The following is a 57671-nucleotide window of genomic DNA, read 5'->3' as shown; positions in this document are numbered from 1 at the left end:
GGGCTGCCGCAATCTCGCCCTTTCTTCCTGATCCAAGTAAAACAGTATACGGGGCGTCAACTTTCTCCAACACCTACACTTTTACCGTTGTGATATAAGTAGGCGAACATAAATTTTCCGCCCCAAGAAATGGGATGCGGTTCCGGCGTCACTTGCTGGCGACGGCTGCGTGACTGGCATGAGCCGGTGTCTGGAAAAAGCTTCATCAGTCATTGCTGGAACACCTGCAAGAAGCTGAACAACTGGTTGGGATCGTGCGTGCATGGACAGTGCCTCCATCAAGGCAAAAAGGGGTATCAGCCGTCGGCCCGAACCCGACAGACCGTGGGCTCCCCGGCACTAATGGCACCTGCTGACGGATCGAAAAGGAACACCGCTCGCGGTCGTTCTCTCGGGGGGCAAATATGCTTGACAGCGTTCGCCTCTCTGTCTTACTAGACGCGTTCATCCCCGTTGCGGGTCGCCTTGGTCGTTCTCGCCAGCGACCTCGAAAGCTTCACGCTGACAAAGCATACGACTTTGCTCGTTGTCGCCGCGCCTGCCATAGACGCCATATTCAGGCTCGTATAGTCAGACGCGGTGTGGAAGATACTCAGCGATTAGGGCGTCATCGCTGGGTGGTGGAAAGAACCTTCGCCTGGCTGGAACAGATGCGACGACTCGCAACACGATATGAGCGGCGACTGATATCTACTATGCTTTCACTTTATTAGGCTGCTCACTGATCTGCTTTAAGCGGTTCACACGACAGTTTTGAAAGGCGCTCTTAGCCATCAACCACTTCTTAGCTAACAATTTTTAAAAATGATTTTGAATATTTCTTCCAAATTTTTCACTACATTTCATGTAGGGTTTTTATCAGGAAATCACAGAACCAAGATTGAGCAGAACTATCTCCTCGATGCTCTTTATAATGAATTCCTACTTCAAACCCAGGAATTAAAAAAGGAAGCTCGACAAACTTCAACGGCATGCGCTTTGCATACAACTGAGCTACCCGAGATGGAAGAGTTACCAACAAATCACTAGAAGAAATCACATCAGGAAGTACACTAAAGTGAGGAACTTTAAGCATAACATTCCTTGTTATACCAGACTCGAATAAGTAATCTTCCACTAAATGGTGGCCAGTTCCATCAGAAACAACAACATGACGCTCCTCTAAATACTGCCCCATTGAAAGTATACCACCAATGCGAGGGTGGCAATCACTTAACATACACACATATCTTTCCGGAAATATATTATTGTAAGTGAACTTTTTAAGTAAATAACCTTGGTTACATACCGCCGCATCGATCCTCTCTTTGCTAATCCATTCAGATAAGCTATAAGCATCAATTGGGATGATTTCAAGCTCAACGCTAGGCGCCCTGTATTTAAGAGACTCAAGTATTGAGGGTAGAAAAAAAACTTCACCCAAATCCGTCAAAGCAAGTTTGAAACATCTTTTTGAAGTCAATGGATCAAATTTTTTCGTAAGCGATATTGCCTTTTCGATTTCTGATAAAGAATGACTAAGAGAAAGATACAGCTGAGAGGATAAAGAGGTAGGCTGCATTCCCTCTCGTGTCCTGTTAAACAATGGGTCATTGAACACTTGCCTGAGCCTCGACAGCGAGTAGCTGACCGATGGCTGAGATATATGGAGATTCTCAGCAGCCTTACTTACGCTTCCTGTTTCATATATCGTGACAAAAACTCTAATTAAATTCAGGTCCTTCATAATCCACCCCATAGATAACATCTATATCAAGATCTAAAAAATATCAATTTGATCTATTTTAAAAGAATTGCTAGTATAAAAATAACGGTAAAACATGAAAAAAGCACTCTCCTCTGAATTAGAAAAAAATCCATCGATACGGCTATTTAGAATAGCTATTAGCATTTCTATGCTCTTTACTTCAAGGATATTAATCTAAAAAACACAAAAAAATATAATTATACTGTAAAAAAGGCAAAAATAAATACAACCAAAGAAACAGGAGAAATGAAGAGTGAAAAAAACACATTGGCTTCTTAGAATTTTTCATAACTATCTTTCATTTATTATGGCTAGCCTTATTTTCATAATGATGATTGGCGGGTTAGTCGACATATCTTTTCGATATCTTATCAATAAGCCTATTCCAGGCATGTCTGAACTAATGGCTTTAGGGCTTGGAATTCTTGTATATGGATCACTACCGCTCGTCACTGCCAATAACGAGCATATTACCGTGGATCTCATATCGTGGAATAAAAACCGATACGTGGCACCCGTCGTTAGCTTTTTAGTCAACGTTTTTAGCTCTTTGATGCTCTTCACTATTTCGTGGTCGATCGCCCAGGTTGCCATGGACTTTGCCTCTTATGGCGCTCGAAGCTCTTTTTTGGAAATAAACTTATCAATGATCGCATGGGTCATGAGTGCAATGGCGTTTATGTGCGGACTTATCTTTATTGCTAAATCCTTTCCTGGCAAATCCAGCAATCAAGATAAGGAGAAAACACCATGACAATCTCATTAATCGGCATTTCGCTGGTATTTGTCCTGTTATTGTTAGGCGTACCGATTGGCATTGGCATGGCCATCATTGGCACCGCTGGATTCGGCTATATCGTAGGGTTAGAGCCCACTTTGTCCATGTTGGGACAAATCACCTATGAAACGCCTGTTTCATATAGCCTGACCATCATTCCTCTGTTTATTCTCATGGGGAACTTCATCTCGAGAGCGGGCTTATCCCAAGGCCTATATGATGCTGCGTACTCCTTTTTAGGGCATTACCGAGGGGGGCTGGCACTGGCCACACTCGCGGCCTGTGGCTCCTTTAGTGCGGTCAGCGGGTCTAGTCTGGCCACCGCGGCCACAATGTCAAAAGTCGCGATGCCACAAATGAGAAGCTATAAATATTCAGATAGCTTGGCAACGGGTGTCATTGCCGCAGGCGGAACCCTGGGAATCCTGATACCCCCCAGTGTACTTTTGGTTCTATATGGAATAATGACCAACAATGACATTGGAAAACTATTTGTAGCAGGCATTATCCCAGGTGTAATTGCACTGCTAATGTACGGTGCTGCCATCGCGTTCGTTACAGCACGCGATCCACAAGCAGGCCCGCGCGGTGAACGCTCAACGTGGGCAATGAGGCTATCAGCACTCAAGAAAACGTCGGGCATTGCGATTCTTTTCCTGGTCATTATCGGCGGGCTCTATATAGGTATTTTCACCCCCACCGAAGCCGCGGCTGTTGGTGCAGGGGGCGGGTTCTTTTTTGCTCTTGTGAAAGGGACACTAACGTTCACAACCCTTTTCGACGTGCTCGTTGAAACTGTCAAAATGACGGCGATGATATTTATCATCCTTATCGGAGCGTCTCTGTTTTCGAACTTCATCAACGTGGCCGGTCTTCCCAGGGCTCTGGTCGCCTGGACTGATAATATGAACCTTGCGCCCATTGCCATATTATTAGGCATATTGCTCATCTATATTATTCTGGGCTGCATGTTAGAAAGCATGTCCATGATGCTGCTTACCGTGCCGATCTTTTACCCTCTCATCGTGAGCCTTGGATTTGATCCCATTTGGTTCGGGATTATTGTCATTGTCGTTATTGAAATAAGCCTGATCACGCCTCCCGTTGGCCTTAACGCCTTTATAATGAAAGCCACACTGCCAGACGTGTCCATAAAAACCATATTCAAAGGCGTCTTCCCCTTTGTCATTGCAGACTTATTTAGGCTGGCATTATTGGTAGCCTTACCTGGGCTGGTGTTATACCTCCCCTCCCTGATGTAGTAAACCATCACACAAAAGCAATAAAACCCAAGAGGTGAAAAATGAAAGTACAACTTACCGCCGCCGCCACATTGATATCTTCGGTTTTTTTCCCGATAGCAGCCAATGCAGAAGATGTCACATTGAGATTCAGTAACTGGCTTCCCCCGACTCACCTTCTTTCCACGGAAGTGATCGAACCCTGGGCTGAACAGATTGAAGAGGTCACGGAAGGTCGGGTGAACGTTCAAATTCTATCCGGCCTAGGCTCTCCAGAGTCACACTACAATTTGGTGAAAAATGGGGTTGCCGATTTAGCATTCAGCGTTGATGGGTATACATCGGATCGTTTTGTTCTTCCCTATGCGATGAGGCTACCTTTTTTAGCTGACGACTCTACCACTGCTTCGGTGGCTTACTGGCGGACCTATAAAGAGCTGCTAGAGCAGTACAACGAATTTGGTGACGTGAAAGTAATGGGTCTGTGGACGTTTGGGCCAGGCAATATCCATACCACGGAACGAGAAATCACGTCACTCGAAGATTTTGAAGGCCTAAGAATCCGGGTATCTAGCGATATCGTAAAAGACATTGTCGAAACCCTGGGTGGGTCACCGATGTTTGCGCCCGCCAGCGAAGTATATGAATTGATTTCTCGAGGGGTCGTCGACGGTGCCTCCTTTAACTATGACTCGATAACGTCTTTTAGAATCGACGACAGCTTGAACTATGTTCTGGATATACCCGGCGGCCTTTATCGGGAAACACATTACATCATCATGAATCAACGTAAGTGGGATGCGTTAGAGCCTAGAGACCAAGAGGCAATCATGGAAGTCTCAGGGGAAGCTCTTGCCATACTCGCGGGCAATGCCTGGGATCGTAACGATGCGATCGCTAAAGAGAGACTGATAGAACAAGGTTATACGATCACCGTTCCCGACGAGGCATTTCTTCAAGAAATTGAAACAGAGCTCAGTGTCTTAGCGGAAGACTGGAAAGAGCGAGTGGCCCCGATGGGAGTCGATGGCCAGCTGGTCATTGACACATTTAAGGAGCATATCGAGCAAGCCGAGCAGGAACTCAACTAGTACCAAACGCGTTGTTTTTCTCCAGGGCTAGCCTCTGGAGAAATATTAAACTTAAAAGTGCGTGGAGCATTAAAACAGACCATGGATACCATTCATTCTTGTACATATGAGCTTCTGAGACGCCAAGGAATGACCACCATTTTTGGCAACCCTGGTTCGAACGAGCTGCCGTTCCTAAAGGATTTCCCGGAAGACTTCACTTACATTTTAGGCCTACATGAAGGCGTTGTTGTCGGCATCGCCGATGGCTATGCGCAAGCCATGGGCAGCCCTGCATTTGTTAATCTACACTCCGCGGCGGGTACCGGTAATGCCATGGGAGCACTGGCTAATGCCTGGAACTCTCATACCCCCCTGGTCATCACCGCCGGTCAACAAACCCGCGAAATGATAGGAGTCGAAGCATTATTAACGAACCGAGAAGCAACGCTGTTACCCAAGCCATTGGTCAAATGGAGCTACGAGCCCGCTAGCGCCAAGGAAGTTCCACACGCCGTCAGTCGCGCGATCCACATGTCCAAACTGGGTGCGCCTGGCCCAGTCTATCTCTCGATTCCTTACAGCGATTGGGACCAGCCAGCCGATCCGCAGTCTCATTGGCTTTACGATCGTGCGGTTGCGAACATGGGATTGCCAAACGCAGCAGCCTTCTCGCAACTTGTGGAATGTCTTGCAAATGCCAAGTCGCCAGCGCTGATTCTAGGCCCCGATGTCGATGCTGCTAACGCCAATCATCAAGCTGTTGCTCTGGCCGAAAAGTTAAAAGCGCCCGTTTGGGCGGCTCCATCGGCGCCCAGGTGCCCATTTCCTACCGACCACGCATGTTTCCAAGGGCTTCTGCCAGCAGGCATCGCTTCTATTGCTGAGCGGTTAGAAGGCCACGACGTGGTCCTCGTTATTGGCGCTCCTGTTTTCAGGTACCACCAATATGATCCCGGACATTATTTGCCTGATGGTGCCCGCCTGTTTCAGATCACTTGCGATAACGAAGAAGCGTCAAGAGCCCCCATGGGTAATGCCCTGGTGGGGGATGTCAAAATAGCGTTGGATCAACTGGTTGAGCGTGTCCCGGATAGCGAAAGGGCCATGCCCGAGCCACGGCATATTCCGCCTACCCTCTCCGACACCGTGGGGCCTCTGCCACCCGAGGCAGTCTTCGATATCATCAACGACGTTGCACCAGAAGGTGCTATTTACCTAAACGAGTCGACCTCCACGACACCACTGCTTTGGGAACGGCTTCAGATGTCCAGCCCCGGCAGCTATTACTTTGCGGCAGCGGGTGGATTAGGTTTTGCGATGGCGGCGGCGGTAGGCGTACAGATGGCGAAACCGGAGCGTCAAGTCATTGCCATGATTGGAGATGGTTCGGCCAATTATAGTATCAGCGCTCTTTGGACAGCCGCCCAATACAACATTCCCGTTATTTTTATCATTTTAAATAATGAAACCTATGGCGCACTCAGATGGTTTTCTAATGTTCTTGGCGTATCCAGTGTACCTGGTATTGATATCCCGAACATTGACTTCTGTGATCTTGCGAAAGGGTATGGCGTGCAAGCCTTTAAAGCGACATCTTCCCAGGAATTTAGAGAGCATTTAAAAGCCAGCCTTGATATGAAATCTCCTGTGCTTATCGAGGTAAACACAATACCTCCTGCCAATTAGGAGATAATGATGGCTCATACATCACCAATCAACGTCGAAGATTATCGACAGCTTGCGAAAAAACGCTTGCCACGCATGGTATTTGACTACCTGGACGGCGGAGCAGAAGACGAGAAGGGGCTTGAACATAACCGTACGGTATTTGATAACGTCCGATTAAAACCCCAACGCCTAGTTGATGTGAGTCAACGCTCCCTATCGACCAAGCTTTTTGGTAGTACCCTATCCATGCCCTTGATCATTGCACCGACAGGGCTAAATGGGGTGCTGTGGCCAAAAGGTGATATAGCGCTTGCCAAGTCCGCAGCAAAAGCAGGCATCCCCTTTGTGCTCTCCACGGCTTCAAATTCATCCATCGAGGAAGTCGCCAGTCAATGCGATGGAGAGTTATGGTTTCAACTTTACGTGGTGCACAGAACACTTGCCGAAAGCATGGTTGCCCGCGCGCTCAAGGCAGGTTACACCACGCTGGTGCTGACAACGGATGTCAGTGTCAATGGTTACCGAGAACGCGATATTAAAAATGGCTTTAAAATACCCTTTAATTATACGCCGCGTGTATTGCTGGATGGCATGAGGCACCCTCGATGGTCATTCGACGTCCTTAAGCATGGCATGCCGAGTTTAAAGAACTTTGAAACCTCGGCAGCCCAGGATATTGAGGTGCAAGCAGCATTAATGAGCCGTCAAATGGATGCCAGCTTTGACTGGGAAGCTTTAAAACGGCTGCGTGATATTTGGCCACACCGGCTCATTGTTAAAGGATTAACAGACGCCAGAGATGCACAAAAATGCTATCAGCTTGGTATTGACGGGGTCATTCTTTCCAATCACGGGGGAAGACAGCTGGATACCTGCGTATCCCCATTGGAAAGTCTCGGCGAAGTGACGGAGGCATGCCCCTTCCCGGTCTTGATCGATAGTGGTTTCAGGAGAGGCTCCGATGTGGTGAAAGCGCTAGCCATGGGCGCCAGTGCTGTCTTACTGGGCCGAGCGGCGCTCTATGGGCTGTCTGCCGCAGGCGAGGCCGGCGTTGATGACGTCTTGCGACTTATTAAAGAGGACATTGATCGGACGATGGCCCAAGTCGGCTGTGCTTCCATTCACCATTTAACGAGAGACTTCATCAAAAGCGACAACGCTGGCCTTTCACCCTCTCTCCAAAAAATAGGAGCCTAGCATCATGGACACTTGCGATATCCGGATAACGGGACTGAACGTTAGAACCGTCAATGCCCCTTTGGAGTTTCCCGTTCATACGGCCGTCGGCACCGTTTCCACCTCTCCGCTCGTTCTGATTGATCTCCACACCAATGCGGGAATTGTGGGTCATGCCTACCTGTTCGCTTACACGCCGATGGCGCTGCCCGCCTTGGTGGACATTCTTAAAGAACTAGAGTCTTCTCTCGAAGGTCAACAACTGGAACCGTATACGATTGAAAGCAATCTGGAGAAAAAATTCCGCCTGATTGGCTATTCGGGCCTGATCAGAATGGCCTGTTCTGGCATCGACATGGCGGTATGGGACGCACTATCAAAAGCTCATGGCGTGCCTTTATCGACGCTGCTAGGGGGTAGCGCCAAACCCATCAAGGCCTATGATAGCCACAGCATGGACGGTGAAGCCTTAGCTGTAAAACGTGCGGCCCTGTCCGTTGAAGATGGCTTCAAAGCCATTAAAACGAAAATTGGCTATGCCTCGCTTGATCAAGACATCACGGTTATTCGGCGCATTAAACAAGAAGTGGGTGACGATGCCGCCATCATGGTTGATTACAACCAAAGCCTCACCACAACCGAGGCCATTCGCCGTGGTTTGGCGCTGGATGCCGAAGGGGTCTATTGGATAGAAGAACCCACCTTTCATTACAACTATAGCGCCCATGCCGATATCAGAACCAAAATAGCAACTCCCATCCAGATTGGCGAAAACTGGTTTGGCCCTGAAGAGATGTTTAAATCGTTAACGTCTGGAGCGTCTGATTTCGCCATGCCTGATGTAATGAAAATCGGGGGCGTTACTGGCTGGACCCGTGCAGCCGCCTTAGCCCAACAATTTAGCACGCCGGTTTCCAGTCATTTATTTCAGGAAATCAGTGCTCACTTGCTCTCCGTGACGCCGAACGCGCATTGGCTAGAACGGATGGACCTAGCGTCTTCCGTTGTGGAGCCCACTTTAACCTTTAAAGAGGGGTTTGCAATTCCCTCCGATCAACCTGGTATTGGTATTTCCTGGAAAGAAAGTGAAATAAAGAAACTCTCTTGATACGGCCCCAGCCCATTCAACACGGGGGCAGGCTGTCATAAAACCGGACGCATCGCAGTTACTGATCCACTTCTTTATCTAACTTAATGAATCACATCGCTATCGTATAATAATGGAGTAAAAAAGATGACTATGCCGACTCACCTTTGGGAAGATCACCTTTATCTAGGTAAATGGCAGCCTTCGAACGGCCCTAAAACACCGGTCATTGAGCCCGCCACCGGCGACAAGCTCACGGAAGTGCAAACCGCCACGGTCGAAGACGTGGAGCGTGCGGCCAAAATCGCCAAGGATGCCCAACTATCATGGGCCGCTCTGCCCTTCGACCAGAAGGCAGAAATTCTGCGCCGCGCCGCGGCCCTGCTCAAAGAACGAGCCGAGGAAATTGGCTACTGGAATACGCGCGAGTGTGGTTCCATCGGCCCTAAGGCCGACTGGGAGCTGCAGGCGACTTATGAGCAGGCGCAGATGGCCGCGGCACTGCCGATGCAGCCCTACGGTCAAATATTCCCTTCTAGCATGCCGGGACGGCGCAATTACTGGAAGCGGTTACCTATCGGCACTGTCGGCGTAATTGCGCCTTGGAACTTTCCTATCTTATTAGCCATGCGTTCGGTCTTCCCGGCGCTGGGCATGGGTAACTGTGTCATTCTCAAGCCAGCCCCCGACAGCGCAGTCTGTGGAGGGGCATTGATGGCTGAAGTGCTTGAGGCCGCTGGCGTACCAGAAGGCGTCTTCCACGTCCTGCCCGGCGCGGCTGATGTGGGCGAGGCACTGGTGCAGCACCCCGATGTGGGCATGATTTCCTTTACGGGTTCCACCGCTGTAGGCGAGAAGATCGGCGAGACCTGTGGGCGCATGCTTAAGAAGTGCGCCTTAGAGCTTGGCGGCAACAATGCGCTGGTGGTTTTAGACGATGCCGATTTGGAGGCTGCCGCCTCTTCTGCAGCATGGGGGGCCTTCCTTCATCAGGGGCAAATTTGCATGCAGGCGGGACGGCACTTAGTGCACCGTTCAGTGGCGGACAAGTACATGAACAAACTCGCCGAGCGGGCCACACGCTTAGTCACGGGTGACCCTTGGAAACAGCAGGTACACCTCGGCCCGTTGATCAACGAGACCCAGGCGCGCCGCGTTGAAGAGATCGTGAACCGCTCTGTGGCCATGGGTGCTAACGTTGTCGCTGGCGGCAAGCGTGACGGCAATTTCTTCGATGCCACGGTGCTTAGCAACGTGACACCCGAGATGCCTGCTTTTGGCGAGGAAATTTTCGGTCCAGTGGCGCCGATAACACTCTTCGATAGTGACGAAGAAGCCATCGCCCTGGTCAATGCCTCGCCCTACGGACTCGCCGCTGCCATTCATTCTGCCTCCACGGAACGTGCCCAACGCTTCGCCGAGCGCATCCGCGTGGGGATGGTGCATATCAACGATCAGACTGTGAATAACGAATTCCAGGTACCCTTCGGCGGCATGGGTCGCTCGGGCTCTAGCGGGCGCTTCGGGGGCCCTGCCAACCTTGATGAGTTCACCACCACCCAGTGGGTCAGCGTTATGGAGCATGGCATCCAGTACCCCTTCTAGCACAATGCCAGAAGCCAACATATGCCGGAGGACTTTATCCTCTGGCTTTTTAATAACTACTATTCACAAAAAAGACCTGCACTACCAAAGCAGCCCAGGCCAAGGAGGATAATGTTTATCGAATTACAAATAGTGCGAAGGGTCAGCTGCCGCTGTTAGCAACTTCCCGGGTAAAAATAAAATCGAAATCTTTGGTTTCAAAGATTGCCGAGACAACAACACCCAGAACTAACGCCCAAAACGTAGCACCGATGCCGAGAATCTGAATACCGGATGCAGCAATCAGAAAAGCGAACAACGCGCCTATTTCATGTTTTTTGCCAGAAAAAGCGATAGCCATTGAAGAGGTGATCACACGCATAAGTGCCAGCCCGGCGATTATGGCAATAAAGTAGCGCGGCGTGGCCTCAAGCAGGCTGACTACGTAACCGTAGAAAGGCGCGGCGACTACGAAGATAGCCCCGGCAATCACCGCTGCTACCCAACGCTTGTTGTGACTTCCTGCCTCCGGCGAAGCACACACACCGGTCATCGGTGCCGCGATGCAAGTGCTATGTAGATTGAAGAATGACGACACCATGGTGCCTAAGCCGCCTACGGCGGTAATTGCATTTGCTGGTGCATCTTTATAGCCCATCCCTTTCACTAGACCAACGCCCGCCGGTGTTTCCATTCCGACTAGAATAATAGCGAGTGGCAGGCCGTAGGTCAGAAAAGCTCCAAGAGTAAACTCAGGCATGATGAACTCAGGGAAACGAACGGTTGCTTCTATACCGGACAGATCCACGCCAGTCGCTATCAGGTACAAAATGCCTGCCAGCATGGCAACAATCAGGGGCGGAATCTTACGGAAGATGCGTGCAGAGATAAAGAAAGCCAGGATCATGATAGAGGCTGGCACAAGAGCACTCTCCAACGGCTTCACCATATTGAGTCCAAAACTCAACAGCATACCGCCCACCATGCCCATCACAATAGGCATCGGTATTAAGCGCATTACTATACCCATCACCCCAGTCAAACCAGCGATCAACGTGATAGCTCCTGCAATCAAGCTAGCGCCTAATGCAGCTTCCAACCCCACCACTGGAATTACTGCTGCGAACATCAGTGCTCCGGGAATGGAGTTGGCCATCGGCAGCGGCAATCGGTAATAGGCTGGCATGAAAAGTCCAAACAGACCATTGATCATCAAGTAGCTGATGACCCAGATCATGATAAAGGAGGAGTCGAGGCCGGCAGAGGTGCCAGCGCTAATGTGGACTACTCCAACGCTGAGCCCTAAGATTCCCGCGACTAAACCTGTACTGGCGTTGTCGGCATTGAGGTCACGCAGGAAATCGCGGGGCGCATACCTTAGGCTGACGCCTTTCTCAATATGTTTCACGGTTTGCTCCAGGGGATTGCTGTACTTAGAGTTATCGTTACTACTTCTTTAGAACTACCTTACTTAACCTGCTAATAGCCCTGGTCGCCTCCGCCCACTGGCAGCACGCTGCCAGTAATGTAGCTAGCCTCGTCAGAGGCCAGGAACAGAATCGGCGCAGCCATCTCGTCGAGCGTGCCGTAGCGTTTCATCAGGCAGCTCTGCTTGGTCTGGTCGATGTGCGCCTGGAACCAAGCCCGCTCGGTGTCGTTGCGAGGCTCGGGCGTGCCGCGGGAGATCCGGCGCGGCGGTGCCTCGGTGCCACCGATACCGGCAGCCGCCACGCGGATGCCAGCATCAGCGTACTCGAAGGCCAGCGACTCGGTCAGCGCATTGACGCCTCCCTTGGCCGCCGAGTATGGGATCCGGTGGATGCCCCGGGTCGCCACTGAAGAGACATTGACGATCACGCCACTACCCTGCGCTACCATGGTCGGCAGTACCGCGCGGCAGCACCAAAGTGTGGGCATTAAAGAGCGGTTGATCTCTGCGGCAATTTGCGCTTCAGTAAACTCGGTAAACGGCTTGAAGTTAATCGCACCACCTACGTTGTTAATGAGAATATCGATACGTCCAAATTGTTTGAGCGTCGCCTCCGTTACTTGCTCAGCGCCCTCCCAATTTTCTAGGTCGGCTTGTACTGCAATCACTTCACAGCCCTGCTTACTTAGCCCAGCAACGACCTCATGGATATCATCAGCGCGATCTACCAATACCAAGCGCGCGCCTTCAGCGGCGGCGCGCTCAGCAACCCGCTGCCCAATTCCTTGAGCAGCACCAGTGATCACCATTACTCGATCTTGAAAACGTGGGCCGTCAAAACGTTGATTGCTCATGCGCTCTCTCCCACTTGATTAGGTGTGAACTTCTCATAGTGGAAGCTCTGAGGCTCGATTCCTTCAGCGTCGAAGTACTTCAGCACAGCATCTACCATCGGCGGCGGGCCACACAGGTAAACGTCCACATCGCCGTCATGCATTACCTCGGCGTCCATGTGGTGCGTCACGTAACCTTTACGCGAATGCTCGCTAGCCTCGTCGACCACAACAGTGGCGTAGGTAAAGCTAGGAATTTTTTCTACGAAGACATCTAGCGCATCCGTTTTGACTAGGTGGTCATCTTTATTGACGCCGTAAATCATATGAATCGGTGCATCACAGCCCTTTTCGGCCAATTGCGCTAACATGGAGAGGAACGGAGCCAGCCCCGTGCCGCCAGCAAGCATGAGCACCGGGCGCTTCACTTCTCGCAGGTAGAAGCTGCCCAGCGGACCGGTCAGCGTAAGCTTTTCGCCCACCGCCGCGCGCTCGGTTAAATAGCCGCTCATTACCCCATTGGGGATGTTGCGAATTAAGAAGGTGGCGCGCTTATCCCCCGGCAAGGAGCTGAAAGAGTAGGAGCGGTGCACCTCAGTACCGGGCACATCAATATGAATGTACTGCCCCGGCAAAAAGGCGAGACCCTCGGCATCATCCAAATCAACAGCTAGCTCAATACTATCTTCGGAAAGTTGCTCAACCGCTGCTACCGTGCCCTCAACCTTGCCCACCTGTGTTTTACACAGCGTGGATGCCACTGGCACTTGGATCACGCAGTCCGAAGAAGGCACCATCTGGCACGTGAGCACCTGGCCTTCAGCTGCTTCCTCATCGGAAAGCGCATCTTCCAGATACTCGTCACCCATGTCGAACTCACCCTGTTCGCAGTGTCCTTTGCAGGTACCACATACACCGTCAGAGCAGTCCATCGGCAGGTTAACTTTTTGTCGGTAAGCAGCGTCGAGAACGGTTTCCCCCACTTTACAGCCGATGAAGCGGGTCACGCCGTCTTCGAAGTTGAGGGCAATGGTATAGCTCATGGTTAATTCTCCTCTCCCATCAGGTCACACGTGATAAACGTCGATAACCTGATGGATATAGTCGTTATTCAGCTGCACGACTTTTCTTGTGATCAGCGGCGTCTCTCCCGACACGTCCAGGGTGTAGAAGCACGTGCCGAAGAAGCTGTCGGTTTTCTTGTAGCGGTGGTTGAGCGTGTGCCAGTTGAACCGCAGGGTGACCGTGTCACCCTCGTGCGACAGGATTTCCAGGTTGGTCACCTGATGCGTCGTGCGCGGTTCCGGCGTACTCGCCCCGCTGCGCTCGGTCTTGATCCGGTAGACCCGGTCTTCCAACCCGTCGCGGTTGGGGTAGTAGATCAGTGAGATCTCGCTGTGCGGGTCGCGGGTCAACTGGTCGTCGTCGTCCCAGGCGGGCATCCAGAACTCGGCGTCCTTGCGGTACAGCGTGAGCCACTCGTCCCACTCCCGGTCGTCCAGCAGCCGTGCTTCGCGGTACAAAAACGCTTGGATGTCGTGATAGCTAATGCTCATGGCACTTCTCTCCTCTCTTCTGGCGCTGGGCGCTTAGGCGGACGCGGTGGCGATAAATTGGCTGCGCTCTTTGTCGATGGCGCGCAGCATTTCGCTGACCCAGTGCTGGTGGTGCAGCACGTAGAGCCCTTCGTCTTCCGGGGAGGCGCCGCTGAGCAGGGGCTTCATGTCGATCGCTTGGGCATCTTCATCGGCGCCTTCGATCCACTGTTGGGCGCCGCGGGAGAGGTCATTCCATTCGGCCAGCGCGCCGTTGTAACCTTCTTGGCAAGCGCGGAACTCTTCGAGATCGTCGGGGGTGCCCATGCCGGAGACGTTGAAGAAGTCTTCGTACTGACGGATGCGGACACGACGGTCTTCGGCGGCTTCACCTTTGGGTGCGAAGCAGTAGATGGTGACTTCGGTTTTGTCCACGGCGATCGGACGAATCACGCGGATTTGGGTGGAGAACTGATCCATCAAGTAGACGTTGGGATAAAGACAGAGGTTGCGCGTCTGGTTGACGATGGAGTCAGCGCGGGCGTCACCCAGCTGTTCTTGGATCCAGTCCTTATGCTGATAGACCGGACGCACTTCCGGGTTAAGCAGCCGGGTCCACAGCATCATGTGGCCGTTTTCATAGGAGTAGAAGCCGCCTTTGCTTTTCGACCAACCGTCGGCGTCGACGGCCTTGGTGCCGCCGGAATCGTAATTACGGCGTTCCATGGTGGAGGCGTAGTTCCAGTGCACGGAGCTAACGTGATAGCCATCAGCGCCGTTTTCGGCCTGCAGCTTCCAGTTGCCGGTGTAGGTGTAGGACGAGGTACCGCGCAGGATTTCCAGGCCTTCGGGGGCTTGGTCGACGATGTTGTCGATAACCTTGGTGGTTTCGCCCAGGTGCTGTTCGAGCGGTTGAACATCATCGCTTAGGCTGCCGAACAGGAAGCCTTTGTAGTTTTCAAAACGCGGCAGGCGCTTGAGGTTGTGGGAGCCATCCTGTTTGAATTGGTCAGGGTAGGCGCCGTTCTTCTCATTTTTGGCTTTGAGCAATTGGCCGTCGTTTTTGAACGTCCAGCCGTGGAACGGGCAGGTGAAGGTGCCCTTGTTGCCGCGCTTGCGGCGGCATAGCGTAGCACCACGGTGGGCGCAGGCGTTAATCAGGCCGTGCAGTTCGCCCTGCTTGTCGCGGGTGATAATCACCGGCTGGCGGCCCATGGTGACGGTCATGTAGTCACCCGGTTCACTGATCTGGCTCTCGTGGGCCAGGAACAGCCAGTTGCCTTCGAAGATGTGTTTGAGCTCAAGCTCAAAGAAGGCGGGATCGGTAAACATGCTGCGGTGGCAGCGGAAGATGCCCTGGGCGGGATCGTCCTGGACGGCGCCGCGCACGCGGGCTTCGAGCTGATCAAGCTGCGTGGTCATGATCTCTCTCCTCGTATTTATTATGTCGCGCTGTTATGTCTTGCTCAGGCGGGCCAAGGGGAAGGCCCGCCTTGCTCAAGGCATGAGGGTTATACCTTGGCGGTACCGGCGAGCTGGCTGGCCAGATCCTGGTCGTCTTCTTTGGCCCGCGGGCGGGCGTGACGCACCTGCAGCTCGGGGGCCTCGGCGGGGGCCAGCGCCACATCGAACACCACGTGGGAGAAGGGGCCGTCCAGCTCGCGCTTGGCGATCTCGGCGGGGTCTTCAATCCGCTCGGCGGGCACGACGAGCTCTTCGCGGGTGGCAAAGGCGAAGTCGTCATAGGTGTAGGGGTCGCCTGCCAGGTTGATCTGGGTGGTCAGGTGCTGGTGGCCCGGGGCGGAGACAAAGTAGTGGATATGCGCCGGGCGCTCGCCGTGACGACCGAGGGACTTGAGCACCACGTCGGTGGGGGCGCCTGCGGGCACGCCGTAGCCGGAGGGAATGATGCTGCGCGCGGTGTAACGACCTTCGCTGTCCGCATAGATCGTGCGGCGCAGGTTGTACTCGGATTGCGAGGGGTCGAAGAAGGAGTAGCCGCCCAGGGAGTTGGCGTGCCAGATCTCGACCTTGGCGCCGGGGATCGGGGTGCCGTCGACGTCACGCACCTGGCCGGTCAGCCACATGGTCTCGCCCTCGGTCGTGTCATCGTCCAGGCGCGCGAAGCCGTCGGCTTCCGGGGCGCCAGCCACGTAGAGCGGGCCTTCGATGGTGCGCGGGGTGCCGCCGGTGCGCTGGGCTTCGGCATCGATAGCGTCCTGGCGCATATCGAGGAAGTGGTCAAAGCCGAGCCCTGGCGAGAGCAAACCGAACTGGGTCTGGCTGCCCAGGGCATTGAGCAGGTTAACCGCCGCCCAGTACTCTTCCTCGGTGACATCGAAGTCATCGATCAGTTTGAACAGGTCGCCCACCAGGCGATGAACGATCTGCTTGGCGCGGTCATTGCCGCCTGACTGATCAAAGCCAGCAACGGTTTTGACAAACTCTTGAACTTCGGGGGTGTCGAATATCTTTACGGTCATGATGAAAACCTCTATTTTTATAGGCTTTTGTTTTATAAAAAGAACTGGCGTGTCTATCGATAATTAGCTGTCGTCGTCGCGCACTGAAGAGGGGTGACGGCACAGCGGTTTGACGCTGATCTCCATATAGGGGAATAGCGGCAGGTTACTGACGAGTTCCTGCAGCTCAGCGTTGTCTTCCACGTCAAAAATACTGACGTTTGAGTAGCTACCCGCTACCCGCCACAAATGGCGCCATTTACCCTGACGCTGTAGGTCTTGGGAATACGCCTTTTCCGTTGCCTTGATCTTGGCTGCCTGCTCGGCTGGCATGTCAGGCGGCAACTTAACGGTCATCTCTACGTGAAATAGCATATGGCTCTCCTCTTCCTTTACGGGCGAACGCAAACGATGGCTTTTCTTTGCCGTGGCGTTTACTTACGAGACGTTCACTTACGTGACTGTTACTTACGTGAGTAGTGCACCAACTTATCTTCATCCAGGGTGATGCCGAGGCCAGCCCCTTTCGGTAACGCCACTCCAAACTCGGTGTAGTTGAGAGGGGTAACGACGATGTCGTCTTGCAACAGCAGCGGGCCGAACATTTCCGTGCCCCAAGCCATTGCTGGCAGCGTTGCCCAGGCGTGTAGAGAGGCAGCCGTACCGATAGTGCCTTCCAGCAGGGTGCCGCCATATAAGCCAATGCCAGCTGCTTGGGCGACGTGAGCCAGCTCAAGTACCCCGTAAATACCGCCGGATTTGGCGATCTTTAGTGCAAAGGCACCACTGAAGCCGCCACATACTAGATCAAGCCCGTCGCGGGCATCTTGCACCGCCTCATCGGCGAGCATCGGCACATTGAAGCGGTTAGCCAAGCGAACTAGGCCGGCATGTTCACGCGCGCCAATGGGCTGCTCAATTAACTCGATGCCAGCATCCTGTAGCACCTGAATACCGCGAACGGCGGTGGATTCATCCCACGCCTGATTAACATCAACTCGCACGCTGGCTCGATCGCCCAGCGCTTCCTTGATCGCCGCCACATGGCGCACGTCCTGATCCACCGGGTTAGCACCAATTTTTAACTTGAAGTCGCAGTGCCGACGCTGTTCTAAACGCAGCATGGCCTCATCAATATCTTTGGCGGTATCACCGCTGGCTAGCGTCCACAGCACGGGCAAGTGATCCTGACGTACGCCGCCCAGCAACTCGGCGACGCTCAATCCCAAGCGTTTGCCCTGAGCATCCAACAGCGCCGTTTCTAATGCAGATTTGGCAATCATATTGCCGCGAGCATGGCGGTTAAGCCGAGCACGCAACTGGTGGACATTGTTGGAGGGCTGGCCGACCAGCAGGGGAGCTAGATAAGTATCAATATTGCGTTTAATGCTCTCCGGGCTTTCGGGGCCGTAGGCCAGGCCGCCAATGGTGGTGCCTTCGCCGATCCCTTCGATACCGTCAGAGTGGCGCATGCGCACAATGACCATGGTTTGGCAGGCCATGGTGGTCATGGAGAGTTTGTGAGGACGGATGGTCGGTAGGTCGACCAGCAGCGTCTCAATATGTTGTATGACGGTTGACATGCAGGCTCCAGCGTCTGGCAATCGTTGACTTGATGTCAGTTTGATTGCGTGAGGAAGAGGGAACCAATATTGTTTAGGTGCTTAGCCATACCGAGGAGGTATCAACATAGGGAGATGACTGCCTGTTTTTTAACGGGCAACTATTTTTATTTAACCAACTCGCCCTCTGCTCCGCTTCTTCAGTCCTACCCATCTTCTTTAATTTTCTTTATTAATCAATAGATTGATAAATATGGTGGCGTTTTAACGGCGGTTTATCCATAAATGAGACACGTAATGATGGGTAAGGCATAGCAACACGGTGAGTAGATAATATCTGCGACTAACTATTAACGTGATGGCACACTTTCCATACGCCAAAGCCAGCTGGGTGGTGTTTCTTTTACGACAAAAGAATAAGACACATCATTGAGACATGAGGCGTAAAGCACAGGAAGGCAGCACGACGCTAATCACACGATTTAGTCGTACTGCCAACAATAATAAGCGCTAACTCTCTAAAAACTCACTTACATCTGGCAATCAGCATCGGGTGACTCGAGTAGCTCATGCGCTACCGATAATACTTCGTGCCGACCATCGCGGATCTCACGTAGGTAGATATTTTGTATCGGGTGGTGGGACTTGGAGAAGCGTAATGGTCCACGTGGGCTCTGCAGCTCAACGGCAGCGAGTGCGTCAATGAGTGCATCGCGGTCAGTGGAATCACCTTCGACTGCATCAAGCGCTTGTATGAGCATGGCACCCGTGTCATAACCATGCACGGCATAAGCATCAGGCATCTCACCGTAAGCCTCTTGATAAGCAGCTACGAAGCTCTGATTTTCTTCACTCTCCAGCGTTTCAGCGTAGTGTAGCGTCGTTAACACCCCCTCGCCCGCGCCCCCTAATGCTGCCAAATTACCTTCGGTCATAAAGCCAGAGCCCAACAGGGGAATATTTTCCTTAAGTCCGGCTGCAGCGTAGTCACGCACAAAGCTGACACCCCCTCCACCCGCGAAGAACGTATAAACCGCGTCGGGATTGAGGCTGGCTATTTGCGTCAAATAACTTTGAAACTCAGTGCTGGGAAAAGGAACCAGAATTTGCTCAATAATCTCACCACCGGCTTCCGTAAACGCCTCCTCAAAAGCAGCAATATCCTCTTTACCACCGGCATAATCCCAGGTAATCGTTACCATCTCACGGTGGCCGCGATCATAGGCTACTTTCCCCATGGGGTAACTGTCCTGCCACATGTTATGTGAAGTACGAAAGACATTGGGCATGCAAAGTTCGTTAGTGGCTGCCCCCAAACCAGCATTGGGAATAATGGTAATAGCGCCGGTTTGCTTGGCCACGCGGAGCATCCCCATGGCCACACCCGAGTAGACAGGGCCAATAACAACGTCGACCTCGTCACTGTTCACTAATCGGCTCATATTCTGGGGGGCCTTGGAGGGATTGGCCTCGGAATCAAGCTGGACATACTCGACTTCACGTCCTCCAAGCTGTCCACTATTCTGCTCAATAGCGAGTTTCAAACCATTGGTAATAGCCTCGCCCAGTGCCGTGTAGGTACCCGTATAGGGCAACATTAACCCCAGCTTTACAGGTTCGCCATCTTCAGCCATTGCAAGCTGGCCTGCCAGCAAAAAGCCTGCCCCAAGTAACGACGTCAGTGTTGTATTATTTGTTTTCATCGTTGCACTCTTTGTTGTAGTTCGTCTTTATAAAAGAAGTTATTGCTTTAAATGGGTAGCTTTTGGTTCACCCCCAGTTCTCGCTTGTTTCAAACTTCAAGCTATTTTTAGCGGCAATCACATCCTCGTGTGGGTCATGATTCCACAGCCACTCGAAGCGGCTTTCCAGATTGTTAATTAGCTCGGCTTCATCGTCGCCGATGCCCTCTCCTGCATATTCGTAGACATCGCCCGCCTCATGGGAGGTACGCTGCACTTTGCAGCTACGGCTATGGCGTACTTGTTCGAAGGCAGACAACACAGTGCTTACGTTGTGGCTACGGCAACTGGCATCCGCCAGCAGAGTCGCCAGCACATAGGCATCCTCCAGCGCCTGACCGGCCCCCGCCCCCTGGTGAGGCACTAACGCATGGGCAGCGTCGCCCACGATCAGTACGCGGTCGCGCTGGTAGCGGGCAAGCTCAGGTAACTCATGCAGCGCCCAGCGCGTTGGCTCAGGAATGCATTCAAGAATGGCTTGGCAAGCCGGGCTCCAACCTGTAAATACGTCTAGCATTTCCGCCTGACTGACGGCTTGAACCCACTCTTCGCCTTCGGGCAGTTTAGGGTTCGGTATCGAACGATCCGTAATGAAGGCCACGACGTTAACGAGTTGAGACTGCTTAACCGGGAAGGTCAGAATATGGCGATCTTTGCCAAGATACATCTGAGGCACCAATGCTAGGCGCTTCTCGCTGCCTTTAGCCTCTAGAGCAATCTCTAGGTCCCTGGTGGGAATCATACCGCGATAAGCGTAAGTGCCACTCCAGAACGGCGTAATTTCGCCGTACTGCTCCGGGGGTAGCACATGGGGGCGCACCGCCGACTTAATGCCGTCAAAGCCGATGATCACATCACCCGTAAAGTGAGTGCCATCGTCGAAGCTGGCGGTGGCGCTGTCGGTGCCTTGCTTAACGCCTATACAGCGTTTGCCGAAATGGGCGATGCCCTGAGGCAGATTGGCGACAATCGCATCAAGAAAATCGGCACGATGTACCGAGGATTGGCCAACGCCTGGCGCCAGGCTGGCAGTTAAGTAGGTATCATCACTGCCTCGGCGCCACTCGAACCAAACATCCTCAAAGGGCGCGGGTGAGGAGTCGGCAATACGTTGATAAGCGTTTTCCAACCCCAATAGCTGAATGGCTTTTACCGCATTGGGGCCAAAGGAGACACCCGCACCAATCTCGGAGAACTGAGGAGCCGCTTCGAAAAGCTGAACATCAAGCTGGCTATCACGGGATAATGCAACGGCGAAGGCGACTCCTCCGATGCCACCACCGATGATGCCAATCGAAAGACGTTTTGGCTGTGTATTTGCTACTGTGCTGTTAGCTACCATGATTTAACTCTGCTCAGGGGCTTATCGTTATATGTTGAGCGTTATGCTCTCCCCCTAACGCTATTCGGTAGCGCCAACTGCCACCACACAGTTTCCTTCATTCAGACTATAAACGGCGCTAATAACAATATGAATCAACCAGTTAAAAACCTCTCTGACGGCTACATTCGACTATCGTGGAATATGTTGCGAGGCGCAAGGTGATGGAAAAACTTGCCAACATTGACCTGAATCTGCTGGTTGTTTTTGACTTGTTGTACCAAGAACAAAATACACAACGGGTGGCGCTGCGCTTGGGTATCACCCAACCGGCGGTAAGCCATGCACTGAAACGTTTACGCCACTTGCTGGAGGACGAACTTTTCGAGCGCACGTCGCAAGGTCTGCAACCTACGCCCCGTGCCAGTCGACTTCACCCCGGCATTGCGGATGCGTTGGCACGAATGAACGACACGCTGAACCTATGCGACGATTTTAACCCCGCTAAGAGTGAGCGCACTTTCCATATCAACATGACCGATATCGGTGAAATAGTGTTTCTCCCGCGTCTGCTGCAACATATCTCACACCACGCACCGGGGGTTTCACTCAACACCGTGCGCAGCCACCATAATGACCTAAAAAATGAGATGGAGGAGGGGGAGATAGATTTGGCCGTTGGCCTGATTCCGCAACTAGGAGCAGGCTTCTACCAGCAGCGACTGTTTGTACAACGCTACGTTTGCTTAATGCGCGAGCATCACCCGCTCGCTGCGGAGGAGTTTAGCCTTGAGGCGTTTCGCACAGCGCATCACGCTGTGGTGGTTGCCCGGGGAACCGGGCATGGCATTATCGAAGAGCAGCTTGCGCACGCTGGGGTTGTGCGCCCAGTTCGGTTAACACTGCCGCATTTCGCAGCGGTTCCCTATATCGTCAGCAGCAGCAATCTAGTGGTGACGGTTACCGATAAATTAGCCGAGGCAACGCGAACACGTTTCGGGTTAGCCATTCGTGAGCATCCCCTAACGTTCCCAGAAATCCCGATTAATCTTTTCTGGCACCGTCGCTTTCATCAAGACCCAGGCAACCGCTGGCTGCGTGGGCTGATGTTTTCTCTGTTCTCTGAATAGGGGTCATTAACGCCTAGGAGTTCGGCTTCGCCCACGCGGCGCGGGTGCTATGGGCTGCCGTTTTATTGGTAATTTTCCAGATGCCGTCGACCTTCACCAGGGCAATCACATCGACCCAGGAATCCGCCAGATTGGCGCTATTATCAAAGCCTAGCAGTACGCTGGCGACTTCTCCCGCCTGGGTGACGGCAATAAAGCGGCTCTTCACTTTACGGTGGCTAGCCGCCCAGCGCTCGAAACGGTCGCTGATCAAGTCAGTCGCCAACTTGCCATCAGCATCCACAGCAAAAATCCACGCGTCCTTATGAAACGCCTCCTCCAGCTTTTCTTGACCGCCTTGAAAGCCATCAACATATAGCTGCACTACACGCTTAATCTCGTCAATCTCAGGCGCATCACCCACGACAGTGATATCCGTCATTACTTATCTCCTGCTTATTAATTGTTGGTTTTATTTATTTTATAAGCCAAGTATTTCACGCGCCTGTTGCCAAGTAGCCACCGGGCGCTGGTACTTTTCGCACAACGCTACCGTGCGCTCGACCAGTGCCGCGTTGGATGGTGCCAATGTATCGCTGTCCAGGCGCACGTTATCCTCAAGCCCCGTCCGAGTGTGACCACCTGCAGCAATTGACCACTCATTAAGCAGGTATTGATTGGCGCCGATGCCAGCGCCACACCACTGCGCATCAGGCGCTAAACGCTTGAGCGTCTCAATATAAAAATCAAAAGTCGGCTTGTCCGCTGGCATAGCGTTTTTAACCCCCATCACAAACTGCACGTAGAGCGGCGTCTTTAGCTTGCCTTGCTTGGAAAGGCTCACCGCTTGGTGGATATGTGACAAATCAAACGCTTCGATTTCAGGTTTTACATCGTACTTGAGCATCTCATCAGCCAGCCACTCCACCAGTTGCGGTGGATTCTCGTAAACGCGGTTGGGGAAGTTGTTGGAACCCACCGAGAGGCTGGCCATATCGGGTTTCAGCGGCAGCATCCCGCCCCGGGCTTCTCCTGCACCCGAGCGCCCGCCGGTTGAGAGCTGAATAATCATGCCGGGGCAGTGCTTCTTAAGCCCCTCCATCAGCCGACCAAACTTCTCTGGGTCGGAAGAGGGTGTTTGGTCATCGTTACGCACGTGGCAATGAGCAATGGTGGCCCCCGCTTCGAACGCCGCCTGGGTGCTTTCAATCTGCTCTTCAACTGTGATGGGCACGGCAGGATTATTCTCTTTGCGTGGCAGGCTGCCGGTAATGGCGACGCAGATTATGCAAGGCTGAGACATGGAAAACCCCTTTTGTTCTTATTGCGAACATAAGTTTTTATTGCGAATAAAATAGAGCGGATATTTATCAGCGTCAAATCCGAATCGTTGCCAGTGACGTTTGCAGGCCCGATTTAGAAAGAGACATCGAATACCAGAGGGACGATGGTGTAGAGCGCGACCATAATCACCAGTAAGCCGATAACGTTGAGCCAGATACCTGCACGGATCATGCTCTTAATCGGAAGATCTCCCGTTGCAAAAGCCACCGCATTAGAAGGGGTCGCCACCGGCAACATAAAGGCGCAGCTCACGGCAAAGGTAACCACGATGGTCATTAGAAAAGGTTCAATACCCAGCCCCACGGCAATAGACCCCATAATAGGGAAGAAGGCAGCCGCCGTCGCCGTGTTGCTGGTGAGCTCGGTCAATAGGATAATCACGAGAGCAGTGATAGCCAAAATCACAATGGGCGGCAGTCCCGACAAACCCGAGACGCTCTCGCCAACCCAGGCACTCAAGCCAGTAGCGGTAAACTGAGCTGAGAGTGTTAGGCCACCGCCAAACAAAACCAGTACCCCCCAAGGCACATCACGCGTGGCCGACCACTCCAGCAACGCCCCTTTTCCTCTAGAAGCCGGTATTACAAACATCAGAATCGCCGCGAGAATCGCCACACTAGTATCGTTGATGTTACCCAACCAAGGCAGCCCACTCTGTACTACAGGAATTCTCGCGATTAACGGCACGAAGACCCAGCAGAATACCGCCCCGGCAAAGACCATTAACACACGCGACTCTTCAGGTGACAGTCGACCCATCCCCTTGAGCTCTGTCTCGATCATCGCCCGGCCACCCTGGATGTTCTCAACTTCCGAGCGGAATACCAGCTTGTTGAGAACCAACCAAGCCAATATCAGCATGGTGAATGAGAACGGTACACCCACCAGCATCCAGTGACCAAAGCCGATACTAAGCCCGTGGGTGTCTTCCATATAGGCGCGCATTAGCGCCATCGGCGGCTGGCCGATCAGCGTAGCCATCGAGCCGATGGTGATGGCATAGGCAATGCCCAGTAGAACAGCGGCAGAAAACTTGGGCGTGTCGTCACCGTTACCCAGTGACTTCACTAGCGCGATGATCGAGCCTCCGATCGGCACCATAATGACAGCGGTGGCGGTATTGCTGACCCACATGGTAATAAACCAGCTAGCGAACATCAGACCGAAGACGATTTGAGCGGGCTTGGTGCCCACGGTGAGTACCGTCAGTAGCGCGAAGCGGCGATGTAAATTCCAGCGCTGCGTTGCCAAGCCAAGCAGTACGCCACCCAATACTAGAAAGACAATGCTGTGAGCATAGGGCGAGGCGGTCTCACCGACTGAGGCAATATCGAAAAACGGGAACAGTACAAGCGGCAACAGCGACGTGGCAGGAATGGGTATCGCCTCTGTCATCCACCAGGAGGCCATCAGCATAGCAATGCCAGCAACAAGTCGTGCATCGAAGGCCAGCGTTTCGGGTAAAAGGAAGAAAACACCCAAGCCAATGACAATGCCCATGACGAGCGAGATTGGTTTGAAAGCAGAAGCTTCAGCGTAGGGCGTTTGTTCAACGGCCACGGTGGTTTGCGACATGATCATTTTACCCGCAGAGCAATAACAGTGCAGGTGAGTGTTACTGCTCGGGTTCACTGATTCCAATACTTATCGGGTTGTTACCTATACCCAACCGATCAATGAGTCAAGACTGCGAAAATGCCTATGTAACGATAAAAAACAGAAATTTAGCCGTTATTTAGTTGTCACACTCGTTGGTGAGGCACATTTTCAAAACGCAGGCTTACGGGGAATCCAACTTTTTTCACATTGGGTAATGTGCGACCAATAAATGACACTGTAGATGTCGTTACCTTTCGATGGCCGGTCGCCGGGAACTTGGAAGTACATTAACGAGTATGGGGTGGTAAGAAACACGAATCGAAAACTGACAATAGCACCGTGTTTGTCAACGGAAACCAGACGAAGTAACTAGTCACACAGCATCCGCAAACCTTGGGCACACCAGATCGGAGATAAGACGCGGAGTATTCTAGAGACGTTGTGAGTGCAATAGCATGATTTAAACCGTACACCCCCAGAGCTGGACTAATGGTAATACCGCATGACCGTTGATGACAGAACAATCCAAAGTGGCTAGATTCCCAACACATCTAACCTCTCCGCCCTCGCGCGAAAACAGCTGCAAATAAAAGCTACTATATAACAGCACAGGATTTAATCGAAAAAACCTATGAGCCCCCTTGGATCAGAAGAATGAACCGTCCTTGAATTTGTATTACAGTGAAAAATAAATCTTTAGCATAAAGGACTAAAGTATTATTTTATAAGTTCATTACACGATAATTTTTCATTCAAAGCACAGAGATCGTGATTTTATCCGTCTAAAAGGAAGCTTTTCATATAAGAGTATTCTAAATACTAAATAAGACAAACCTTTAAGGCATGCCTTTAAACCTATTAAGTATTTGCTCTAGATTGCAGCGGTTGTGACCCTTTCAAGGCTAACAAACATACTCAAACATAAAATAAGGTAATGAGATGACTACAAAGAGCCTTGGACACTTAACAACCACCGCACGCATTATCCCGCTGGCCGCCGCTATAGCGGCGGCAGCAGTAGGTACTGCACACGCCAGCGAAAGGCTAGATGTCGCGAGCGCCTACTCTACTCAGAACCTGTTTGGCCAGAGCGCCAAGAACATCTCCGAAAGAATCAAAATGATGTCGTCAGGTGAGTTTGAGTTCGCCGTCCATGATCCGGGCGAACTCGTACCTCCGTTTGAGATCTTCAACTCTGTCTCGTCTGGTGCCATCCCCGCCGGCTGGACCAGCATCGCCTATCTTTCCGGCAACTTGCCCATTGCCAATCTCTATGGCGCTCTACCCTTTAGCCCACCCGCAGAGGCAGTGTTCTCCTGGACGTCTGCTGGCGAAGGAAGCGAGCTGTTGCAGAAGGCGCTGGACCCTTATAACGTCAAGTTCCTGGCTTGCTCCTACCTACCCCAAGAGCCAGGCGGCTGGTTCAACAAGGAAATCAACAGCACCGATGACTTGAACGGCCTGTCGATGCGAATCTCTGGGCTGGGCGCACAGGTTCTAAACAAATTCGGCGCTTCAACACAATTGATTCCCGGGAACGAAGTCTACCTCTCGCTTGAGCGTGGTCGGGTTGATGCCGCCGAGTTCTCGATTCCCCAAGTTGATAGTGCGATGGGCTTGGACGAGATTGCCGAGTATTACTATTTCCCCGGCTGGCAGCAAGGGGCAGGCTGGCTTGCACTGCTCATCAACCAGAGCGTCTGGGACGGATACAGCGATGCTCAGCGTGGGCAGATCAGTACCGCTTGTCAGGCCAATATCCAGAAAGAGGCTGATGAGGTGATCCCGGCCCAGGTAGAGACGCTACGTGAACTGGAAGAGAGTGGCGTCAAGATCCGCCGATTCCCTGATGAGGTTCTCAATGCCCTACACGATAGTTGGGATGAAGTGCGCAGCGAACTAATGGCTGAGAGTCCCGAGTTCGACGAAGCGTACACATCACTAATGGAGCATGCCGAAAAGATGCAGCAGTGGCATGACCTCCAAACCCTTCCTAGCAAAACAGATGTCCAAGGGGACTGACTATGACTACGGCCCCTCTCGCCCCTTGGCGTGAGCGTGGCGCTGCGGTCTCTTCCGCCCTGTCTCGACCCTTGGTCGGGCTAGGGCTGTTGGTAGGTCGCGTCACCAGCTGGCTGGTATTGCTGGTGATGGCGGCTGTCCTGTTGACCGTACTGCTCAACGCTACTGGCATCAACGAGATTGCTCGCTGGAACGATAAGGTGCTCCTTTTCGGAAATGCCCTGACCATCAACAGCATCACTGAGCTTCAGTGGCACCTTTTCGGTGTCTTGACACTGTTCGGAGGCACCTACGCCCTACATCACGATACCCATGTGCGTGTCGATCTGATTTATCACCGCTTATCGCCTAGTCATCGCGCCATGGTTGATGTGATCGGTCACTTGGTGTTGCTGATTCCCTTTTGTCTGCTGGTCGCTTGGCTTTCTAAGCACTTCGTGACGATGTCCTTCTTGACAGGGGAGAAATCGAACTACGGGGGACTCACGGATCGCTATCTGATCAAGGCCATACTTCCCATCTCTCTGGTTTTCTTAGCCTTGGGAGCCCTTGGTCAAGTATTCGAGAAGCTAACCATCATCCTTGACCCGCGAAAAGCGGAGACAGATCACGAGGTCAACAATGGCTGAATTCATCAGTGAATATTATTTGGCGATGTTGATGGTGGTATCGCTGCTGGCCGGTATTTTTACCGGTTATCCTGTAGCGTTCCTGTTAGGCGGGCTAGGCATTATTTTCGCCTTCATCGGCGGCATTCCCGTTCCTTTCTTGGCCACAGTAGGATCACGTATCTACGGTGGTGTGGTCGAGAATTGGTTGATGATCGCCATCCCGCTCTTCGTGTTTATGGGCCTAATGCTTGAGAGTTCCGGCGTGGCGAGGCGATTGCTACTAACCTTGCAGCGTGTATTCGGGCGGACGCCCGGTGGACTCGCCATTTCTGTAGCTATTCTGGGCGTAGTGATGGCTGCCAGTACGGGCATTATTGGTGCGTCAGTGGTTATGCTTGGCCTTCTAGCGTTACCCGTGATGATGCGGCAAGGTTATCACCCGGAGATGGCCTGTGGGGTGATAGCGGCTTCCGGTACGCTTGGGATTCTCATCCCACCTTCCATCATGCTGGTTCTCATGGGCTCGATACTTCAAGTATCGGTAGGAGACTTGTTCAAAGCCGCACTAATTCCCGGGCTGTTGCTCGGCGCCCTCTATGTTGCTTACCTATTGATCATCGCTCGTATCAAGCCCCATTGGGCGCCGCTGCCGGACCTCGACGCCACTGACACCGACACATCTCCTCTCATGTTAGCCTTGGCGCGGGACCTGTTTGGCCCATGCGTGTTGATCTTCGCCGTACTGGGTTCAATCATGGCAGGGATAGCTACACCGACGGAGGCGGCGGCAATCGGTGCACTGGGCAGTGTGATCCTTGCGCTGCTGATGCGCAGTATTAGTTGGAACACACTTAGTAAAACCGTACAGGAGACCGCCCGCACATCGGCGATGATTCTGTTCGTCGTGATCGGTGCTACCAGTTTTTCTGTCGTCTTCAAGCGGTTGGGTGGTGATTACATGATCGAGGCCTTGATCACTGGTACGGGGCTTGGGCCCTATGGTTTGCTACTGCTGATCATGGGCTTGATCTTTGTGCTTGGTTTCTTTCTGGAATGGATTGAGATCAGCTTCGTGGTTCTTCCCCTAGTAGCTCCGGTGGTAGAAATACTGGATTTCGGGTTGGGACTAAGCAGTCAAGCCATTCTGATTTGGTTTGCCATTTTGGTCGCCATAAACCTACAAACGAGTTTTCTCACACCGCCCTTTGGCTATGCGCTGTTCTACCTTAAGGGAATTACGGAAGGTAAGATCGGAATCGGCACTATTTATCGTTCGATCATCCCGTTCGTCCTTCTTCAGATCACTGGGTTGGCTCTGTGCATATTCTTCCCTGCAATAGCGCTCTGGTTACCTGGTTTGTTGCCATGACTCCTTCGACACTATTTCCTATTTAGCCCATAGACATTTAAGAAGGAATGAGTAATGAAATTTGAACTAAACAACCCCACAAAAACTGCTCTTCTTGTCATTGACATGGAAAATGATTTTGTTAAGCCAGGTGCACCGATGTGTGTACCCATGGCTACTAAAGCTGTACCGAATATCAAGAAACTGATAGATGTCTGCAGGAAAAAGGGCGCCACGGTAATTTACACAACTCATGTGCACGGAAAAGATCGTGGCGACATGGGGCTGATGTCAGGTTTCTGGCCGCCTATCGACAGCCAAGAAGCTCTTGTTGATAACACACCGGGTACAGAAATATATTCAGACATCGCTCCCCAAGAAGGAGAGCTTGTCATCAAAAAGCACCGCTACAGTGCTTTTTACAACACGGACCTTGAGACTCAGCTTAGAAATAGGGGAATTGATACGCTTATTATTACTGGCACTGTTACTAATATGTGCTGTGAATCGACTGCTCGAGATGCTCAGTTTAGAGATTACAAAACCATTTTTGTTTCGGACGCTACTGGCACTATGGATCATCCTGACCTGGGTGCCGGTGCTATGAGTGCCGAAGATGTCCAAAAGGCGACACTAACAAGCCTTTCATTCTGTGTTGCTGAGATTGCATCGGCTGATGAAGTCATAGAAAGACTTTGAAGCAAACAATATATTGCTGTTCATGAATTAAAAAAAGGGGATGCAGGCAGAAGCCAAAAAACCAGTTTCAACAAGGTCCTCCCTATTACTATTATTGCTGCTGCCCCTGCACTGACGCTCCGGGGGGGGGGTCATCAACGCTTAGAGCGCTTAATATTCTTGAATACCGTATAGCCGCCAGCAACTGCTGCAATGGGCCAGCCTAAAGCTAAGGATGTACTTTTTAATAGCCACCTCACACAAAATGAGTGCGCACCATGAGACATTTTTCCAGCGTTAGCACAGAGCATTTCAGCCATACTAAACGCCTTAAAGAATGGCAAGATGTCATGAGTATTCATCTGGGGAAAACCCCGGAACGCATCCGGCGATTGGAAAGTACTTCGGTTTCACCACTATACAAAGAACCATTCAAGGGACGACTTGAATACGGCGCGCTTGGTGAGTTGCAATTCTGCAGAATGGTTTGCAGCCCTCACCGATTTTCTCGACGCATTAATAAAACCGCATATCGGGATGCTCACCCTGGGTTGCTGGTTTTACAAATGGGCGGAGTGAGCCAGGTTGAACAAAGTGGTAAAAGCTCTACCTTCACTCCCGGAGACCTCCTCTTTCTAGACTGTGGCCGACATTTCACTGTTACAAGTACCAAAAACTGTGAGTATTTAATTCTTCTTTGTGGCGATCTTGGCACGCCTGCCACCATCCCAAAAGATTTACGCATAAATAATCGGAATGGACTAGGCCGAATGCTCCATAATTTTATTGTCGACGCCTATACACAGTACCCTCTCCTGAACGATGCCACATCCTGTTCGCTAGGCAAAAGTATTATTTCCTTGCTCCAGAACACGGTTGAAAACAAGAACAAGGAAGAAGAGCTTGAGCATAACCCGCGCTTATTTAAGAAAAACTGGATAAAAGATTTCGTTGATAGGAACCTTTCTAGCCATGAATTAACCGTAGAGCGAATAGCCCAGATTGCGCAGTGCTCTACACGAACCCTTCATCGCGCATTTGAAGATGAAAGTGAGTGTAGTTTAAGTGAGTATATCTGGCAGCGCCGCTTAACCCGCTGTGCAGAAGACCTTCGAGACCCAAATAGCATAGGGCGCACGATTAGTGATGTAGCACATAAATGGGGTTTTACCTGTAGTGCACACTTTAGCAGATCATTTAAAGCTTCTTATGGCGTTTCACCGCGAGTCTTTCGCGATTCAGCCAGGGCCGGCTGATATTTCAAAACTTAATTTTAATTAACAATATTAACGAAAAGCTATTAAGCAAACCCACTCATCTCTATCGGCTACCCATTGCTATGAGCCGAGCTACTTTGGAAGCCCTCCTCGCTCAACACAGGCTAACCATCGTATTCTCGGACAATATGTTGTTTGACAGTTGGCAGAGCTCCAGGCCCACCCCTCTTGCTTTCAATAATCACCTTCAAAAATGCCTCCCCGTATCTTGCAAAGGGGGGGCCATGAGCTTGAACTTTAAGTAACTCGCATACGCTACGACTCATGAAATGTCGTAATGGCACAGCTGTTCAAATATGTCGCTTTCAGACAAGACACGATCTTTTTTCTCTCCTAAAGTCAGGTGCAACAGAGGCATTAGGCCTCTGCATTAAAACTTAAACACCCAAAAACACTATAACAACAACAGGCCTTGATGTATGAATAAAGCTCCCATGTACGCACGTGCAATAATATCGTCGTCTCTATTTGCCCTGGTATGTTCTTCTGCCTTGGCGGCAAATGGTCCACCCCCACCTGCCGTTAGTCAGCCAGGTGGCATAAACCTTGGTAATACCAGTTTCTATGACGGCTTCGCTGGGCCGCCTGGACTTAATCACAATATTTACTTACAGCACCGTAGAGCAACGTCTTTCCGCGATAACGATGGCAATGATAATAAGGTTTTTGATAACCCAGAGTTCAGTGCCACCACTTTAGTAAATCAATTTACTTACTACTCACCAAAAACAATTGGGAGAGGAGGGCATTTAGGCTGGAGCATCATTCTACCAATCGTTTCACTCGATGCTGATTTTGGGGCTAAAGGCCCTCAATTAAAAGACAACGGCACAGGTTTTGGAGATATATCTCTTGGCCCAATGGTTCAGTTTGATCCAATAGTCGACGCTCAGGGACGGCCTACGTTCGTTCAGCGTTTGGCGCTTGATGTTTCGTTGCCTATAGGTGAATACGATGAGACTAAAGACTTTAATCCCGGTTCAAATTTTTACTCGATAAACCCTTATTGGGCGGCAACGTGGATGCCTGCTGAGCGTTGGGAAATGAGCTGGCGGCTGCATTATCTATACAACTTCAAAAACAGCGATCCTGCCAGCAGTACCTACCAGCTGTTCAATGGTGATCCAGTTCGCGATACCCAAGCAGGCCAAGCCGCCTGGTCAAACTTCGCCGCCTCTTATGAAGTCATTCCGAACGTGTCAGTTGGCTTAAATGGATACTACTTTAAGCAACTGGAGGACGACAAAGTCAATGGACAACGTCTTGAAGATTCGCGAGAGGAGGTATTAGGCATTGGACCAGGGCTATTGTGGAAAAACACCAAAGGGCCATGGCTTTGGTTCAACGTATATCACGAGACAGAAGTCGAAAATCGCGCAAAAAACGACTTCTCAGTCCAAGCGCGCTTAGCGTATCCACTTTAATTAAAATGAATCTACCACGAGGTGTAAAGCTATGAATAAGCCAAAAAAATGGATTGCAGATAAGATCAAGAGCCTCGATCCCCATAAGGATTACATAGAAATATGGAGGCTTTCAAGCAGTTATCGCTTAGATGACTTCATGCAGAATTTCATCTATGCACTCACCTTCCCCAACTTTATCGTAACGGACTGGGGGTCAAAAGCTGTCTGGCGTGAAGATGGAGGGAAAGTACTTCACCAATCCACCTCGCGGGTTGAGCAGACGGGCAGTGCCAATGCTCTTTGGTGGTTCTATGGCCCTAACGATGAGAGAACTCTCAAATCTATTGAGAGTATAAATAAGCTTCATGTTTATTGGGCCAAAAAGTACCCTGGCGCATTCTCCTATAATGAAGATTACATCTATACGTTGGCGTTTTCTGCAACCACAATGCATCGCCTAAAACTGAAGATGGGGGCCCCTGGTATATCTGAAAAAGAGAAAATAGCGGCTCACCTTTTTTGGCGTGACATGTCTAAACTTTTTTATGCAGAAAACGGTCAACCCATCACAGGCTATCCAAATAGTTTTGAAGAGCTAGTAGAGTTCTGTGAGCAGTATGAAAACACTCCTAGGCCGACACCCGAGCGAGCCAACTTGGTAGCTAATGCTATCTATGAGCAGTTTGTTTTCAGGTTTTTTCCACCCCCGCTTCACTGGTTTGGCCATCAGCTAATTAGGGCCATGTCGCTACCCACTACGCTAAAAACGCTCGGTATCGACCCACCCGACCCAATGGCTGCGGAGATTCTCCCTAAGCTTATGGGCTATATTTTCTGGCAGATGGAAGAAAACGCTGACGACCCAACCGAAAGCTATATCGAAGAAAGATTGCGGATGTCAAGCGAAGAGAAAAAAAGTATTCGGAGCGAGATAAAGGATCTGGATGGACGCTTTCCTGAACACTTTGCTCAACAATATAAGGACGACCCCAAATTTATTGGCTGTCCATACCATGCAGCCCTGGAGGCAGCAGCTTCTAGTAAAAAAAGTAACAGTGAAGATAATTTTGTTGACGAATTAGAGAAGAAGGCAGGGGCTTTAGACTAGGAGACTTTGGGGGCAATGAAGCATAAGTAGAACTTAGAATAAGATATTGTTGCTGACTTGCCCCTTATCCCAGTAAAACAATGATTTTTTGCGGCAGCCACAAACACGTAGTACAGAAACACCAAATAATATTTCGTCTACCTTTCTCCTCAATTGGCCTACTTCCTAGAACAGTTATATTTCCACATCAGCATATCAGTTGTTTCCGAATTAAAGCCATCTCAGTTAGTCATTACACTCGCAAATACAATAAGGAATATTTACATGAATGAGACTTCACCCATCTGGGAAGACAAAATTTACCTGGGACAGTGGCAAACTGCTGAAGGGCCTCAGGCTGCCGTAATTGGACCCGCCACCGGCGAAGTCCTCGCTAAAGTTCAGACGGCTACTCCCGTAGACGTAGGTCGCGCTGCACTTATCGCTAACTCAGCTCAGCAACATTGGGCCACGTTACCTTTCGATCAAAAAGCAGAGATCCTACGCCGGGCCGCCGCCCTGCTCAAAGAGCGGGCCGAAGAAATCAATCGCTGGAATATTCGTGAGTGCGGCTCTACAGCAGCCAAGGCTGAATGGGAACTGCAGGTTACCTATGAACAGGCCCAGATGGCCGCAGCACTCCCCATGCAACCCAACGGACAGATCTTCCCTTCTAGCATGCCAGGTCGTCGCAATTACTGGAAGCGGGTACCCATTGGCACAGTGGGGGTTATAGCTCCTTGGAACTTCCCCATCCTCTTAGCCATGCGCTCGGTCTTTCCTGCCTTAGCCATGGGCAACTGTGTGATCCTGAAGCCAGCCCCAATGAGCGCTATCTGTGGAGGTGCTTTGATGGCCGAGGTTCTAGAAGCAGCTGGCTTGCCGGAGGGCGTGTTCCACGTACTACCAGGTGGGCCCGAGGTGGGTGAGGCGTTGGTTCAACACTCGGATGTCGGCATGATCTCCTTTACGGGCTCTACCGCCGTTGGCGAGAAAATTGGCGAAACCTGCGGGCGTATGCTCAAGAAATGTGCCCTTGAGCTTGGTGGCAATAATGCAATGGTGGTTTTAGAAGATGCCGACTTGGAGGCAGCCGCCTCTTCCGCGGCTTGGGGGGCTTTCCTCCACCAGGGTCAAATCTGCATGCAGGCAGGACGGCACTTAGTGCACCGTTCAGTGGCGGACAAGTACATGAACAAACTCGCCGAGCGGGCCACGCGCTTAGTCACGGGTGATCCTTGGAAACAGCAGGTACACCTCGGCCCGTTGATCAACGAGACCCAAGCGCGCCGCGTTGAAGAGATCGTGAACCGCTCTGTGGCCATGGGTGCTAACGTTGTCGCTGGCGGTAAACGCGATGGCAACTTCTTTGAAGCCACGGTTCTTAGCGGCGTGACGCCAGAAATGCCTGCCTTTGGCGAGGAGATTTTCGGTCCAGTGGCGCCGATAACACTCTTCGATAGTGACGAAGAAGCCATCGCCCTGGTCAACGCCTCGCCCTACGGACTCGCCGCTGCCATTCATTCTGCCTCCACGGAACGTGCCCAACGCTTCGCCGAGCGCATCCGCGTGGGGATGGTGCATATCAACGATCAGACTGTGAATAACGAATTCCAGGTACCCTTCGGTGGCATGGGCCGCTCAGGTACCAGCGGTCGCTTCGGTGGCCCCGCAAACCTAGATGAGTTCACCACCACCCAATGGATCAGTGTGATGGAGCAAGGTATCCAGTATCCCTTCTAGCGCTCAATAAATTAAGCATTTGCGATTGACAAAAAGCCCTGTGCTGCGAAAGCAGGCACGGGGCAAAATAGATGGCGTCTTCATCACTGCTGCAATTGAGCCAAGTGCTGCATTTTACTGGTCATTTCTTGACCTGCTGCTGCTACAACGGGCATCAAAGAAGAGGTTACTTCCTCTGTTGCGACGGTTATCGGTAAGACGAGGCTGACACTTCCAAGAACTCGCTTGTCGTCATAAATAGGGGCTGAAATCCCAGAGGCACTTGTTCCAAGCTCACCTGCCGTGATAATAGCAGGCTGGCTTCTAAGCTCTCGAAGGCTTCGCTTGACCTCTGTCCAGTTGGCGCCAAGGTCAAACTGGTTGAATTTATCAGGAGCGTGGTTGAAGTAGGCTCTAGCTTGGCGTAAGGGTAAGTTGGCCAGAATCACTTTTGATGCAGCGCCTTGATATAAAGGTCGCGGCTGGCCACGCTCATAGCTAATCTCATGGTGCTGATAAGTCTCGAATTCCTCATGCACACACATTACTTGGCCCCGGAAGTAGCGGCAAAGAATGGCGATACTGGCAGAAGGTGCCGTGCTGAGCATTTCTCGCATGATACTTCTCGCCGCATGAATCATTGGATCGCCAATCCTTAGTTTACGGTCCAGCTCAATTATCGCCGGGCCAAGTACATACCTCCCTGTTGTATAGGCTGAAATATAACCGGCCGAGGCAAGCGTTCTGAAGTAACGGTAGGTCTGGCTGGCCGAAATCCCCAAGTGTACAGACGCCTCATCGACCGACCACTCCCCTTTTTCTTCATCAGCGAACAGGGAAAGTAATCGCAGCAGCCGTTCCTGAGAATTCTCTTTCAAAGCCACCTCAACATTTCCAGTCTGTTAATAGCGCCCTTAAACCACTGCGCGCATCTTTTGCAAAGCTCACTAGGGGCTTACAGCAATAACTGACTGTCACACATGACCATCAGTTGCCTCAATACGCTGTGATTGCTTAAAAAAATTTTTAAGCGCCCAGCACCATAGCCTGTATCAAAGCCTCCCGAAGATAATACTTTTGTCGCAAATACATATTTTTGCCTTGACCCCAACCGCATAAAAAGCAAAATTATCACAATACGAAAAAATTGTTTTATTTACGGCAGAGACAATAATTGCTGATCCTTACAAACACACATCAGCTGAATCTTAAGGAGGAGCTATGACCGATACAGCATTTAAAGAATTAATCTCCAAAGACAACATGGCGCCACTATGGGAGGTGCTGCGAGGTTTGACACCACGTGAGCCTAAACAGGTACTGGAGCCCGTTATCTGGCGTGATAAAACGATTCGCAAGAACATGGAGATGGCTTGTGAAGCCATTTCAGCTGAGGATGCCGAGCGTCGCGTCCTGGTGCTGGAAAACCCAAAGCTACGCGGTAAATCCTTGGTAACCACCTCACTATACGCAGGCATTCAGATGATTCTGCCTGGCGAGGTCGCGCCAAGTCATCGGCATACGGCTTCGGCCTTGCGCCTGATTCTCAGCGGCGAAGGTGGCTTCACTAATGTGGACGGTGAAAAAGTAATGATGCGCCCTGGTGATTTCGTGATCACACCATCCGGGGTGTTCCACGACCATGGCGCCGAGGGTAGCGACCCGGTGATGTGGCTGGATGGCCTTGATGTACCTGTCGTACAGATGCTTAACGCGGGCTTCTCTGCTGACGATCCGAACAATCGCCAGGAAGTTCGTCGACCGGCGGGCGACTCTGAAGCGCGTTATGCATCCGGGTTAACCCCAGTTGGGTATCAGGGCAGTGGCACGACGAGCCCCTTGTTCCACTACCCCTATAAGCGCACTCGGGCGGCGTTGACTCAGCTCGCTGAGAGTGGTGATTGTGATCCTGCCATTGGGCTCAAGCTGACCTTTACCAATCCCACCAATGGTGAATCACCGATCCTTACCATGGGCGCTTACATACAGCTTCTGCCACCTGGGTTTCAGGGCGTGGAGCATAGGGAAACAGATGGTGCGGTCTATTGCGTAGTGGAGGGTAGTGTCCGCGTTCACGTCGGAGATCAGGAGTGGACGGCAAATCAGCACGATGTGTTTGTGGTTCCTGGCTGGGCCTGGCGTCGCTTCAAAGCCTCCGATGAATGTGTTTTGTTCAGTTTTTCAGATCGCCCCCTTCAGGAACATTTGGGCTTTTGGAAGGGCGAGAGTAAAAAAGCCTGACAACTCCCTGATACAAAGGATAACCATTGCATGAAAATCTGCTTGTTCAATAACAATCGCCTGGGTGTCGTAGACGGTAACGAGGTATTGGACGTCTCAAGCGTCCTAACTCGTATCGGTGCCTCGGAATATCCCTATCCCCGTGGAGATCAACTGATTGCTTGCTTACCAGAATTAATGCCTGTCATAGCGGATGCCATACAATTCGCTCGGCGTTATCCTCTCAGCAAGGTGACATTGCGCTCCCCGGTTGCCAACCCCGGCAAGGTTGTCGCGGCTCCAGTCAACTACCAAGCCCACTTGGATGAGGCCATTGAGGATACCGCGACTTTCTCCCGAGCACATGTGCGAAAGATACAGGAGACAGGGCTGTTCCTCAAAGCTACAAGTTCACTGGTCGGTCCTGATGATTCTGTGTACGTCGGTCTTCCGGACCGCCGAACCGACCACGAAATCGAATTGGTTGCCATCATTGGCAAACGTGCCAAAAACGTTTTAGCAAAGGATGCGCTGTCCTACGTGGCGGGATACAGCATCGGGCTGGATATCACGATTCGTGGGCCGGAGGAGCGCAGCCTGCGTAAGTCGCTAGATTCCTACACAGTGCTGGGCCCCTGGCTGGTTACCGCCGATGAGATAGAAAACCCTCATGCATTAGCGATGACCCTAGATGTGAATGGAAAAGTGCGACAAAGCGCCAATACCAAAGATCTGATCATGGATGTAGCCGAACTTATAGAGTTTGCCTCCAAATTCTACACCCTCGAGCCCGGCGATCTGCTGTATACCGGGACACCAGAGGGGGTGGGGCCTATCCAGCCTGGTGACACCATCAATTGTGAGATTGAGCGTATTGGTAAGATCAGTGTGAACGTGGAGGCATCATGAGTACTCAGCAGCCTATTCTTATTATCGGCGGCGGGATTGGTGGCCTTGCATCAGCACTGGCCTTGTCTCGTCTCGGCATCCCAACATTGGTTATTGAGCAGGCCGATGAGTTTCGTGAAGTGGGTGCTGGTATCCAAGTAGGACCGAATGGCTTCCGCGCCCTTGATCGCCTAGGGGTATTGGCGCAGGCACGTGAACTGGCGGTGCTGCCAGATGAACTGATCATGATGGACAGCGTCAATGCCACGCCGGTCGTTGAGATCCCGGCGGGTGACTCATTCATCGAACGCTTCCAGTACCCCTATGCACTGATCCATCGTGCCGACTTACACAACGTACTGCTCAACGCGTGTCGTGCATCGAGCCAGATAGAGTTTCGAACCTCTACTAGGGTCGCCTCCTTCTCAGAGGCCAATGGCAAGATGAATGTCACCACAGCTCAGGGGGAAGTAATCTCAGGAAGTGCTTTGATAGGGGCCGATGGCCTATGGTCTAAGGTTCGCGAGAGCATTGTCGGCGATGGAGCTCCGAGGGTTTCCGGTCACATTGCCTATCGTGCGGTAATTCCTATCGAGGAAGTGCCAGAAGCCTATCGCCGGAATGCCATGATTCTGTGGGGCGGCCCCAAAAACCACCTCGTGCAGTATCCGTTACGTGGAGGAAAGCTCTTCAATCTGGTTGCCGTGTTCCATAGCGATCGCTATGTAGAAGGCTGGAATACAGAAGGAGATCCTGAGGAGCTCAAGCAGCGTTTCGCTGGAACCTGCGATACGGTTCAAGAACTGTTAGCCAAAATTGATAGCTGGCGTATGTGGGTGCTATGCGATAGAGAGCCTGTGAAAGAGTGGAGCCGTGGCCTTGCCACCCTGGTCGGAGACGCTGCTCACCCGATGTTGCAATACCTTGCCCAAGGTGCCTGCATGGCTATAGAGGATGCTGTTGTGCTAGCTGATGAGGTTGCCCGCTGCAGTGACGATATCGCCAGTGCCTTTCAGGCGTACCAGCAGCGGCGCTACCTGCGCACCGGACGCTGTCAGATTATGGCCCGTGTTCACGGTGAGTTCTATCACGCGACAGGGGTTACGGCTGAACTGCGCAATGCCATGCTCGCTTCTCGGACGCCAGAGCAGTCTTATGAAGGGCTGGCTTGGCTATATGATAAGGATATTTGACGCGCTTTTAATATAATAATTTCCTAATAAAAAGTAATAACTGTTTACAACTCTTGCAAACTACCATGCTCATAAAATTTTAGAATTCCGTTTTTGACTTATGATTTTATAAGAGCACAACTAATTTTCAGTGAGAAAGAAAAAAACCTCTAAAAATAAGGTAAATACAATGACAAACATACTAAATACTGCCACTCGCTATCTTTGCGCGATTCCGCTAGGCCTAGCGTTAATTGCCAGCACACAAGTCGAGGCCAAAGAGTTACGCCTGGGATTAATTACTCCGCCTCAGCATATTTTGAATCAAACCGCCCAACGCCTAGCCGACACAGTGGCAGAGCGAAGTAATGGTGATTTAACCATTACCATTTTCCCATCCGGCCAGCTAGGGGATGAATCGGCCATGTTCACCCAAATGGAGACCGGACTGCTAGACATAGGGCTTATGACCGCCGCAGCTACCAGCCAGCGTGAACCAGCTTTCGTCGGCTGGTTCACTCCCTTCCTCTTTTCCAGCGTAGAAGAGGCGGCCAAGGCCACCGAGACAGACGCTGCTCAGCAGATGCTGCAGAACCTGGAGAGCAAAGGTCTGCACGCATTCGGCTATACTTTTGCGGGCATGCGCCATATTCTTATGCGCGAAAGCGCTGTTAACAGCACTGAGGATGTTAGCGGCAAAAACATCCGCATTATTCCGTTCGCAGCGATGAATACCTGGTGGCGAGCCGTTGAGGCTCGGCCCACCCCGACGAGTTTGCCGGATGTTTACCAAGGCCTCCAAAACGGTATGCTGGATGGTGTGGATATTGACCTCGATGCCTTAGTAGGTTCGGGCTTTTATGAAGTAGCGGAGCATCTAACACTGACTAGCCATATGGCGTTTCCTGAGGTAGCCATAATGGGCCAAGCATCCCGCGCTTCACTTAGCGATGCAGAACGCCAGCTAATTGATACCGCCATGGCTGAGGCACTTGCCTGGGGTACTGAGACGGAAATTGCAGCAGAAGCGAGCAACCGCACCTTGCTCGAAGACCGCATTAATGTGTATACGCTAGAAAGCGCTGAAGACGCTTTCAGCACGGCGAACCAAGCGTTCGCTGAGCGCTTTGGTGACCATCCGCTTATCCAAGCATTCCAGCAACAGTCCACCGAACTCCTTAACGCTGAATAAAACGCGTCGGGGCGCTTCTGCGCCCCGAACCAAAGAGGCGTACCCAAGATGCATTTTCCCCAAGACACCTGGCTAACCAAGGCGAGCCGACAGCTAGCCAGGGTTGAACAGCTGCTCTGCAACGTACTGATAATAGCTTTTAGCGCGTTGCTTATTGCTAATGTTTTCGCACGATACGTACTCAACAGCCCACTTTTTTTTGCCAATGAGCTAGCCGTCTATATTCTGATTTGGATGGCGTTTCTCGCCATCTCTATCGCCATACATAACGACCAGCACGTACGTTTGACCATGCTGATTGCGATACTGCCTAAAGCGGCTCAGCGCGTTTGCTATTGGCTTACCGAGCTGATCTGCCTGGCGATAATGGTTACTGTCCTGTGGTACGCCATCGCTTGGCTGCGGTCACCTTCGATCCACTACGATATCGCTATTACGCTCGATTGGCCCAAGTGGCACTTCTATCTCATCGTGCCGCTTTTCTGCGTCACATCGATTTTTCACCTCGTCGCTAGGCTTTTTGATCGCTCGCGAGCGAGTTTCGTCCTAGCCAACGACGAGGAGTAACCCTATGACGCTTGCGGCTTTTATTGTGTTAATGCTACTTGGAATGCCAATTGCCTTTGTCCTCTTGGCTTCAACACTTACCTTCGTGATCACTTCCGGTAACTACCGTCTATTTGAAAACCTACCCCAGGTTATTTTTGGCTCGCTAGAGGTATTTGATCTGCTGGCGATTCCCTTATTTATCCTGTTGGGCGAAATCATGAATGAGGGTGGTATTACACGTCGCATTATCACCGCCACACGTGCCTGGTTTGCGTGGATTCCTCACAGCATTGCCTATGTATCCCTCACCTCGAACTTGATGCTTGCCTCTATTATGGGTTCAGCGACGGCACAGATCGCTATTATGAGCCGAGTAATGACTCCCGAATTGGAGCGTGATGGTTACGACAAGGGGTTCGCCGCGGCGTTGACGGCAGGTGCTGGCCTGCTGGGGCCGATTATTCCGCCGTCAATGGTGTTTATTATCTATGGTGTCATTGCTCAAGTGTCGATTGGTGCCATGTTCATGGGGGGCATTCTTCCTGGGCTACTGCTGTTTATACTAATTAGCGGTTTGATCGCGATCATGGCGCGTCGCGCGCGTAAGAAAGGAAGCGTTGATCAGGAACGCACGCCTCTATGGCGTGCGACTCGTGGCGCACTGCTCACACTTAGCATTCCCATCGTCATTGTGGGCGGTATCGCATTTGGCATAGTGACGCCAACTGAATCCGCGGCGGCTGCGACGCTAATGGCGGTGATGATAGGCGCCCTCTTCTTTCAAGAGCTTAAATGGGGGCAATTACCTGGCGTTTTGAGCCGAACAGCGCGCAATACCGCCATTGTGCTATTTCTGATTGTCGCTGCAAAAGCCTTTGGTTGGGTACTGGTGTACAACCAGATACCTCAACAGGTAGCCGGACTAATGCAAGGCACCACCGAAAGCCCGCTGGTATTTATGCTTCTGGTGTTTGTGATGCTGATGGTAGTAGGCATGGTGCTTGATGGGATCGCTGCGCTGATCATCCTAGTGCCTATTTTGCTCCCGGTGGCGCAGCAAAGTTATGGTATTGATCCCATCCATTTTGGCATCGTCACCTGTATGACACTGAGCTTGGGGCTGTTAACCCCCCCGGTGGGTGCAGGGCTCTATGTTGCCTCCGCTATCAGCAACGTTAGCTTGCCCCGCATTACGAAGTGGATCTTGCCTTTCATAATAGCGGCTTGCCTCGTCATTTTGGCGGTCATCTTTAATCCCTGGCTCGTTAACGTTTTCCGTTAACTCTAGCCGCTACCTCCGGCTTACTCTTTATCGATGTGGGGCACTGGCTAGTATCATGCTGGCCAGTGCTCCCATCCAGTGCCTATTACAGAAACTTCTGCTATGGTCACAGCGTATTTTCCCCTTTATAAGACTCCACATGACTCGATCACCGCTATCTGAAGCTTTTGACTTACCTGGCAATCTTTTAAGACGCTGCCACCAAATTAGCGTGGCTATTTTTCTGCGTAAGTGCGAAGCGTTCAACCTTACCCAACTGCAATATATAATCCTTTCTGCACTTGAAGAGATGGGAGCAAGTGACCAAATCTCCTTAGGTGGCTATACGGCATTGGATCGCAATACCATCGCTGTCGTAGTACGAAAATTAGAGGAGCGCGGGCTCATTACCCGGCACCGCAACCCTGAAGATCGTCGTTCGATGGTTGTGAAGCTTACCAAGGAAGGAGAGACGTTACGAGAAGCCGTAGAGCCTGCTGTTGAAGAGGTGCAAAGTGATATACTGGCGCCGCTTAACGCCGAAGAGCAACAGATATTGCTCTCTCTGCTGCAAAAGATCGCTAACGGTAATAACCATTTAAGCCGTGTGCCAGTGCGCTTAAACGAAAGATAGTACTGTCATCTATATCGGCTATATTAACCCACTCCCAAAAGCATCTTAGTTTAGAGTCAGAAGTTACTTTATCGTTTTTTTTACCGCCAGTTGCTCGGCATAGGCCTAAGGGGCTAACCCACCAAGTCCCTGTTTCAGCCTTTCCTCGTTGTACGTCCCATCGCCACGTAGATGAGCCCATAACAGCATGGCATGCCCACAGAATTCCTTTTCTTTACCCATACGAATGGCGTTAGGTGGCCCAAGTTGTACAGCCAGATGATCCAGAGTCCGTTTTAAAGACATCTATCCGTGGCGCGTTTAGTCACGATAGCCACGGATTCATGGGTAGCGTCGTCGACAACGGTGAGGTTCTTTATCACTCGCCCTCAGCGGCACAGTCAAACACAAAATTCATCGACCAGACCTAATTGGCGGCACAAGGGCGGCCAAGGGGCTTTCTGTCCGTCGTAGGAAACTTCTTTCTTACGCTTGCTTAGTTTCACCTGCAACCGAGCCGCAGCGTAGAGACGCACTACGCGCGTATGATTGACCTGTTCACAGGTTTGACGCAGCTTCAAGCACCATAGCGACGATGCCGATGTCACAAGCTAACAATGCGTTCACGCAATGCCTCGTTGCGGTCAGGGACAGGTTGATAGCGCAGCGCACTGGCACTCATACAGATAACACGGAGCACGCGGCGCTCACTCAGGCCACACGACAGCATGAAACGCACCATCTCTCTACGTGCAGTGTCGCTCACCACTTTTTTCATCGCCTCGTGCGTGACCTCCATCTCCAGTAGCGACTCAGCGAGCAGCTTTTTTAAGCGCACATTTTTAGTTTCGAGTTCATTCAGACGCTTGGCAACCGATACGCTCATTCCGACAAACTTGCTGGGCCAAAGGTAATCACTGGCTTCCGAAAAACCGTGCCAATGGCATAACTCCTTTATGGGCAGTCCCGCATCGGCTTCGCCCAGAAAACCAATGGTCTGTTCTTCGCTGAAACCCGTCTTCATGTCCAATCTCCTTACTCATAGGATCGAACTCTAAAGTTTATCGCTAACCATTCAGAGAGAAGTCGTGCCGCTAATACCCAGGTTGGCTTATCCAACTTTCCACTAGAGCAAAGCATATATTAAAGGACTTACTAAAATGAACTATAATGCATAAAAAAATAATTATGAAGAATCATGCTAAATAGGGCCGAAAAAAGCGCATGTCCGACTAAATGGGTATTGCGTGGCATGCTCCTCAAGACAATCATGTGCACTATAATTCATATCCGCAAAGCGATACATACTGGGAGACATTCGTGAAAACTCCATTCATTTATCGCCGCCCTATTCGGTGGGGTGACACTGACGCCGCCAGGATCGTATTCACAGCGCACTATTTTGACATATGCATGGAAGCAATCGAGAGTTTCTTTCACGAGATACTTGAGCTCGATTGGTTCGCTATGACTTGCAAACAGAGCACCGGCACCCCCTTCGTACATGCTGAAGTTGATTTCCACACCCCCCTAACTCCTCGTGATGTTTTGAATATCAGAGTGGATATCGAACACCAGGGAAATAGCTCCCTCAGCCTGATTCTCTACGGTAACCGGGAAGTAGAAGGCGTTGCGGCATTCACAGGTCGTTTCACTTGCTCTTTTAGCGACCTCAATAATCTAAAGTCGATTCCCATCCCCAGCGACATACGTCAACGGATCACCTGTTACCAACAACAATCATCCAAGCTTATTTCCGGGTGACGCTTTGTGCCACCTCTAACGCCGACACCCGATGCCAATAATAATCTCATTGAGAGGAGTCACCATGATTCACCCCGAAGCAAAAACAGACAAGAAGCCATTCGTTGATCCTCAAGTCAGCATGGAGACGCGTAGCGACGGCAGTATCCTATTGAATTCCGAGATCACCCTGGAAAATAACTACGCGCGTTGCGTGGGAGAATGGCTCGAATATTGGGCACAACAAACGCCTGAACAGCTCTGGTTAGCCGAGCGTGATATTAATGATCAATGGCAACGTATTTCCTATGGTGAAGCGCGTCAGCGTGTGGTCAGAATCGCCAGTTGGCTGCTGACTCAGAACTTATCTCCCGAACACCCCTTGGTGATTTTGTCTGACAATTCAATAGAGCATGCTTTGCTAATGCTCGCCGCGATGCATATTGGCGTTCCTTCCTGCTCTATCTCACCCGGCAACTCTTTAATGTCGAAAGATCACGCCAAACTCAAGGGCAATATCGAGCTGTTGAATCCTGGTGTCATCTACGCTGACCCAATTGAGAAGTTTCAAAATGCGCTAGAAGCTATCGCCAGCTTGCATGACGGCGTACTCATTGCCGGTAGCAACAGTGCGACGTTAATGGGGGCGACAGCATTCGCTGATATCGAGTCGAGCGACAACGAAAGTGGGGTTATGTCGGCTTTCTCCGCTGTCACTCCTGACACCATTGCCAAATTCCTATTTACCTCAGGTTCGGTCGGCATGCCCAAGGCCGTACCCAATAACCAGCGCATGCTGTGTTCTAACCAGAAGGCCAAGGAGCTGGTCTGGCCGATGCTCGCTGAAGAGCCCCCTGTACTTCTCGACTGGTTACCTTGGAGCCACACCTTTGGCGGTAATCATAACTTCAACCTGATCTTGCGCTGGGGTGGCACCCTCTATTTGGATGATGGCAAGCCGACGCCTGCATTGATCAAGAAGACTGTTCGCAACCTTAAAGAAATCTCCCCGACTCTTTATTTCAGTGTGCCGCGCGCCTACGACATGCTGGTCCCGCTGCTTCGTGAAGACGCTTCCCTAAGAGAGATGTTTTTTCAGCGTCTTAAACTCGTTTTCTACGCAGCCGCAGCGCTGCCTCATCACCTTTGGACGTCGTTAGAGGAAATGGCCCGGGAAACCACAGGCCAAGACATCATGGTTGTCTCTTCATGGGGGTCTACCGAAACGGCTCCTATTTGTACCGATTGTCACTTCAATGCCACCCGATCCGGCGTCATCGGCGTACCGATTCCTGGCACGTCACTGAAATTAGTGCCTTGTGCAGACAAGCTCGAGGTACGCGTCAAGGGCCCAAATATCTTCACAGGCTACTGGAAGCAACCCGAATTATCGGCTAAGGCCTTTGATGAAGAAGGCTACTACATGATCGGCGATGCCGTGGAGTTTGTGGATCCCGAACGTCCCGAGCTAGGACTACTGTTCGATGGCCGGGTCGGCGAAGACTTCAAACTGCTTACCGGTACCTGGGTACATGTGGGTGCTTTGCGCATGGCCGGACTTGAGGCGATAGCCCCCATTGGACAAGACATCGTCGTCACCGGCCATGATCTCGACGAAATTGGCTTTTTAATCTTCCCACACCCGGAGGAGTGCCACCGCCTGTGTCCAGACCTTCCAACGGATACGCCGCTCGAAACACTGGTGGCACGACCCGAGATTATTGAGCGTGTGAGCAAGGGACTGCAGACCCTGAAAACTAATGGCGGTGGCACCTCTACCTACGCAACGCGTGCCTTGCTGATGAGTGAGCCACCGTCAGCTGAGGCTGGCGAAATTACTGACAAGGGCTACATCAACCAGCGCATGGTGCTGGCACGTCGTGCTGATCTGGTGAGCGCACTCTATGCCGAGTCGCCTGATAACCGTGTCATCACCCTGAACACCCAGCCTTAAATCACGAGGACACCATGAGCGAGACACTGGTCAAGACATCGATAGATGACACTATCTATACCATCACCTTAGCGCGCCCAGCTAAACGCAATGCCGTTAGTGATCGTTTATTGTCTGCATTGGAGGAAGCGATAGCAGCAACGCCAGAAAACACAAGGGTGATCATCCTTGCCGCCGAAGGTAAACACTTCTGCGCAGGCCTTGACCTCTCCGAACACCAGCATCGTGACCCTTTCGGTGTGATGCAGCATTCGCGTGGCTGGCACCGCATCTTTGACCGCTTGCAGAACGGTGGCATTCCAGTGGTTGCCGCCTTGCAAGGCGCAGTGATTGGCGGTGGCCTGGAGTTAGCGACCGCCACCCATGTACGCATTGCTGAACCCACCACGATTTATCAGATGCCCGAAGGGCGTCACGGCATCTTTGTGGGCGGCGGTGCTTCGGTTCGCGTGGCCAATATCATCAGTCCAGGTCGTATGTGCGAGATGATGCTTACCGGACGCATCATGGAAGCCGATGAAGGACAGCGCTTGGGACTATCTCATTATGTAGTCAACGAGGGCGAGAGTCTTAATAAGGCCCATCAGTTGGCCCAACGAATTGCCGAAAATGCCCCAATGGCCAACTGGGCCATGGTGTCAGCCATCTCCCGCATCGCCGATATGAGTAGCGACGACGGCCTATTTGTTGAGTCACTGACCGCCGCTCTAACGCAAACCAGCCCAGAAGTTGTTGCGCGTATCGGCGAATTTCTTGAGCGCAAGAATCAAGGCCCTAGAAGCTAAAATTAGGTTTAGTTAAGACAGGAGTTTTGCCATGAACTGTAAAGATAATACGTTTCTGATTACCGGTGGTGCCTCTGGCTTAGGTGAAGCCACTGTCCGTGCACTACACACAGCTGGCGCTCGTGTGGTCATCGCCGATCTCAATAGCGAACGCGGCGAATCACTTGCTGCCACGCTCGGTGATAATGCAGTATTCCAGCGTACCGATGTCACCAGTGAAGCTGACGCACAAGCGGTTGTGGATAGAGCACTAAACACGTTCGGCAGCCTGCAAGGGCTTATTAACTGCGCTGGCATAGGTGACCCCGCCAAAGTAGTGGGCCGTGAGGGGCCGCAGCCACTGGAAGTTTTTTCTCGTGTCGTGCAGATCAATCTGCTAGGTACTTTCAACATGCTGCGCTTGGCTGCCGCAGCCATCGCTAAAAGTGAGCCCCAGGCCGACGGCGAGCGTGGGGTTATCATCAATACCGCCTCGGTGGCAGCCTATGACGGCCAAATCGGTCAGGCTGGCTATGCCGCGTCCAAAGGGGGCGTCGTTTCGATGACACTACCAATCGCGCGCGAACTGGCTCGTCACGGTATCCGCGTGATGACCATTGCGCCTGGCCTGTTTATGACCCCACTAATGAAAACGCTGCCCGAAGAGGTTCAGCAATCACTAGCTGCCTCAATCCCCTTTCCCAACCGCCTTGGCGAGCCAGATGAGTTTGCCCGGCTGGCTTGCCATATTGTCGGCAATACCATGCTCAACGGTGAAACCATTCGACTCGATGGCGCTATTCGCATGGCCCCACGCTAAACGTTTATTTCACCACACTGACCACGGTGGGTTACTGAATAGCCCACCCTCTCCCATTGATGAATCGGCTACCATCTTCAAGAGGAAGCCACGACCATGATCGACTATCAAGCGCCGCTACGTGACATGCAGTTCATACTCGATGAGCTCGCAGGTCTCGGCCAGATTACCGACCTTCCGCGCTGTGAGGATGCCTCTCCCGATTTGGTAGCAGCTGTGCTGGAAGAAGCCAGCAAGTTTGCATCCGGCGTCCTAGCCCCCATAAACCGTCAAGGCGACTTGCAGGGCTGCCGATTGGAAGGCGAGCAAGTAATAACACCCGACGGCTGGCAGGAGGCCTATGATCAGTTTCGTGAAGCGGGATGGATAGGCCTCTCCCTACCGCAGGAGTTCGGCGGCCAAGGCTTGCCAAAGCTTGTTTCTACGCCCGTTTGGGAAATGTGGTTCTCCACCAACATGGCGTTCGCGATGCTTCCCCAGCTTAACGTGGGGCAAACTGAAGCGCTGATGATTGCCGCCAACGATGAACAGAAGTCCACTTGGCTACATAAGGTGGTCAGCGGAGAGTGGGCGGCCACCATGAACCTCACCGAGCCTCAAGCTGGCTCGGACTTAGGCGCCACACGGATGCGCGCCGAGCCTACCGAAGATGGCAGTTACCGTCTGTTCGGCCAGAAGATTTATATCTCATACGGTGAGCACGAGCTCACCTCTAACATTGTGCACCTTGTGTTAGCAAGACTCCCCAATGCCCCCGAGGGCGTCAAGGGGTTGTCGTTGTTAATAGTGCCCAAGTTCTTGCTTGACGACGATGGCCAGCCAGCCGAGAAAAATGATATCCGCTGTATTTCCATCGAACACAAGATGGGCATCCATGGCAGCCCTACCTGTACGCTTAGTTACGGCGACAAAGAAGGAGCCTCTGGCTACTTGGTTGGTGAGCCGCACCAGGGTTTGAAAACCATGTTCATCATGATGAACGATGCACGTTTCAATGTGGGCGTACAGGGTGTTGCTATGGGTGAGCGAGCCTATCAGGCCGCATTGGACTATGCCCAGCAACGCATACAAGGTCGTAACATCGTCAATGGGGCCAGCAACCAGCCGATAATTTCCCACCCTGACGTCAAGCGCATGCTGGTATCGATGCGCGCCCGATTGATGGCTATGCGTGGCCTACTTTATACGGCAGCTAGCTGGTTTGATATTGCTAATCATCATGCTGACACCCAGGTTGCCGATAAGCACAGCCGCTATGTCGACCTTTTGATGCCAGTGGCTAAAGGGTGGTGCACCGAGGTCGGTAACGATATCTGTGATGAGGCCATACAAGTGTTCGGTGGCATGGGCTTCGTCGAAGAGACGGGAGTAGCACAACTGTTTCGTGATGCACGCATTATGACCATCTACGAAGGCACCACAGGCATTCAGGCAAACGACCTCCTAGGTCGCAAAATTCTGCGTGAAAATGGTACCACCCTGCGTGAGCTACTCTTCGATATTCGTACCACTGGCAAGGCGTTGGAACAGGTGGATGAGCTTCGCGATTTAGCTACTGACCTCGACGAGTTAACCACTCAGCTCCACATCACTACCGACTGGGTGCTTGAACAGGACCAAGCACGGATTGCCGACCTCTACGGTGGCGCGACTCCCCTCTTACACTTAATGGGTACTGTTTGCGGTGGTTGGCAGCTGACGCGGATGGCCCTGGCAGCACACGCCAAGCAGAATGCCGCTGGTGAAGACCCTGATTACCTGGCAGGCCTCATTTCATTAGCACGCTTTTATATGGCCACTTTCGCCCCCCAAGCCTACGCCCATGCCCGAGCGGTTCGTTATGGCGGGCAGGTACTGACAAATTTCCCCGAATCAGCCCTTTAACACGGACACAACCTTTAGGAGGCATGATGAAAGTACTCATCGCGGTGAAACGCGTCATCGACTACAACGTCAAAATCCGCGTTAAAGCGGATCATTCGGACGTTGATCTCACCAACGTAAAAATGGCTATGAACCCCTTCTGCGAAATTGCCGTGGAAGAAGCCGTGCGCCTGAAAGAAAAAGGCATCGCCACGGAAGTAGTGGCGGTCTCCGTTGGCCCCAAAGCCGCCCAAGAGCAACTGCGCACCGCGCTGGCGCTGGGCACAGATCGCGCTATTCATATCGAAACCGACGAGCGCGCCGAATCGCTGGCGGTCGCCAAACTGCTGGCCAAAGTGGTAGATGAAGAGCAGCCCGGTCTAGTGATTCTCGGTAAGCAAGCCATCGACACCGACAACAACCAGACCGGCCAGATGCTCGCCGCGCTGACGGGTCTGCCGCAAGGCACTTTCGCCTCAGAAGTGGCGGTGGACGGGGACAAGGTTAACGTTACCCGTGAAATTGACGGCGGCCTGCAAACCATCGCCCTCACGCTGCCTGCGATTGTCACTACCGACCTGCGCCTGAACGAGCCGCGCTACGCCAAGTTGCCGGACATCATGAAGGCCAAGAAAAAGCCGCTGGGTGTCAAAACCCCTGCCGATTATGGCGTCGAGCTGGCTTCCAAAGTCAGCCTGCTGAAAGTTGAAGCGCCAGCCGAGCGCAAGGGCGGTGTCAAGGTTGCCTCGGTAGACGAGCTAATCGACAAACTCAAAAACGAAGCCAAAGTACTTTGAACAAGGTGCTTTAAATAGGAGCTGATTCCATGAGCGTTCTGGTACTTGCGGATCTACACGAAGGCCAACTCGCTGGCGCCACTGCCCACGTTGTGGCAGCAGCCCAAGCCATTGGCGGCGATATTGACGTTCTCGTTGCCGGTGAAGGCGTTCAGGCCGCGGCCGACGCTGCTGCCAAACTCGACGGCGTAAGCAAAGTACGCGTCGCCGATAATGCCGTTTACGCCCACCAGCTCGCCGAGCCCATGGTCGCGCTACTGGTCGAGCTAGCGGGTGATTACACCCACGTACTTGCTAGCGCCTCCACCACCGGCAAAAACGTGCTGCCCCGTTTAGCGGCGCTAAAAGACGTTAGCCAGCTGTCAGACGTTATCGCCGTCGAGAGCGCCGATACTTTCAAGCGTCCGATCTATGCCGGTAATGCCATTGCCACCGTTAAAAGCGATGACGCGCTGAAAGTGATTACCGTGCGTAGCACCGGCTTTGATGCGGTCGGCACTAGCGGCAGCGCGACGATTGAACCCGTCGATGTCGTGGTAGAAAACAGCCAGTCCAGCTTTGTTAAAGAGGAGCTGGCGAAATCGGACCGCCCCGAGCTAGGCGGCGCCAAAGTGGTCATCTCCGGTGGTCGCGGCATGGGCAACGGCGAAAACTTTAAGCTGCTTGACGGTATTGCCGACAAACTGGGGGCCGCCATCGGTGCTTCCCGCGCCGCCGTCGACGCAGGCTACGTGCCCAATGATATGCAGGTCGGCCAAACCGGTAAGATCGTCGCGCCGGACCTGTACATTGCCGTGGGTATTTCCGGTGCCATCCAGCACTTGGCGGGCATGAAGGACTCCAAGGTGATCGTCGCGATCAACAAAGACGATGAAGCACCGATCTTCCAGGTGGCCGATTACGGGCTGGTCGGCGATCTGTTCGAGATCCTGCCTGAGCTTGAGAACAGGCTCTGACGAGCAACGGAATATTACCTAACGTGTTTAGGCAGGACTCACTACCCCAGTTTCTACAGAGAGCATAAAAGAAAGCGGCTGAAAGGAGTTAAAGTTTCAAGATGTTACACCAGAAACCAACACCAACAGCCGCTATCCAAACTTACTTGTAAAAGTGACCTTCTCACCACTCGCGCGTCGCCAAATTGAAGTCAACTTCTCCAGTCTCGGACAACAGTTTGCTCCTGCTACGTAGAGCCGATAAACAACATCCCCTGACGCACTGTGTAGCAGCTGGTTTCAATGACCATGAGACCTTGCGCTATACCAGGCGACACTGTGTGAATATGATACGCAGGCAGGAAAGTCCACTCTATGCCGGACAGAATACCGATCGAAGCTTGAACAGTATAATGAACCATCGCAGGTGATTGCGCTGAACGAATTCGATCAGCATAACGCCGACTACATCGTGAACATCGGCATAAACAGTCGACTGCCCAAGGAATCAGATATTCCCATTATGCTGGTGCGCAAGACCCGATGGCAGATGGGTGCGAAAGTGGAAGATATGCTCAGCTTCCAGCAAACTCCTGGAAATAACCAAGCTGGGTAGTGGCTCGTATATAAGAAGGCGAACTGGGTTATTGGGTTCCCCAGCCCCCCGGCTTATTATCATTGCTCGTTAAAACGACGGCTTCAAATTTCTTAAGAGGAGAACTGCACCGGAGGAAATGGAAAACCGAAACAAGAATCAACAACTAAGCTTTTTTCCGATCGCACGACCAATACTCGCTGGTGTCTGATCTCATTGGGCTTCGTCTATACGCTGTTCGAGCGATTACGCACTTACCTGAAGAAGTCCTCCTTCGAACGTATGAGCCAGTATAACCTTAGGCTAAAGCTTATCAAGGTGGGCCGCCGAATCAATGAAGGAAGGAGGAAAGTGCGTCTGAAAGACGGGAAGTGGTTAAAAAAGTAGGCAATCTGATACGTCATCATAACTTCCCATGCGCGGTACTCGCTGAAGTGCTATGAGAAAACCGGACTAGACGATCAGCGAACTAGGCACTTAGCTTTTCATGCCAGTGCCAACAGCTCGTATCAACAATGGGCTTCGATTATGTGCTTATGTGGCACCTATATTAGCAGATGAACCATAATATTCTGACCGTCGTAAGTCACTTCCAATATGCACCCGAACCACTGTGGATCAGAGAGCAATAACAATGCGGATAGGACGCGCCTGAAGCACTGGCTTCAGATGCATTTTTGGACGACCAAGTACCAAAAAAGCCCCAAGAGCTCTAGGGGCAAGCAGATCGGACAGCATATGAAAAGCGACTGCTGGCGGCCAACATTCAGGGAACTACCTTTATCGGTCAGAAGCGATACATCACCATGCCTTGGAGACGAACCGCATCGCCATCATCGCCGTTGGCAATTTCGCGGGTCTGACGACTAACCTCCAAGCCATAACTGACATTCTGAGTCGGCGACCAAATGTAGTTCAGATGCAGGTCAGTAAAGGTCTCGTTAGCTAGACTGGCATTGGCGACTCCTGCATCTACTGCATCATCGAGATCCGCGGTGGCATAGCCATACCCCAGATTGATATGGCCCAGTCCGGCCGCCAAACGCACGCCGGCAGTCCCACCCGTAAGCGTAATCGGCTCGACACTTCCGGTAACTGGATCCACATAGGCCGGCGCTCCGGGCGCCTCTTCCATATATCCACCGACCCCTTTTCCATGCGTTATTCCGCCTCGCAGGGTCACCGCTGGCGTGACACGATACTCGGCCTCAAGGTTGACCCCCCAACCGACGGCGCTATCATCCTGTATCCCATCATCCACCTCGAGCTGGCGCAGCAAACCCGAGGCTCCATAGCTGAGATTACCCGCCTTACCCATGTAGCGCAGGGTAAAGTCAGGCAAGGTGTCCTTGCTGGCAGCATGCTCGACGTAACCCCCGCCAGGGGTAAAGCCGCTCGCTACCGAGCCACCAAGATTGCTGGGATCCTCCAGAGCCACCGAAAAACCGCTTATGGTATAGCGCAGCTGAGCCTGGCGTGCACCCTGCGGCAAACCTGGCTGTGGTTTGAAGTCAATAATACGGTTCATGCCGTAGATAGAACCGAAGTTGCTAGTCGTCTGGCCGGCGGTAATACCGTTCCATTGGCCGTAGGCATGGCGCAGACGAAACTCCTCCCTATCGCCACTGCCACCGTAAAAGTCACCTTCAATCACAGTCTTGAAGTCCCCTCGGTCCGTCGGCGTCGAGGTGGCAAAGGCAATACGACTCTGCTTGGCGTGCAACTGGGTATGCCCAGTGATGTCGTTGCGGATATCGCCATCCAGGGGTATGGCGGAGTTGGCACCAAGCGGAGGAAGCTCGGCATCGACGTCATAAATCATATCCAGTTTGACGTATCCATAAATGCTCGCAGTGGTATCCCCCACCTCGAACTCATAGGCCTGAGCGGAAAGAGAGACCGCCAATGCCAGGGAGGAAATAGAGAATAGCGTTCCACGTTTTATATTGTTGGAGTGATTCATTATCGGTTCCTTGCTTGTTTTTTATATTTAGTAAGCCATCCTTATATAAGGATGGCTTACTTTTAGCAAAAAAAAAGGTCAAAGGTCAAGAACTAAACGCCCTCCTTTACACCCCGAGCAGCAGATCATCATGCTGGTGCTCTCCTTCTGCTGTTTTGCAGAAAGCACTAGGTCACGATGATCCGGCTCCCCCTCCAGCACCGACACCTCGCAGGTTCCGCAAATACCTTCTTGGCAAGAGTAGAGCGGCTGGTGGCCCTCCTCGATCAGCACATCGAGAATGGTCTTGCCAGCCGGCACATAGTAACTAACCCCTGCCTTGGCCAGTTCCACCGTGAACCCGCCTGAGGTATCGGCGGCCTCCTTGGCCGCAAAGTACTCGACATGCACACAGTCGTCGGGCAGCTCTGCCGTGGCCGACTCGAAGGCCTCCAGCATGGGCAGTGGACCGCAGCAGTAGAAATGCGTACCGCTCGGCGCGGCAGCCACGATGTCAGAGAAATTCAGGAAGCCCCCCGAATTTTCCTGGTCGAAGTGAAACACCACACTGCCGTGCTGGCTATCGGCACTTATCGCAGCTATCTCATTGATAAAGGCAGCATTTTTCCTTGAACGTGACGTGTAATAGAGCGTCCACTTCCTGCCTAGCTCTTCCAGGCGACGCACCATGGCGAAGAGCGGTGTGATACCGATGCCACCGGCGATCAGCACGGTATTTTCGGCTTTTTCATACAGGAAGAAGTTATTTCTCGGCCCCCCGATGGTCAGGATATCTCCCGCATCGACGCTGTTATGCATAAAATGCGAGCCGCCACGACTGTTGGCGTCGAGGTTGACAGCCACCCGATAACAGTCGCTTTCCCCCTGCGGGTTGAAAAGCGAATAACTTCGAATCAGGCCGTTGGTCAGATGCAGATCAACATGCGAACCCGCAGTAAAGGCCGGAAGTTCGCGACTCGGCGCCTCGGGGCGAAGCTCGAAGCTCAGGACGCCTTCCGCCTCATAGGTAATGGACTTGACTCTGACCTGAAATACTTCCTCTATCTGGTTCATGAAGATACCTCAATTGGTGGATAAGGTGGCTAGAGGTCGATGACCTCATCGTTGTCCAGTTTCACCCCGGTAGCCGCCTCGCAGGCCGCCTTGACATCCTCGGGTTGACCAGCATGGAAAATGAATTGGGTGAGCAGGCGCCCCCATTTTGGATGGCGCTGATATTCCTCCAGGGGCAACCCCTTGAGGAAGAAGTCACGATGATCGCTGGGCAGCCAGGTACCGCCGTCGGGAGGCGGCGTTCGCAAAACACCCTTGGGATCGCAACCCTTTTCCACGGCATCGATATCATCCAAAAGTTGGCGCCGAAGAAGGGCGATGCCACGGTCACTCGCCCCCAGGGTTTCACGTGTTCGATCGGTGATTCGCCCCTGGCCGACCCAGGCGACAATGTCTTGATTGATCACATGACTCGTGATCCAACGGCCCTGGGCATCCTGGATGGGGGCGTACCAGCTCGGCACCTTGGCCTGCTCGTAGGGCTCCCTCTCTCTCGGGATTCGAATGAAGGACCAAGTGACGCTCAGCATATTCTCGTCATCTATGGGCACTCGCCATTCAAAGTGGTCGCCAAGGAAGAAGCCGTTAGGCCACAAGCAGACTCGCCCAATTGTCCAGAGTGGGTCCTCTTCGGAAGTATCCTCACAAACGCGCTTATAGAGAAAGCCGTGTTCGAATTCCTCAAAATCCAGCTTCGTATGCGTAGGTACGTAGCTGGCATCCATATCGTGCTGCCGTCGACTCCAGTTGGCATGCGTCCATTCGAAGTGAACGGGATCTATGGAGTTTTCCTGTGCTTGCAGCCAGTTGCAGGGTACCTCCGAGAAGACGACCTGGACGAAGCCATTGGGCCAATGGAATGCTTCCCAGTCCGGCAACTCAGGTACAGGAGAGGGCCCCAGATAAGCCCAGAGCATGCCACCACCGAGTTTTACCGGGTAGGCGGTGAGTCGGATTCTGGTGCAGAGAGAAGCCGTGGGATCGACCTGCTCCTCGAAAGGCTGGTGAGTGCATTGTCCGGTCCTGTCATACTGCCAGCCATGGTAGAAGCAGCGAATTCCATGCTGCTCGACAATGCCATGGCTCAGGTCGGCTCGCCGATGGGCGCAGTGCCGATCGAGCAAACCATAATCGCCACTCTTGTCCTTATACAGAACAAGATCTTCCCCCAGGAGCCGTATCGGCTTGGTGGCTGAACGCTCTAGTTCATCAACACCAGCAACAGGATGCCAGTGACGCCGCAACACCTTTCCCATGGGCGTGTTCGGGCCAACACGCGTTAATGTTTCATTGACTTCTTGGGACAACATACAAAAGACTCCACTCGTTATTATTGTGCGCGTTATACCTGACCGCTGGAATCGTTCACCGAACCCGCCTCAAAGAGAGACCTTCATGCTTATTATCACTATCTGCAGTGACTCATATCTTGTCGAAAAGGGGTATGTCAGGCACTTTTCCGGCCGGTGGCCATGCCCTTTCTTTTCTGCACCGATACCGGAGGAGCCAGCAGCCTAAGTGCCAGATTACCGACACAGGCGACACCGAACATGGTCAGCACCATCGGCCAGATACTGGGGATTTCGAAGACAGTGACCAGCATCCCGGCTAAGGCTCCGCATGTGAATTTTATGGCACCGAGCATAGCCGCAGCCGTGGCGCTCATATGGCTGAAGTACTCGAGCACCGAGGCAATGGCGTTGGGGGTAATCAAGCCGATAACGCCGGTGAACAGCATGATCAAGGGGACTACCGTCATCAGCGATACCCAGTCGAACAGCGTCACGACGACCAGGCCGGAAGCAGCCATAAGCTGGACGCCAAGCCCCAGGTAAAGATTCTGTAGGG

The 57671-nt window shown here is 52.1% G+C and carries 50 protein-coding genes and 2 pseudogenes (1 of these 52 only partly in view); 32 read left to right on the top strand and 20 right to left on the bottom strand.

What is annotated here, in order from left to right; all coding sequences use genetic code 11:
• Positions 1-120: 120 nt before the first annotated feature.
• Positions 121-757, top strand: a pseudogene (locus HZS80_RS23335) (IS5 family transposase); the annotation flags it as partial.
• A gap of 78 nt (positions 758-835) precedes the next feature.
• Here the strand turns inward: HZS80_RS23335 and HZS80_RS02040 are convergent.
• Positions 836-1726 (bottom strand): LysR substrate-binding domain-containing protein, encoded by an 891-nt coding sequence (locus HZS80_RS02040; protein WP_179915014.1) that lies wholly within the window; start codon positions 1724-1726, stop codon positions 836-838.
• Positions 1727-2000: 274 nt separating this feature from the next.
• Between HZS80_RS02040 and HZS80_RS02035 the strand changes: the two genes are divergently transcribed.
• The 7 genes from HZS80_RS02035 to HZS80_RS02005 all read left to right on the top strand — a co-directional run bounded on the left by HZS80_RS02035 (position 2001) and on the right by HZS80_RS02005 (position 10375).
• On the top strand, positions 2001-2501 hold the full coding sequence (locus HZS80_RS02035) for a TRAP transporter small permease (RefSeq protein ID WP_179915013.1): 501 nt from the start codon (positions 2001-2003) through the stop codon (positions 2499-2501).
• Positions 2498-3787 carry a TRAP transporter large permease gene (locus tag HZS80_RS02030; protein WP_179915012.1) on the top strand — a complete coding sequence of 430 codons (1290 nt, stop codon included), beginning with the start codon at positions 2498-2500 and terminating at the stop codon, positions 3785-3787. Before HZS80_RS02035 ends, HZS80_RS02030 begins: the two co-directional genes overlap by 4 nt.
• Positions 3788-3828: 41 nt before the next feature.
• Positions 3829-4857: a TRAP transporter substrate-binding protein gene (locus tag HZS80_RS02025; RefSeq protein WP_179915011.1), complete on the top strand. Its 1029-nt coding sequence runs from the start codon at positions 3829-3831 to the stop codon at positions 4855-4857.
• An 81-nt stretch (positions 4858-4938) separates the two neighbouring features.
• Positions 4939-6525 carry a benzoylformate decarboxylase gene (gene mdlC, locus HZS80_RS02020; protein WP_179915010.1) on the top strand — a complete coding sequence of 529 codons (1587 nt, stop codon included), beginning with the start codon at positions 4939-4941 and terminating at the stop codon, positions 6523-6525.
• A 6-nt stretch (positions 6526-6531) separates the two neighbouring features.
• Positions 6532-7704, top strand: coding sequence for an alpha-hydroxy-acid oxidizing protein (locus tag HZS80_RS02015; protein ID WP_218927545.1), 1173 nt, complete (start codon positions 6532-6534; stop codon positions 7702-7704).
• 4 nt (positions 7705-7708) lie between these two features.
• The gene (locus HZS80_RS02010; protein ID WP_179915009.1) at positions 7709-8791 is read left to right on the top strand and encodes an enolase C-terminal domain-like protein; all 1083 of its coding nucleotides are present in this window, start codon (positions 7709-7711) and stop codon (positions 8789-8791) included.
• 126 nt (positions 8792-8917) lie between these two features.
• Positions 8918-10375, top strand: coding sequence for a benzaldehyde dehydrogenase (locus tag HZS80_RS02005; RefSeq protein ID WP_179915008.1), 1458 nt, complete (start codon positions 8918-8920; stop codon positions 10373-10375).
• 142 nt (positions 10376-10517) lie between these two features.
• On the opposite strand, the gene HZS80_RS02000 is transcribed toward HZS80_RS02005, so the two are convergent.
• The 10 genes from HZS80_RS02000 to salA form a co-directional block, all read right to left on the bottom strand.
• Complete coding sequence (locus HZS80_RS02000) at positions 10518-11762, bottom strand: benzoate/H(+) symporter BenE family transporter (protein ID WP_179915007.1); 1245 nt, start codon at positions 11760-11762, stop codon at positions 10518-10520.
• Between the two features lie 71 nt (positions 11763-11833).
• The gene (benD, locus tag HZS80_RS01995; protein ID WP_179915006.1) at positions 11834-12637 is read right to left on the bottom strand and encodes a benzoate diol dehydrogenase BenD; all 804 of its coding nucleotides are present in this window, start codon (positions 12635-12637) and stop codon (positions 11834-11836) included.
• Positions 12634-13659: a benzoate 1,2-dioxygenase electron transfer component BenC gene (gene benC / locus HZS80_RS01990; protein WP_179915005.1), complete on the bottom strand. Its 1026-nt coding sequence runs from the start codon at positions 13657-13659 to the stop codon at positions 12634-12636. The genes benD and benC overlap by 4 nt, the downstream gene beginning before the upstream one ends.
• Before the next feature lie 24 nt (positions 13660-13683).
• Positions 13684-14172, bottom strand: a complete 489-nt coding sequence (gene benB / locus HZS80_RS01985; protein WP_179915004.1) for a benzoate 1,2-dioxygenase small subunit — start codon at positions 14170-14172, stop codon at positions 13684-13686.
• A gap of 33 nt (positions 14173-14205) precedes the next feature.
• A complete protein-coding gene (locus HZS80_RS01980; protein ID WP_179915003.1) occupies positions 14206-15573 on the bottom strand; it encodes a Rieske 2Fe-2S domain-containing protein in 1368 nt (455 codons plus the stop codon).
• A gap of 89 nt (positions 15574-15662) precedes the next feature.
• A complete protein-coding gene (catA, locus tag HZS80_RS01975; RefSeq protein ID WP_179915002.1) occupies positions 15663-16634 on the bottom strand; it encodes a catechol 1,2-dioxygenase in 972 nt (323 codons plus the stop codon).
• A 63-nt stretch (positions 16635-16697) separates the two neighbouring features.
• Complete coding sequence (gene catC, locus HZS80_RS01970; RefSeq protein ID WP_022521204.1) at positions 16698-16988, bottom strand: muconolactone Delta-isomerase; 291 nt, start codon at positions 16986-16988, stop codon at positions 16698-16700.
• Between the two features lie 89 nt (positions 16989-17077).
• Complete coding sequence (locus tag HZS80_RS01965) at positions 17078-18196, bottom strand: muconate/chloromuconate family cycloisomerase (protein ID WP_179915001.1); 1119 nt, start codon at positions 18194-18196, stop codon at positions 17078-17080.
• A 509-nt stretch (positions 18197-18705) separates the two neighbouring features.
• Complete coding sequence (locus HZS80_RS01960; RefSeq protein ID WP_179915000.1) at positions 18706-19878, bottom strand: ABC transporter substrate-binding protein; 1173 nt, start codon at positions 19876-19878, stop codon at positions 18706-18708.
• Positions 19879-19945: 67 nt separating this feature from the next.
• Positions 19946-21259 (bottom strand): salicylate 1-monooxygenase, encoded by a 1314-nt coding sequence (gene salA / locus HZS80_RS01955; protein WP_179914999.1) that lies wholly within the window; start codon positions 21257-21259, stop codon positions 19946-19948.
• Positions 21260-21462: 203 nt separating this feature from the next.
• On the opposite strand from salA, the gene HZS80_RS01950 reads away from it, so the two are divergent.
• Entirely contained in the window at positions 21463-22368 is a 906-nt protein-coding gene (locus HZS80_RS01950; protein ID WP_179914998.1) for a LysR family transcriptional regulator, read from the top strand.
• 13 nt (positions 22369-22381) lie between these two features.
• Here the strand turns inward: HZS80_RS01950 and HZS80_RS01945 are convergent, their stop codons facing one another.
• The 3 genes from HZS80_RS01945 to HZS80_RS01935 all read right to left on the bottom strand — a co-directional run bounded on the left by HZS80_RS01945 (position 22382) and on the right by HZS80_RS01935 (position 25266).
• Positions 22382-22789: a nuclear transport factor 2 family protein gene (locus HZS80_RS01945; protein WP_179914997.1), complete on the bottom strand. Its 408-nt coding sequence runs from the start codon at positions 22787-22789 to the stop codon at positions 22382-22384.
• Positions 22790-22828: 39 nt separating this feature from the next.
• The gene (locus HZS80_RS01940; protein WP_035565041.1) at positions 22829-23650 is read right to left on the bottom strand and encodes a 3-oxoadipate:acetyl-CoA acetyltransferase; all 822 of its coding nucleotides are present in this window, start codon (positions 23648-23650) and stop codon (positions 22829-22831) included.
• Positions 23651-23763: 113 nt separating this feature from the next.
• Entirely contained in the window at positions 23764-25266 is a 1503-nt protein-coding gene (locus HZS80_RS01935) for an SLC13 family permease (RefSeq protein WP_179914996.1), read from the bottom strand.
• Between the two features lie 963 nt (positions 25267-26229).
• Here HZS80_RS01935 and HZS80_RS01930 point away from each other — a divergent pair.
• The 8 genes from HZS80_RS01930 to HZS80_RS01895 all read left to right on the top strand — a co-directional run bounded on the left by HZS80_RS01930 (position 26230) and on the right by HZS80_RS01895 (position 35462).
• Positions 26230-27312, top strand: a complete 1083-nt coding sequence (locus HZS80_RS01930; RefSeq protein WP_179914995.1) for a TRAP transporter substrate-binding protein — start codon at positions 26230-26232, stop codon at positions 27310-27312.
• A gap of 2 nt (positions 27313-27314) precedes the next feature.
• Entirely contained in the window at positions 27315-27941 is a 627-nt protein-coding gene (locus HZS80_RS01925) for a TRAP transporter small permease subunit (protein ID WP_022521195.1), read from the top strand.
• Positions 27934-29292 carry a TRAP transporter large permease gene (locus HZS80_RS01920; RefSeq protein ID WP_022521194.1) on the top strand — a complete coding sequence of 453 codons (1359 nt, stop codon included), beginning with the start codon at positions 27934-27936 and terminating at the stop codon, positions 29290-29292. The genes HZS80_RS01925 and HZS80_RS01920 overlap by 8 nt, the downstream gene beginning before the upstream one ends.
• Before the next feature lie 54 nt (positions 29293-29346).
• On the top strand, positions 29347-29970 hold the full coding sequence (locus tag HZS80_RS01915) for an isochorismatase family protein (RefSeq protein ID WP_035581656.1): 624 nt from the start codon (positions 29347-29349) through the stop codon (positions 29968-29970).
• A 257-nt stretch (positions 29971-30227) separates the two neighbouring features.
• Complete coding sequence (locus HZS80_RS01910) at positions 30228-31205, top strand: helix-turn-helix domain-containing protein (RefSeq protein ID WP_166650374.1); 978 nt, start codon at positions 30228-30230, stop codon at positions 31203-31205.
• A 440-nt stretch (positions 31206-31645) separates the two neighbouring features.
• Complete coding sequence (locus HZS80_RS01905) at positions 31646-32650, top strand: SphA family protein (RefSeq protein ID WP_218927544.1); 1005 nt, start codon at positions 31646-31648, stop codon at positions 32648-32650.
• Positions 32651-32681: 31 nt separating this feature from the next.
• Positions 32682-33740, top strand: coding sequence for a hypothetical protein (locus HZS80_RS01900; protein ID WP_179914994.1), 1059 nt, complete (start codon positions 32682-32684; stop codon positions 33738-33740).
• A 264-nt stretch (positions 33741-34004) separates the two neighbouring features.
• Positions 34005-35462: a benzaldehyde dehydrogenase gene (locus tag HZS80_RS01895; protein ID WP_179914993.1), complete on the top strand. Its 1458-nt coding sequence runs from the start codon at positions 34005-34007 to the stop codon at positions 35460-35462.
• 83 nt (positions 35463-35545) lie between these two features.
• On the opposite strand, the gene HZS80_RS01890 is transcribed toward HZS80_RS01895, so the two are convergent.
• On the bottom strand, positions 35546-36325 hold the full coding sequence (locus HZS80_RS01890; RefSeq protein WP_179914992.1) for an IclR family transcriptional regulator: 780 nt from the start codon (positions 36323-36325) through the stop codon (positions 35546-35548).
• 337 nt (positions 36326-36662) lie between these two features.
• Between HZS80_RS01890 and HZS80_RS01885 the strand changes: the two genes are divergently transcribed.
• From HZS80_RS01885 to HZS80_RS01855, 7 genes are all read left to right on the top strand, one after another.
• The gene (locus HZS80_RS01885; protein WP_009286263.1) at positions 36663-37682 is read left to right on the top strand and encodes a cupin domain-containing protein; all 1020 of its coding nucleotides are present in this window, start codon (positions 36663-36665) and stop codon (positions 37680-37682) included.
• A gap of 30 nt (positions 37683-37712) precedes the next feature.
• Positions 37713-38570: a fumarylacetoacetate hydrolase family protein gene (locus HZS80_RS01880; RefSeq protein WP_035581672.1), complete on the top strand. Its 858-nt coding sequence runs from the start codon at positions 37713-37715 to the stop codon at positions 38568-38570.
• Positions 38567-39742 (top strand): 3-hydroxybenzoate 6-monooxygenase, encoded by a 1176-nt coding sequence (locus HZS80_RS01875; RefSeq protein WP_009286264.1) that lies wholly within the window; start codon positions 38567-38569, stop codon positions 39740-39742. The genes HZS80_RS01880 and HZS80_RS01875 overlap by 4 nt, the downstream gene beginning before the upstream one ends.
• Before the next feature lie 169 nt (positions 39743-39911).
• Positions 39912-40913, top strand: a complete 1002-nt coding sequence (locus HZS80_RS01870) for a TRAP transporter substrate-binding protein (RefSeq protein ID WP_009286265.1) — start codon at positions 39912-39914, stop codon at positions 40911-40913.
• Between the two features lie 48 nt (positions 40914-40961).
• Entirely contained in the window at positions 40962-41480 is a 519-nt protein-coding gene (locus tag HZS80_RS01865; RefSeq protein ID WP_035581674.1) for a TRAP transporter small permease, read from the top strand.
• Between the two features lie 4 nt (positions 41481-41484).
• Positions 41485-42744, top strand: coding sequence for a TRAP transporter large permease (locus tag HZS80_RS01860; RefSeq protein WP_179914991.1), 1260 nt, complete (start codon positions 41485-41487; stop codon positions 42742-42744).
• Between the two features lie 139 nt (positions 42745-42883).
• The gene (locus HZS80_RS01855; protein WP_138799590.1) at positions 42884-43357 is read left to right on the top strand and encodes a MarR family winged helix-turn-helix transcriptional regulator; all 474 of its coding nucleotides are present in this window, start codon (positions 42884-42886) and stop codon (positions 43355-43357) included.
• A 162-nt stretch (positions 43358-43519) separates the two neighbouring features.
• Here HZS80_RS01855 and HZS80_RS01850 read toward each other — a convergent pair.
• Positions 43520-44360: pseudogene (locus HZS80_RS01850) on the bottom strand (transposase); the annotation flags it as partial.
• Between the two features lie 296 nt (positions 44361-44656).
• Here HZS80_RS01850 and HZS80_RS01845 point away from each other — a divergent pair.
• The 8 genes from HZS80_RS01845 to HZS80_RS01810 all read left to right on the top strand — a co-directional run bounded on the left by HZS80_RS01845 (position 44657) and on the right by HZS80_RS01810 (position 52828).
• A complete protein-coding gene (locus HZS80_RS01845; RefSeq protein ID WP_179914989.1) occupies positions 44657-45100 on the top strand; it encodes an acyl-CoA thioesterase in 444 nt (147 codons plus the stop codon).
• 64 nt (positions 45101-45164) lie between these two features.
• The gene (locus HZS80_RS01840; protein ID WP_179914988.1) at positions 45165-47033 is read left to right on the top strand and encodes a feruloyl-CoA synthase; all 1869 of its coding nucleotides are present in this window, start codon (positions 45165-45167) and stop codon (positions 47031-47033) included.
• Between the two features lie 14 nt (positions 47034-47047).
• Positions 47048-47818, top strand: coding sequence for a crotonase/enoyl-CoA hydratase family protein (locus HZS80_RS01835; protein ID WP_179914987.1), 771 nt, complete (start codon positions 47048-47050; stop codon positions 47816-47818).
• A gap of 31 nt (positions 47819-47849) precedes the next feature.
• On the top strand, positions 47850-48617 hold the full coding sequence (locus HZS80_RS01830; protein ID WP_179914986.1) for a 3-hydroxyacyl-CoA dehydrogenase: 768 nt from the start codon (positions 47850-47852) through the stop codon (positions 48615-48617).
• Between the two features lie 96 nt (positions 48618-48713).
• Positions 48714-50501 carry an acyl-CoA dehydrogenase gene (locus tag HZS80_RS01825; protein ID WP_179914985.1) on the top strand — a complete coding sequence of 596 codons (1788 nt, stop codon included), beginning with the start codon at positions 48714-48716 and terminating at the stop codon, positions 50499-50501.
• 26 nt (positions 50502-50527) lie between these two features.
• Entirely contained in the window at positions 50528-51277 is a 750-nt protein-coding gene (locus tag HZS80_RS01820; RefSeq protein ID WP_179914984.1) for an electron transfer flavoprotein subunit beta/FixA family protein, read from the top strand.
• A 29-nt stretch (positions 51278-51306) separates the two neighbouring features.
• Entirely contained in the window at positions 51307-52233 is a 927-nt protein-coding gene (locus HZS80_RS01815; protein WP_179914983.1) for an electron transfer flavoprotein subunit alpha/FixB family protein, read from the top strand.
• A 406-nt stretch (positions 52234-52639) separates the two neighbouring features.
• Entirely contained in the window at positions 52640-52828 is a 189-nt protein-coding gene (locus HZS80_RS01810) for a hypothetical protein (protein WP_179914982.1), read from the top strand.
• Between the two features lie 766 nt (positions 52829-53594).
• On the opposite strand, the gene HZS80_RS01800 is transcribed toward HZS80_RS01810, so the two are convergent.
• From HZS80_RS01800 to HZS80_RS01785, 4 genes are all read right to left on the bottom strand, one after another.
• Positions 53595-54770: a DcaP family trimeric outer membrane transporter gene (locus HZS80_RS01800; protein ID WP_179914980.1), complete on the bottom strand. Its 1176-nt coding sequence runs from the start codon at positions 54768-54770 to the stop codon at positions 53595-53597.
• A 78-nt stretch (positions 54771-54848) separates the two neighbouring features.
• Positions 54849-55823 (bottom strand): PDR/VanB family oxidoreductase, encoded by a 975-nt coding sequence (locus HZS80_RS01795; protein WP_179914979.1) that lies wholly within the window; start codon positions 55821-55823, stop codon positions 54849-54851.
• A gap of 29 nt (positions 55824-55852) precedes the next feature.
• Positions 55853-57133, bottom strand: coding sequence for an aromatic ring-hydroxylating oxygenase subunit alpha (locus HZS80_RS01790; protein ID WP_179914978.1), 1281 nt, complete (start codon positions 57131-57133; stop codon positions 55853-55855).
• Positions 57134-57270: 137 nt separating this feature from the next.
• Positions 57271-57671: the end of a Bcr/CflA family multidrug efflux MFS transporter gene (locus HZS80_RS01785; RefSeq protein ID WP_179914977.1), read on the bottom strand. 820 nt of this gene lie beyond the right edge of the window; 401 of the gene's 1221 nt are visible here — the last part of the coding sequence; its start codon lies beyond the right edge, outside the window — the gene reads right to left on this strand; its stop codon occupies positions 57271-57273.

The sequence above is a fragment of the Vreelandella glaciei genome (genome assembly GCF_013415125.1).
GTDB classification, from domain to species: domain Bacteria; phylum Pseudomonadota; class Gammaproteobacteria; order Pseudomonadales; family Halomonadaceae; genus Vreelandella; species Vreelandella glaciei.
This window is presented reverse-complemented; position numbering and strand designations above follow the sequence as displayed.

Excerpts from the sequence above, each read along its gene's own strand:
- HZS80_RS01920 (WP_022521194.1), top strand. The coding sequence starts at position 27,934 with ATGGCTGAATTCATCAGTGAATATTATTTGGCGATGTTGATGGTGGTA.
- HZS80_RS01885 (WP_009286263.1), top strand. The coding sequence starts at position 36,663 with ATGACCGATACAGCATTTAAAGAATTAATCTCCAAAGACAACATGGCG.
- HZS80_RS01980 (WP_179915003.1), bottom strand. The coding sequence starts at position 15,573 with ATGACCACGCAGCTTGATCAGCTCGAAGCCCGCGTGCGCGGCGCCGTC.
- HZS80_RS02005 (WP_179915008.1), top strand. The coding sequence starts at position 8,918 with ATGACTATGCCGACTCACCTTTGGGAAGATCACCTTTATCTAGGTAAA.
- HZS80_RS01925 (WP_022521195.1), top strand. The coding sequence starts at position 27,315 with ATGACTACGGCCCCTCTCGCCCCTTGGCGTGAGCGTGGCGCTGCGGTC.
- benD (WP_179915006.1), bottom strand. The coding sequence starts at position 12,637 with ATGAGCAATCAACGTTTTGACGGCCCACGTTTTCAAGATCGAGTAATG.
- HZS80_RS01905 (WP_218927544.1), top strand. The coding sequence starts at position 31,646 with ATGAATAAAGCTCCCATGTACGCACGTGCAATAATATCGTCGTCTCTA.
- HZS80_RS02025 (WP_179915011.1), top strand. The coding sequence starts at position 3,829 with ATGAAAGTACAACTTACCGCCGCCGCCACATTGATATCTTCGGTTTTT.
- HZS80_RS01820 (WP_179914984.1), top strand. The coding sequence starts at position 50,528 with ATGAAAGTACTCATCGCGGTGAAACGCGTCATCGACTACAACGTCAAA.
- HZS80_RS01860 (WP_179914991.1), top strand. The coding sequence starts at position 41,485 with ATGACGCTTGCGGCTTTTATTGTGTTAATGCTACTTGGAATGCCAATT.
- HZS80_RS01880 (WP_035581672.1), top strand. The coding sequence starts at position 37,713 with ATGAAAATCTGCTTGTTCAATAACAATCGCCTGGGTGTCGTAGACGGT.
- HZS80_RS01965 (WP_179915001.1), bottom strand. The coding sequence starts at position 18,196 with ATGTCAACCGTCATACAACATATTGAGACGCTGCTGGTCGACCTACCG.
- HZS80_RS02010 (WP_179915009.1), top strand. The coding sequence starts at position 7,709 with ATGGACACTTGCGATATCCGGATAACGGGACTGAACGTTAGAACCGTC.
- HZS80_RS02015 (WP_218927545.1), top strand. The coding sequence starts at position 6,532 with ATGATGGCTCATACATCACCAATCAACGTCGAAGATTATCGACAGCTT.
- mdlC (WP_179915010.1), top strand. The coding sequence starts at position 4,939 with ATGGATACCATTCATTCTTGTACATATGAGCTTCTGAGACGCCAAGGA.
- HZS80_RS01945 (WP_179914997.1), bottom strand. The coding sequence starts at position 22,789 with ATGACGGATATCACTGTCGTGGGTGATGCGCCTGAGATTGACGAGATT.
- HZS80_RS01935 (WP_179914996.1), bottom strand. The coding sequence starts at position 25,266 with ATGTCGCAAACCACCGTGGCCGTTGAACAAACGCCCTACGCTGAAGCT.
- HZS80_RS01825 (WP_179914985.1), top strand. The coding sequence starts at position 48,714 with ATGATCGACTATCAAGCGCCGCTACGTGACATGCAGTTCATACTCGAT.
- HZS80_RS01840 (WP_179914988.1), top strand. The coding sequence starts at position 45,165 with ATGATTCACCCCGAAGCAAAAACAGACAAGAAGCCATTCGTTGATCCT.
- HZS80_RS01855 (WP_138799590.1), top strand. The coding sequence starts at position 42,884 with ATGACTCGATCACCGCTATCTGAAGCTTTTGACTTACCTGGCAATCTT.
- HZS80_RS01940 (WP_035565041.1), bottom strand. The coding sequence starts at position 23,650 with ATGTCTCAGCCTTGCATAATCTGCGTCGCCATTACCGGCAGCCTGCCA.
- HZS80_RS02030 (WP_179915012.1), top strand. The coding sequence starts at position 2,498 with ATGACAATCTCATTAATCGGCATTTCGCTGGTATTTGTCCTGTTATTG.
- catC (WP_022521204.1), bottom strand. The coding sequence starts at position 16,988 with ATGCTATTTCACGTAGAGATGACCGTTAAGTTGCCGCCTGACATGCCA.
- HZS80_RS01895 (WP_179914993.1), top strand. The coding sequence starts at position 34,005 with ATGAATGAGACTTCACCCATCTGGGAAGACAAAATTTACCTGGGACAG.
- HZS80_RS01910 (WP_166650374.1), top strand. The coding sequence starts at position 30,228 with ATGAGACATTTTTCCAGCGTTAGCACAGAGCATTTCAGCCATACTAAA.
- HZS80_RS01915 (WP_035581656.1), top strand. The coding sequence starts at position 29,347 with ATGAAATTTGAACTAAACAACCCCACAAAAACTGCTCTTCTTGTCATT.
- HZS80_RS01930 (WP_179914995.1), top strand. The coding sequence starts at position 26,230 with ATGACTACAAAGAGCCTTGGACACTTAACAACCACCGCACGCATTATC.
- HZS80_RS01870 (WP_009286265.1), top strand. The coding sequence starts at position 39,912 with ATGACAAACATACTAAATACTGCCACTCGCTATCTTTGCGCGATTCCG.
- HZS80_RS01960 (WP_179915000.1), bottom strand. The coding sequence starts at position 19,878 with ATGAAAACAAATAATACAACACTGACGTCGTTACTTGGGGCAGGCTTT.
- catA (WP_179915002.1), bottom strand. The coding sequence starts at position 16,634 with ATGACCGTAAAGATATTCGACACCCCCGAAGTTCAAGAGTTTGTCAAA.
- HZS80_RS01815 (WP_179914983.1), top strand. The coding sequence starts at position 51,307 with ATGAGCGTTCTGGTACTTGCGGATCTACACGAAGGCCAACTCGCTGGC.
- HZS80_RS01800 (WP_179914980.1), bottom strand. The coding sequence starts at position 54,770 with ATGAATCACTCCAACAATATAAAACGTGGAACGCTATTCTCTATTTCC.
- HZS80_RS01875 (WP_009286264.1), top strand. The coding sequence starts at position 38,567 with ATGAGTACTCAGCAGCCTATTCTTATTATCGGCGGCGGGATTGGTGGC.
- HZS80_RS01795 (WP_179914979.1), bottom strand. The coding sequence starts at position 55,823 with ATGAACCAGATAGAGGAAGTATTTCAGGTCAGAGTCAAGTCCATTACC.
- benB (WP_179915004.1), bottom strand. The coding sequence starts at position 14,172 with ATGAGCATTAGCTATCACGACATCCAAGCGTTTTTGTACCGCGAAGCA.
- HZS80_RS01790 (WP_179914978.1), bottom strand. The coding sequence starts at position 57,133 with ATGTTGTCCCAAGAAGTCAATGAAACATTAACGCGTGTTGGCCCGAAC.
- HZS80_RS01900 (WP_179914994.1), top strand. The coding sequence starts at position 32,682 with ATGAATAAGCCAAAAAAATGGATTGCAGATAAGATCAAGAGCCTCGAT.
- HZS80_RS01835 (WP_179914987.1), top strand. The coding sequence starts at position 47,048 with ATGAGCGAGACACTGGTCAAGACATCGATAGATGACACTATCTATACC.
- benC (WP_179915005.1), bottom strand. The coding sequence starts at position 13,659 with ATGAGCTATACCATTGCCCTCAACTTCGAAGACGGCGTGACCCGCTTC.
- HZS80_RS01865 (WP_035581674.1), top strand. The coding sequence starts at position 40,962 with ATGCATTTTCCCCAAGACACCTGGCTAACCAAGGCGAGCCGACAGCTA.
- HZS80_RS01950 (WP_179914998.1), top strand. The coding sequence starts at position 21,463 with ATGGAAAAACTTGCCAACATTGACCTGAATCTGCTGGTTGTTTTTGAC.
- HZS80_RS02040 (WP_179915014.1), bottom strand. The coding sequence starts at position 1,726 with ATGAAGGACCTGAATTTAATTAGAGTTTTTGTCACGATATATGAAACA.
- salA (WP_179914999.1), bottom strand. The coding sequence starts at position 21,259 with ATGGTAGCTAACAGCACAGTAGCAAATACACAGCCAAAACGTCTTTCG.
- HZS80_RS01830 (WP_179914986.1), top strand. The coding sequence starts at position 47,850 with ATGAACTGTAAAGATAATACGTTTCTGATTACCGGTGGTGCCTCTGGC.